At 54.3% G+C, this 49,170-nt stretch carries 58 protein-coding genes, 1 tRNA gene and 1 riboswitch; of the genes, 13 read left to right on the top strand and 46 right to left on the bottom strand.

The annotated features are described in order from the left end of the window. Positions 1–239 precede the first annotated feature (239 nt). Together GXX34_05020 and GXX34_05015 are read right to left on the bottom strand one after the other, a co-directional pair. Positions 240–316: transfer RNA gene (locus GXX34_05020), tRNA-Met, on the bottom strand. Between the two features lie 76 nt (positions 317–392). Beyond that, the gene (locus tag GXX34_05015; protein ID HHW06881.1) at positions 393–827 is read right to left on the bottom strand and encodes a DMT family transporter; all 435 of its coding nucleotides are present in this window, start codon (positions 825–827) and stop codon (positions 393–395) included. 172 nt (positions 828–999) lie between these two features. Here GXX34_05015 and GXX34_05010 point away from each other — a divergent pair, with 172 nt between their 5' ends. Then, on the top strand, positions 1,000–1,938 hold the full coding sequence (locus GXX34_05010) for a L,D-transpeptidase family protein (protein ID HHW06880.1): 939 nt from the start codon (positions 1,000–1,002) through the stop codon (positions 1,936–1,938). Here GXX34_05010 and GXX34_05005 read toward each other — a convergent pair. From GXX34_05005 to GXX34_04905, 21 genes are all read right to left on the bottom strand, one after another. After that, positions 1,927–2,814: a Ppx/GppA family phosphatase gene (locus tag GXX34_05005; protein HHW06879.1), complete on the bottom strand. Its 888-nt coding sequence runs from the start codon at positions 2,812–2,814 to the stop codon at positions 1,927–1,929. The genes GXX34_05010 and GXX34_05005 overlap by 12 nt on opposite strands. 57 nt (positions 2,815–2,871) lie before the next feature. After that, entirely contained in the window at positions 2,872–3,261 is a 390-nt protein-coding gene (locus GXX34_05000; GenBank protein HHW06878.1) for a S1 RNA-binding domain-containing protein, read from the bottom strand. Between the two features lie 82 nt (positions 3,262–3,343). After that, complete coding sequence (locus GXX34_04995) at positions 3,344–3,760, bottom strand: septum formation initiator family protein (protein HHW06877.1); 417 nt, start codon at positions 3,758–3,760, stop codon at positions 3,344–3,346. Positions 3,761–3,767: 7 nt separating this feature from the next. After that, positions 3,768–3,995 carry a sigma-70 family RNA polymerase sigma factor gene (locus GXX34_04990; protein HHW06876.1) on the bottom strand — a complete coding sequence of 76 codons (228 nt, stop codon included), beginning with the start codon at positions 3,993–3,995 and terminating at the stop codon, positions 3,768–3,770. 137 nt (positions 3,996–4,132) lie between these two features. Continuing rightward, complete coding sequence (gene yabQ, locus GXX34_04985) at positions 4,133–4,651, bottom strand: spore cortex biosynthesis protein YabQ (protein HHW06875.1); 519 nt, start codon at positions 4,649–4,651, stop codon at positions 4,133–4,135. Between the two features lie 7 nt (positions 4,652–4,658). Beyond that, the gene (gene yabP / locus GXX34_04980) at positions 4,659–4,925 is read right to left on the bottom strand and encodes a sporulation protein YabP (GenBank protein ID HHW06874.1); all 267 of its coding nucleotides are present in this window, start codon (positions 4,923–4,925) and stop codon (positions 4,659–4,661) included. A 224-nt stretch (positions 4,926–5,149) separates the two neighbouring features. Then, on the bottom strand, positions 5,150–6,100 hold the full coding sequence (locus GXX34_04975) for a SpoIID/LytB domain-containing protein (GenBank protein HHW06873.1): 951 nt from the start codon (positions 6,098–6,100) through the stop codon (positions 5,150–5,152). A gap of 76 nt (positions 6,101–6,176) precedes the next feature. Continuing rightward, positions 6,177–6,419, bottom strand: a complete 243-nt coding sequence (locus tag GXX34_04970) for an RNA-binding S4 domain-containing protein (GenBank protein ID HHW06872.1) — start codon at positions 6,417–6,419, stop codon at positions 6,177–6,179. Positions 6,420–6,423: 4 nt separating this feature from the next. Continuing rightward, a complete protein-coding gene (locus tag GXX34_04965) occupies positions 6,424–6,702 on the bottom strand; it encodes an HU family DNA-binding protein (protein HHW06871.1) in 279 nt (92 codons plus the stop codon). A gap of 101 nt (positions 6,703–6,803) precedes the next feature. Next, on the bottom strand, positions 6,804–7,589 hold the full coding sequence (mazG, locus tag GXX34_04960) for a nucleoside triphosphate pyrophosphohydrolase (protein ID HHW06870.1): 786 nt from the start codon (positions 7,587–7,589) through the stop codon (positions 6,804–6,806). Positions 7,590–7,672: 83 nt separating this feature from the next. Further along, the gene (locus tag GXX34_04955; protein HHW06869.1) at positions 7,673–9,268 is read right to left on the bottom strand and encodes a polysaccharide biosynthesis protein; all 1,596 of its coding nucleotides are present in this window, start codon (positions 9,266–9,268) and stop codon (positions 7,673–7,675) included. Positions 9,269–9,360: 92 nt separating this feature from the next. After that, a complete protein-coding gene (spoVT, locus tag GXX34_04950) occupies positions 9,361–9,921 on the bottom strand; it encodes a stage V sporulation protein T (protein ID HHW06868.1) in 561 nt (186 codons plus the stop codon). A 229-nt stretch (positions 9,922–10,150) separates the two neighbouring features. Then, positions 10,151–11,140, bottom strand: a complete 990-nt coding sequence (locus GXX34_04945) for a hypothetical protein (protein HHW06867.1) — start codon at positions 11,138–11,140, stop codon at positions 10,151–10,153. A gap of 57 nt (positions 11,141–11,197) precedes the next feature. Then, a complete protein-coding gene (gene mfd, locus GXX34_04940; protein HHW06866.1) occupies positions 11,198–14,749 on the bottom strand; it encodes a transcription-repair coupling factor in 3,552 nt (1,183 codons plus the stop codon). A 38-nt stretch (positions 14,750–14,787) separates the two neighbouring features. Then, complete coding sequence (locus tag GXX34_04935; GenBank protein HHW06865.1) at positions 14,788–15,147, bottom strand: hypothetical protein; 360 nt, start codon at positions 15,145–15,147, stop codon at positions 14,788–14,790. Positions 15,148–15,208: 61 nt separating this feature from the next. Continuing rightward, complete coding sequence (locus tag GXX34_04930) at positions 15,209–15,769, bottom strand: aminoacyl-tRNA hydrolase (GenBank protein HHW06864.1); 561 nt, start codon at positions 15,767–15,769, stop codon at positions 15,209–15,211. 63 nt (positions 15,770–15,832) lie between these two features. Further along, positions 15,833–16,066: a hypothetical protein gene (locus GXX34_04925; GenBank protein HHW06863.1), complete on the bottom strand. Its 234-nt coding sequence runs from the start codon at positions 16,064–16,066 to the stop codon at positions 15,833–15,835. 10 nt (positions 16,067–16,076) lie between these two features. After that, positions 16,077–17,276 carry a Ger(x)C family spore germination protein gene (locus GXX34_04920; protein ID HHW06862.1) on the bottom strand — a complete coding sequence of 400 codons (1,200 nt, stop codon included), beginning with the start codon at positions 17,274–17,276 and terminating at the stop codon, positions 16,077–16,079. After that, positions 17,266–18,378, bottom strand: coding sequence for an endospore germination permease (locus tag GXX34_04915; protein HHW06861.1), 1,113 nt, complete (start codon positions 18,376–18,378; stop codon positions 17,266–17,268). Before GXX34_04915 ends, GXX34_04920 begins: the two co-directional genes overlap by 11 nt. After that, positions 18,359–19,963, bottom strand: coding sequence for a spore germination protein (locus tag GXX34_04910; protein ID HHW06860.1), 1,605 nt, complete (start codon positions 19,961–19,963; stop codon positions 18,359–18,361). Before GXX34_04910 ends, GXX34_04915 begins: the two co-directional genes overlap by 20 nt. 130 nt (positions 19,964–20,093) lie before the next feature. Then, the gene (locus tag GXX34_04905; protein ID HHW06859.1) at positions 20,094–20,711 is read right to left on the bottom strand and encodes a 50S ribosomal protein L25/general stress protein Ctc; all 618 of its coding nucleotides are present in this window, start codon (positions 20,709–20,711) and stop codon (positions 20,094–20,096) included. A gap of 125 nt (positions 20,712–20,836) precedes the next feature. Here GXX34_04905 and GXX34_04900 point away from each other — a divergent pair, with 125 nt between their 5' ends. Beyond that, positions 20,837–21,601 carry a hypothetical protein gene (locus GXX34_04900; GenBank protein HHW06858.1) on the top strand — a complete coding sequence of 255 codons (765 nt, stop codon included), beginning with the start codon at positions 20,837–20,839 and terminating at the stop codon, positions 21,599–21,601. On the opposite strand, the gene GXX34_04895 is transcribed toward GXX34_04900, so the two are convergent. The 8 genes from GXX34_04895 to GXX34_04860 all read right to left on the bottom strand — a co-directional run bounded on the left by GXX34_04895 (position 21,582) and on the right by GXX34_04860 (position 28,217). Beyond that, positions 21,582–22,529 (bottom strand): ribose-phosphate pyrophosphokinase, encoded by a 948-nt coding sequence (locus GXX34_04895; protein HHW06857.1) that lies wholly within the window; start codon positions 22,527–22,529, stop codon positions 21,582–21,584. The two genes, GXX34_04900 and GXX34_04895, sit on opposite strands and share 20 nt — an antisense overlap. 15 nt (positions 22,530–22,544) lie before the next feature. Further along, the gene (glmU, locus tag GXX34_04890) at positions 22,545–23,921 is read right to left on the bottom strand and encodes a bifunctional UDP-N-acetylglucosamine diphosphorylase/glucosamine-1-phosphate N-acetyltransferase GlmU (GenBank protein HHW06856.1); all 1,377 of its coding nucleotides are present in this window, start codon (positions 23,919–23,921) and stop codon (positions 22,545–22,547) included. Between the two features lie 105 nt (positions 23,922–24,026). Further along, positions 24,027–24,290: a septation regulator SpoVG gene (gene spoVG / locus GXX34_04885; GenBank protein HHW06855.1), complete on the bottom strand. Its 264-nt coding sequence runs from the start codon at positions 24,288–24,290 to the stop codon at positions 24,027–24,029. A 186-nt stretch (positions 24,291–24,476) separates the two neighbouring features. Further along, a complete protein-coding gene (gene purR, locus GXX34_04880) occupies positions 24,477–25,271 on the bottom strand; it encodes a pur operon repressor (protein HHW06854.1) in 795 nt (264 codons plus the stop codon). A gap of 106 nt (positions 25,272–25,377) precedes the next feature. Continuing rightward, positions 25,378–26,127, bottom strand: coding sequence for an NTP transferase domain-containing protein (locus GXX34_04875; GenBank protein HHW06853.1), 750 nt, complete (start codon positions 26,125–26,127; stop codon positions 25,378–25,380). 17 nt (positions 26,128–26,144) lie between these two features. Next, entirely contained in the window at positions 26,145–26,843 is a 699-nt protein-coding gene (locus tag GXX34_04870) for a GntR family transcriptional regulator (protein HHW06852.1), read from the bottom strand. A 15-nt stretch (positions 26,844–26,858) separates the two neighbouring features. Then, on the bottom strand, positions 26,859–27,710 hold the full coding sequence (locus GXX34_04865) for a 4-(cytidine 5'-diphospho)-2-C-methyl-D-erythritol kinase (protein ID HHW06851.1): 852 nt from the start codon (positions 27,708–27,710) through the stop codon (positions 26,859–26,861). 102 nt (positions 27,711–27,812) lie between these two features. Beyond that, positions 27,813–28,217 (bottom strand): hypothetical protein, encoded by a 405-nt coding sequence (locus GXX34_04860; GenBank protein HHW06850.1) that lies wholly within the window; start codon positions 28,215–28,217, stop codon positions 27,813–27,815. A gap of 177 nt (positions 28,218–28,394) precedes the next feature. Between GXX34_04860 and GXX34_04855 the strand changes: the two genes are divergently transcribed. Then, positions 28,395–28,667 carry a late competence development ComFB family protein gene (locus GXX34_04855; protein ID HHW06849.1) on the top strand — a complete coding sequence of 91 codons (273 nt, stop codon included), beginning with the start codon at positions 28,395–28,397 and terminating at the stop codon, positions 28,665–28,667. Between the two features lie 2 nt (positions 28,668–28,669). On the opposite strand, the gene GXX34_04850 is transcribed toward GXX34_04855, so the two are convergent. The 6 genes from GXX34_04850 to gcvT all read right to left on the bottom strand — a co-directional run bounded on the left by GXX34_04850 (position 28,670) and on the right by gcvT (position 33,846). Beyond that, positions 28,670–29,125: a hypothetical protein gene (locus tag GXX34_04850; protein HHW06848.1), complete on the bottom strand. Its 456-nt coding sequence runs from the start codon at positions 29,123–29,125 to the stop codon at positions 28,670–28,672. 143 nt (positions 29,126–29,268) lie between these two features. Then, entirely contained in the window at positions 29,269–29,454 is a 186-nt protein-coding gene (locus GXX34_04845) for a DUF1540 domain-containing protein (protein ID HHW06847.1), read from the bottom strand. A 95-nt stretch (positions 29,455–29,549) separates the two neighbouring features. Beyond that, positions 29,550–31,010 (bottom strand): aminomethyl-transferring glycine dehydrogenase subunit GcvPB, encoded by a 1,461-nt coding sequence (locus GXX34_04840; protein HHW06846.1) that lies wholly within the window; start codon positions 31,008–31,010, stop codon positions 29,550–29,552. A gap of 1 nt (position 31,011) precedes the next feature. Continuing rightward, positions 31,012–32,358 carry an aminomethyl-transferring glycine dehydrogenase subunit GcvPA gene (locus GXX34_04835; protein ID HHW06845.1) on the bottom strand — a complete coding sequence of 449 codons (1,347 nt, stop codon included), beginning with the start codon at positions 32,356–32,358 and terminating at the stop codon, positions 31,012–31,014. Between the two features lie 3 nt (positions 32,359–32,361). After that, the gene (gcvH, locus tag GXX34_04830; GenBank protein HHW06844.1) at positions 32,362–32,745 is read right to left on the bottom strand and encodes a glycine cleavage system protein GcvH; all 384 of its coding nucleotides are present in this window, start codon (positions 32,743–32,745) and stop codon (positions 32,362–32,364) included. Then, the gene (gcvT, locus tag GXX34_04825; GenBank protein HHW06843.1) at positions 32,746–33,846 is read right to left on the bottom strand and encodes a glycine cleavage system aminomethyltransferase GcvT; all 1,101 of its coding nucleotides are present in this window, start codon (positions 33,844–33,846) and stop codon (positions 32,746–32,748) included. It abuts the gene before it with no gap. Between the two features lie 217 nt (positions 33,847–34,063). Continuing rightward, positions 34,064–34,164, bottom strand: a riboswitch (glycine riboswitch). A 161-nt stretch (positions 34,165–34,325) separates the two neighbouring features. Between gcvT and GXX34_04820 the strand changes: the two genes are divergently transcribed. Both GXX34_04820 and GXX34_04815 read left to right on the top strand, forming a co-directional pair. Further along, on the top strand, positions 34,326–34,871 hold the full coding sequence (locus GXX34_04820; GenBank protein ID HHW06842.1) for a L,D-transpeptidase family protein: 546 nt from the start codon (positions 34,326–34,328) through the stop codon (positions 34,869–34,871). A gap of 76 nt (positions 34,872–34,947) precedes the next feature. Continuing rightward, on the top strand, positions 34,948–35,472 hold the full coding sequence (locus GXX34_04815; GenBank protein ID HHW06841.1) for an AbrB/MazE/SpoVT family DNA-binding domain-containing protein: 525 nt from the start codon (positions 34,948–34,950) through the stop codon (positions 35,470–35,472). A gap of 99 nt (positions 35,473–35,571) precedes the next feature. On the opposite strand, the gene GXX34_04810 is transcribed toward GXX34_04815, so the two are convergent. Then, positions 35,572–35,844: a heavy-metal-associated domain-containing protein gene (locus GXX34_04810; protein HHW06840.1), complete on the bottom strand. Its 273-nt coding sequence runs from the start codon at positions 35,842–35,844 to the stop codon at positions 35,572–35,574. Positions 35,845–36,128: 284 nt separating this feature from the next. Between GXX34_04810 and GXX34_04805 the strand changes: the two genes are divergently transcribed. Beyond that, a complete protein-coding gene (locus GXX34_04805) occupies positions 36,129–36,845 on the top strand; it encodes a hypothetical protein (protein ID HHW06839.1) in 717 nt (238 codons plus the stop codon). A 117-nt stretch (positions 36,846–36,962) separates the two neighbouring features. Beyond that, entirely contained in the window at positions 36,963–37,202 is a 240-nt protein-coding gene (locus tag GXX34_04800; protein ID HHW06838.1) for a hypothetical protein, read from the top strand. Positions 37,203–37,246: 44 nt separating this feature from the next. Here GXX34_04800 and GXX34_04795 read toward each other — a convergent pair whose 3' ends face one another. Beyond that, positions 37,247–37,849 (bottom strand): hypothetical protein, encoded by a 603-nt coding sequence (locus GXX34_04795; GenBank protein ID HHW06837.1) that lies wholly within the window; start codon positions 37,847–37,849, stop codon positions 37,247–37,249. A 110-nt stretch (positions 37,850–37,959) separates the two neighbouring features. Here GXX34_04795 and GXX34_04790 point away from each other — a divergent pair, with 110 nt between their 5' ends. Then, a complete protein-coding gene (locus GXX34_04790) occupies positions 37,960–39,012 on the top strand; it encodes a hypothetical protein (protein HHW06836.1) in 1,053 nt (350 codons plus the stop codon). Positions 39,013–39,047: 35 nt separating this feature from the next. Here the strand turns inward: GXX34_04790 and GXX34_04785 are convergent, their stop codons facing one another. Beyond that, positions 39,048–39,263, bottom strand: coding sequence for a DUF2922 domain-containing protein (locus GXX34_04785; protein ID HHW06835.1), 216 nt, complete (start codon positions 39,261–39,263; stop codon positions 39,048–39,050). A gap of 39 nt (positions 39,264–39,302) precedes the next feature. Next, entirely contained in the window at positions 39,303–39,527 is a 225-nt protein-coding gene (locus GXX34_04780) for a DUF1659 domain-containing protein (protein HHW06834.1), read from the bottom strand. Positions 39,528–39,918: 391 nt separating this feature from the next. On the opposite strand from GXX34_04780, the gene acs reads away from it, so the two are divergent. From acs to GXX34_04765, 3 genes are read left to right on the top strand one after another with little or no spacing between them, the layout of a single operon-like run. Beyond that, positions 39,919–41,868 (top strand): acetate--CoA ligase, encoded by a 1,950-nt coding sequence (gene acs / locus GXX34_04775; GenBank protein ID HHW06833.1) that lies wholly within the window; start codon positions 39,919–39,921, stop codon positions 41,866–41,868. 25 nt (positions 41,869–41,893) lie between these two features. Then, on the top strand, positions 41,894–42,229 hold the full coding sequence (locus GXX34_04770; GenBank protein ID HHW06832.1) for a DUF4212 domain-containing protein: 336 nt from the start codon (positions 41,894–41,896) through the stop codon (positions 42,227–42,229). Positions 42,230–42,259: 30 nt separating this feature from the next. Further along, positions 42,260–43,765, top strand: coding sequence for a VC_2705 family sodium/solute symporter (locus GXX34_04765; GenBank protein HHW06831.1), 1,506 nt, complete (start codon positions 42,260–42,262; stop codon positions 43,763–43,765). Between the two features lie 27 nt (positions 43,766–43,792). Here the strand turns inward: GXX34_04765 and GXX34_04760 are convergent, their stop codons facing one another. Beyond that, positions 43,793–44,572: a prolipoprotein diacylglyceryl transferase gene (locus GXX34_04760; GenBank protein HHW06830.1), complete on the bottom strand. Its 780-nt coding sequence runs from the start codon at positions 44,570–44,572 to the stop codon at positions 43,793–43,795. Between the two features lie 107 nt (positions 44,573–44,679). Further along, positions 44,680–44,874: an aspartyl-phosphate phosphatase Spo0E family protein gene (locus GXX34_04755; GenBank protein HHW06829.1), complete on the bottom strand. Its 195-nt coding sequence runs from the start codon at positions 44,872–44,874 to the stop codon at positions 44,680–44,682. A 232-nt stretch (positions 44,875–45,106) separates the two neighbouring features. On the opposite strand from GXX34_04755, the gene GXX34_04750 reads away from it, so the two are divergent. Then, entirely contained in the window at positions 45,107–45,427 is a 321-nt protein-coding gene (locus GXX34_04750; protein HHW06828.1) for a YbaB/EbfC family nucleoid-associated protein, read from the top strand. Positions 45,428–45,518: 91 nt separating this feature from the next. Then, positions 45,519–46,529 (top strand): hypothetical protein, encoded by a 1,011-nt coding sequence (locus GXX34_04745; protein ID HHW06827.1) that lies wholly within the window; start codon positions 45,519–45,521, stop codon positions 46,527–46,529. A gap of 234 nt (positions 46,530–46,763) precedes the next feature. On the opposite strand, the gene hypE is transcribed toward GXX34_04745, so the two are convergent. From hypE to GXX34_04730, 3 genes are read right to left on the bottom strand one after another with little or no spacing between them, the layout of a single operon-like run. Further along, entirely contained in the window at positions 46,764–47,774 is a 1,011-nt protein-coding gene (hypE, locus tag GXX34_04740) for a hydrogenase expression/formation protein HypE (protein ID HHW06826.1), read from the bottom strand. Position 47,775: 1 nt separating this feature from the next. Beyond that, the gene (hypD, locus tag GXX34_04735) at positions 47,776–48,858 is read right to left on the bottom strand and encodes a hydrogenase formation protein HypD (GenBank protein HHW06825.1); all 1,083 of its coding nucleotides are present in this window, start codon (positions 48,856–48,858) and stop codon (positions 47,776–47,778) included. After that, on the bottom strand, positions 48,845–49,066 hold the full coding sequence (locus GXX34_04730) for a HypC/HybG/HupF family hydrogenase formation chaperone (protein ID HHW06824.1): 222 nt from the start codon (positions 49,064–49,066) through the stop codon (positions 48,845–48,847). Before GXX34_04730 ends, hypD begins: the two co-directional genes overlap by 14 nt. Between the last annotated feature and the right edge of the window lie 104 nt (positions 49,067–49,170).

Raw genomic sequence — 49,170 nt, 5'->3', positions numbered from 1 at the left:
CGAGCCCTATAGCGCTAGGCATGTGCTCCATTCCACTGTTCAGTTTTCAAAGACCTGTTCCTCGTGACGACAAACCTTATTCTATCACGCCGGGTTATCTTGCGTCAACCCTTTTTTGTCGCCAATTATTGCCGCTTCCCGCGGCGTCAACGAGTGTTATTCTAGCATGTTTTTCGACTTATGTCAACGGCCATTTTCTTAGAAACTTATTTACATAAAAACTGCCGTTAGACACAAAATGGTAGCGGTGGTAGGATTCGAACCTACGACACTACGGGTATGAACCGTATGCTCTAACCAACTGAGCTACACCGCCACACATCATACTCTACTATGCTGTTTCGCACTTTTAAATTATGCCTCATTCCTGCCAAAAAGTCAAGGGGCTTTTTTCAACTGTTGCTCAACATGAGCCGGGCGCCGGCGGCCAAAAGGATGAGACCGGCTAACCGGTGCCAGGTAAACGGGTATTTTTCCATACCGAACAAACCCAAGTGGTCCACCAGGCAAGCGGTGCTCACCTGTCCCACGATAATGGCCGTCGTCGCCAGGGCCACCCCGACCTTCGGAATGCTGGCCACTACCAAATAGGTAATGGCCACACCCAGCAGCCCTCCTAAAAGCAAATACCAGGGTGCTTCTCTCAACTTGCCCAGTTCCCCGCTGCCCAAACCGAAGCCGAAAAGCATCAGTAAAATGGTCACGGTGGCGGTTAAATGCACCACCAAGGTTGCTTCTAAGAGCCCAATGATTTTTGCCAGGGCGGAATTAAGGGTGCCCTGCAGGGCCATGGCTATCCCCGAAGTAAGAGCCAACACTAATGCCATGATCTTAGCTGACACTTCACGCCAACTCCTCCGCTCCTATAATTACATTTTATTATGTAGTCATCCGGGCTTTCTTATGCACCGGTCCGGGAAAGGAGCGGGACCGCATGTATAAATGCACCTAAATTAGAAAACCTAAAGAAAAACGGCGATTTCGTTGGAGGTAGCAGCTATGCATTACCGGCGGATCACCAGCCTGCTCTTGTTATTATGCTTCTTTGCCGGCCCGGCACGGCCTGCTTGGGGAGCTGCCTCCCTGCTGCCGCACCATTACGGCTGCACGGCGGAAAATGAAAACTACTACCTCACCGACCCTCCCATGGTGAGCTATGAAATCTATGAACTGGAAGAACGCCTGCTGGAACTGGGTTATCCCCCCGGGGACGTGGACGGGAGATTTGACCAGGCCACCGATCAAGCCGTCCGGTCTTTCCAGCGAGATCACGGCTTAGAGGTTAACGGCGTAGTCAACCGCAGGTTTTGGCAAACCCTGGCTTTGGGCACGGACAAGACCGTCACCAGCCGCACCCCTCCCCCGGAAGGACCGGTGAAAATCGTCATTGATCTTGACCGCAGGACATTGACGGTTTATTCCCAAGGAGGGATCTACAAAGAATACCCTGTCGCCATTGGCAAAAAAGAAACCCCCTCTCCGGTGGGGGAGTGGAAGATTGTTCATAAAAGCACGAACTGGGGCGGCGGCTTCGGGACCAGGTGGTTAGGGCTGAACGTTCCTTGGGGCATCTACGGCATTCACGGGACCAACAAACCCTGGTCCATCGGCCGGGAGGCATCCCACGGCTGTTTCCGGATGTACAACCGGGACGTGGAGGAAATCTACCCCTGGGTTACCTACGGCACACCGGTGATTGTCAAAGGGAAAATCCAATTCTTCCCCGGCTATCAAGTCCGGGACTTGAAAACCGGCGCCACGGGCCCTGACGTGGTAAACCTGCAGCTTAAACTAAAAGAGGAAGGATTATTATGGGGGCCTGCTGACGGGAGGTTCGGTGCCCTAACCGCCCTAGCGGTGAAATACTACCAGACCCTCCATGGGCTGCCCAACGACGGCATCGTGGAAGCAAAAACCCGGCAAGCCCTATCCTTGTAGCCGCTGGTATTCCAGCAGCAGCCCGTGGAGCAGGTCTCCTTCGCAGGCCAGGACCTCTGCCGCCCCCAGGCTGTCCATGATCCCTTGCAGGATTTGCGTGCCGGCCACGATAATATCGGCCCTGGCAGGTTCAAGACCGGGCAGTTTTTGTCTCTCCGCCAACGTCAGTGAGGCAAGTATGGCCAGCCATTTGTCTACCGTGCTGCGAGATAACCTGTAGCCGTTGATTTTCTCCTCGTCATAGACGAGCATTCGCTGCTCCATAGCTGCCAGACTGGTCACCGTACCGCCGACGCCCACCAGCACGAAAGCCTGGCAACCGGCCAGCATCCCTTGCAGGGGTACAAGTTTCTGCCTCAAGGCTGCAGCGGAGATGGGATTCTCCGTTAGGCGCACCGCCCCCAATTCCAGGCTTAAGGCGCGCAGCCCGTCTTCTGCCTGGAAGCAAATCTCCGTGCTGCCGCCGCCGATGTCGATGACCACCGGCATTCTTTCCCGCCATCCAGCCGGCAGCACGCTGAGAGCTCCTTTAAAGCTTAAGATCGCCTCTTCCCGTCCATCCAAGATCCTGAGTTTTACCCCAAAGATACGTTCCACTTCACGGACCAGTTCCGCCACGTTGGCGGCACGGCGCGCCGCACTGGTAGCCACAATGGCCACGGTACTTGCCTGGTGCTCTTCTATAAGCCGCCGGAATTCTTCCAAAGCCGCCGCGGTACGAGCCAGGGCGGCCCGTTCAATATGGCCCGTTTCCTTTAAGCCGGTACCCATTTTGGTCACGATACGGTGCCGGCGGACAGTTATGACTCGATGACGGTTTACTTGCCCGATTAGCAAACGGGCCGAATTGGTACCCAAATCAATGGAAGCTAACACAAACCTACCCCCACTCTTACCCTGGAATCAAATAAAGCACTATCCCGGTGGATAGTGCTAAAATCTCGCTCTTGAACTGCCGCGGCCCCCTCGCTTGGCGTCCGTATGCCGCCTGAGATCGGCCAGTTTTTCATCGCTGTCCCGCAAGAACTTGCTCAGCTTATCCTCAAAGGACTCGCTGGTACGGCGCCGGTGCGGTCTCGGCTCGTAATCGGGCCGCGCCTGTTTGATGGAAAGACCGATTTTCCCGTTTTCGTCAATGTTAATGACTTTGACCTGAACCTGCTCTTGTTCTTTCAGGTAGTCCTTGACATCTTTGACGTAGGCATCGGCTACTTCGGAAATGTGGACTAGGCCAGTAACACCTCCCGGAAGCTCCACAAAAGCCCCGAATCTCGTGATCCCTGTTACCCGGCCTTCAACAATGCTGCCTACTGCAATGGACATGCTAGCGAAACTCCCCCTAAACATTCATACGTAACTTCATTATAGCCAATGCCCAAAACCCTGTCAACACGCTGTGAATCGCCTAATCGCCGATCTCGTCAATGCCCTTTAGCTGAAGAGGCAGGACCTGTCCGGGCTTCGCCGGGGTTAAGATCTTTTCGCCGGGCTTAATTAAACCTAAGGCTTCCCTGGCTCTTCTCTCTATGTAGGCGGGGCTGTTCAGTTTTTCCTTGTCCTGCAAAAGCTGCTGGTGTTCAGCCAGCAATTGTTCTTTGCGCTGCTGTAATTCCAGCAACTGCCGGTCCGCTTGATACAACTCCAGTTTTAATCCTACCAAAGTGGCCAGGATATAGAAAACCACCGCCAGCACGATCAGGGAGCGCCAGCGTGCCCGTGTTTTCTTCTGCCCTTTTTGGCGGGACGAGGTAATGACAGGGGGATATGGTAAACCGTGCTCTTCATCCCCGGTCAAGGGTGCCAAAGGTTTCAAACCAGCCACTGCCGCCTTATGCCTCCTCATCATCCGGATCCGTAATGCCAAGGGCTGCTCCGGGTATAATGATGACCACTTCATAGCCTTTGCTCCTGGCCCGGTTGTACAGTGTCGCTACGGTACTGGTGCTCAACCCCAACTGTTTCGCGATTTGTTCCGTGCTCTTGCCCATTTCCTTTAATGCGACTACTTGCCGTTCCCTAAAGCTTAATTTTTCCACACCCCGAATTTCCATGCGCATCTGGTGTAACAACTCCGGCCGCTCTAGTTATCCACATATCATCCACGGATTATCCACAAATTGTGGATATATTAACTACAAATTTTGTACATATCTATTTCTACGGCCTTTTGGCAGTTCCTGCTAGTACCCAAAACTTATTTTCGCCGGCGCAGCAATTTCTTGATCTTCTCTCGCCACCGGCGTGGGCTCAAACCCAGGCGGCGCAGGATCCCCCGCCATAATCGCCAGAGCCAATCCAGCCCCATGCTTACGATCCCCAGGGGCACAAATAAGATCTTTTGCATGAAACGAAAAGGGAACAATAGAAGAGCGACGGCTAATCTCCATAATTTTCCCGCTGCAACAAAGACCGTCTGCCAGAAACGAACTACATAGGAACTACATTTACGGCGGTAGATCATTAAACCCACGGCCATGCCGATCAACACATAGGCCCTAACTTCCCCCCAGTTATTGAGGAGCAATAAAAAAAAGACCAGTCCTGCCAAGAACACCCAGAGGAGGATATCCCCCGCCATCCGGAGGGCAGATTTGCCGGGTACACGGTTCGCCAAGGTGCGGTACCCGTCCACGATAAACCCGAGAAGCAGCCCTATCAGCACCGTAAAAAAAAAGGATTGGAATTGTTCCAACACCGGTACCACGGACTTCACCGCCTGCCTATTTAAAGATCCTTTGCAGCATCCCTTTGGCCTTTTTCCCCTGCTGCTCCGAGTAAATCAATTCATCCACCCGGCCGCTTACCTCCAGAGTTCCTTCATTGAGATTTAGGTTGCTGATATTTAAATTCTCTCCTTTGATGGTCAAAACTCCCAAAGTGGTATGCATGGTAATCGTATGCTCGTCATAATTATCTACATGAGACACCCCGCTGGCAGTCAGACTGCTCCGGTCTTTCAAGTGCAAGCTGTGTTGACGGCTTTCCATGGCCTCCCCTCCTGCCGTATGCCTGGTTTCTAACAATACTTATGCCTGACACCGTGGAAATATGCAAAAACCCCGCAGCGTCGTCGCCACAGGGTCCGCCATTGTTAAGAGCTCAACTTTAGCCTTTTGCTTTACAACCAGAGTTATCTTGCCTTGATGATTTGCCCAAGACCGGTGACCGGTTTCACCGGAGGCAGAAGACTGAGGAAGCAATCCTTCGCCGGTTACCACCGTTTTTCGATCTTTACGTCCCGGAAAAAGTAGGTCACTATTTCCTCCGCTTTCTTGCCTTGTTCCGCCAGGGCCCGGGCGCCCCACTGGCTCATACCGACCCCGTGACCGTAGCCCTTGCCCCGGATGACCACCTGGCCCTGTTCCACCCCGATGTCGTCCAGCAAGGTGGAACGCATGACCTCACTACCCAGGGCCAGCCGCAGGGCCGGACCGCTCAAGGTGGTATTATTCACCCTGATGCTGGTCACGCGTCCGGAGGGGCCTCTTTTCACGATTTCCACGCCGGTTACAGGCCCAGGATCGTTACCGGTGGCCTGGCGGACGGCCTGGCGCACTTCCTCCGGGCTAAAGGTCGCGGTCCAGCTCTTATTCTCCGGCACGGTAATGGCATGACCGGGATCTTCTACACTCTTGATATACGGGGCAGGCTCCCGGCGGAATTCCAGCCCTTCCACCGCCGAGGCAGCCGTTTTCCCACCGCTGTCGGCATGAAACCAGGCGTTGATGTATTTCCCTTCGTAAGTGACTACTTCTCCCCTGGTGCGCTGCACGGCGCGGCGCACTTTGTCGTTAATTCTTTCCGGGTTATAAGCCTGGAATTCTTCCACATCGGTGGAGGCATCAGTACCATGGGCCTTAACGCCGCCTTCTTCGATTTTCTTCATGGTAAAGGTCCTGGCCAGGATAGCCTGGGCTGCCAGGGCTTCGTCGGGCCAGTTGGGATCCATCTCCGCCGCCACTACCCCTTCTAAATACTCCTCAATGGGGATCTGCTTTGTTTCGCCTGTTTCATGGATGTAGAGGCTGATCACTGGTTCTTGTCCCATTTTATTATCGGGTGCTTCTGGTTTTTTGGCTGCCTGCCGGCACCCTACGGCAAGAAAAAGCATGATAAGAATAAGGGCCCATGCCAATCCAACCCTATTCCGGTTTTTTTCCATAAAATGAAATCACCCCAGCCAAGGAATTTACTAATAGCTTTTCCTGGTGGGGCAATTTTATGTATGGCATATCACCCTACTGCAATTCTTGGTACAATGTATGGGCTTGATCGGCACTGATCGTATCCGGAGTTGCCAGCACCCTTACCCGCATAGTACGGGACCCGAACTGCAGGGTCAATTCATCCCCTGCCTTCACTTCCGTTCCCGCTTTAGCCGGGCGGTCGTTGATGAAAATCTTACCGGCATCACAGACTTCTTTCGCTACCGTACGCCTTTTGATGATCCGGGATACTTTCAGCCACTTGTCAAGACGCATGGTCCTACTTCTTATCGACAGCCTCTTTCAGGGCTTTACCGGGCTTGAAGGCAGGCACCTTAGAAGCCGGGATGACAATTTCTTCACCTGTCTTGGGATTTCTCCCGGTGCGCTGGGCCCGGTCCCTCACTTCAAAAGTACCAAAACCTACCAACTGAACTTTCTCGTCACGGGCCAGAGCTTCTTCGATACTGGCAAATACTGCATTGACAGCCTTTTCAGCGTCCTTTTTAGTTAATTCAGCTTTTTCAGCCACCGCATTGACAAGATCAGCCTTGTTCAACAAGATCCCTCCTAAAGGTAATAATAAATACCGTGTTAGCTAATTCGCTAAAGTCCCCGGAATTCCTGCCTGAATCCCGATTTTACCATAAGTTTTGCCATTTATTTTTCTTGTTTTTTCGCCTCATCCCAGAGCTTGTCCAGCCCGGCCAGATCCAATTGGTTTAAATCCACACCCCGGGCAGCCGCCATTTCTTCCATCTTCCGAAATCTTTGCATGAACTTGTCCACCGTCCTGCTCAATGCCTCTTCCGGGTCCACCTGCAGGAACCTGGCCACATTGACCAGCGCAAACAATAGATCCCCGAATTCATCCCGGATCTCCTCGGCCTGTCCCTTTTCCAGCGCCGCCAACAGCTCCTCTTGCTCTTCTTGCACTTTCTCCCAGGCACCCTGCACATCAGGCCAGTCAAAACCTACCCGCGCCGCTCTGGCTTGGATTTTCTCCGCCCGCAGCAAGGCCGGCAGTCCCCGCGGCACATCCATCAGGGTTTTCCGGTTACCTGCCTTCGCCTTTTCCTTGTCCTTGATGTTCTCCCAGTTATCAAGCACCTGAGCGGCGGACTCCACTTTTTCCTGCCCAAACACGTGGGGATGCCTGGCCCGCATCTTGTGGACGATGGCAGCCACCACATCGTTCATGTCAAAGGCTGCCTTTTCACTGGCCAACTGGGCATGAAAAACAATCTGCAGTAATAGATCTCCCAACTCCTCTCGCAGTTTATGCATGTCCGCCATTTCAATGGCTTCAATTACCTCATAGGTTTCCTCGACCAGATACCGTTTCAGGCTTTCATGGGTCTGTTCTTTGTCCCAAGGACAGCCCTGAGGCCCTCGCAGTTCCTGCATGATCTGTACCAGGGGATCTAACGGGTAAGCACTAGCCATAAGGTTCCCTTCCTTTACTAATTTGTTCCACAATCCGGCCAACTATACACGCACCGTGCAAATAACTTCATCATCGCCTGCTGCTACCGTAATAGGCGCAGTTTTTGCAAAGCTCTAATTATTTTACCCATAAAAGGGCCTCCATGCAATTGTTCCAGGTCGGCGGCCTCCACGGCACCAAGCACCAGCAGCCCCGCCCCGTAAGTAACCGCCCCGGCGACTACGCACACCGGCGTAGCCACATTGTTTCCCACCAGGGGTGCTGTTCCCGTATAGATCCAGTATACTACAATGGCCATGATACCTGCAGCAAGAGCAGGTTTGCCGATAAAAGCCCAGGGGAACCGGAAACCGGCAAGCCTGCTCAGGGCCCGGTAATTGAGCCAAAAAGCTACGCTAAAACCCGTGACCGTCGCCAGGGCGGCCCCGTTAATGCCCAGGTAAGGCCAGGTCACCAGCCAATAGCTCAAGTAGCTCTTCACCAGGACCCCCACCCCCAGGTGCACCGCCGGCAAGTAGGTTTTGCCCAGCCCCTGCAGGACACCGGCACAGACCTGGTATAAACCAAACGCCAGGACCCCGGGGGCCAAAAACCTGAGGGGACGTCCCACGGCGGGCAAGTCATACAGCAGGCCGCAGATGGGATACGCCAGCACCCATAATCCCACCGCGGCCGGGATCATTAACAGAACTGTGATTCTTACCGCAGTGCGGATGCGGGCTTGGAGCCAGCGGTAGCGGCGGCCGGCGTAAGCTTCATAAATCACCGGCACCAGGCTGGTGGCCAGTGCCACGGGAACAATGGCCGGCAAGTTAATCAGGGTCGCCGCCATCCCCGCCAGCTGGCCGAATTGTTCCGTGGCCTGGCCGGGCGACAACCCTGCAACCTGCAGCCGCAAGGGAACGATGGAAGCATCCACCACTTGCATCACCGGCAGCACGATCCCCCCGAGAGACAGGGGCAAAGCGGTTTGGGCCAGTTTCCTTCCCACCGCGGCTATTTCCGCCGGACCAGGAAGACCGCTGCTGCCGGCCCGGTAAGGACTAGCTTGCCACTTTTTGAACACATAATATAACAAAGCTAAGGAAGCCATGGCGCCGGTGACCGCCCCGAAAGCGGCACCGGCCGCCGCTATTTCCAAACCGTAGGGCAAGAGATAATACACCAGCGCCAGTACCGTCACTACCCTGACCAACTGCTCAACCACCTGGGAGGAGGCGGTGGGTCCCATTTCTTGAAAGCCTTGAAAATAGCCCCGCAGGACGGCGGACAGGGAGGCAAAGAACACGGCGGGTGAAATGGCCACAATGGCAAAGTAGGCTCTGGGCTCATGGAGCACCGCCTGGGCAAAAAAAGCCGCCCCGCGGTAAACCAGGAAGGAAAAGAGAGCGCCGGTAAGGGACATGATTACCAGGACACTGGTTAAGACCCGCTTGACGCCGGCGCGGTTAGAACCGGATAATTGATCTGCTACCAAAAGGGAGACGGCCACCGGCACTCCCGCCGCCGATAAAGCCCAGAGCATGGTGTAGACGGGATAAGCCATCTGGTACAACCCCATGCCTTCGGCACCCAACAGGCGCGCCAGCGGTATCCGGTACACGGCCCCGATGAGCTTGGTGAAGAACCCGGCCAGGGCCAGCAGCACGGTCCCCTTAAAAAATTTTCCTCCGGCCATCATAACACCCTTCCAACGGAACTTTGCCTGGTATAAGCATATACAAGCTCCTTTGGAATTAGAATGAAAAAAGGCGTCGTTGACGCCTCGCCTTACTGCTCCATCTGTTTTGCCAAAAATCCCGCTGCGGTCTCCGCCAGTTTCAGTTCCATTTCTCCCATGGTCACATTGGGATCTTTGGAAAGGAGAATTACCGCGCCGATGGGATCCCCTTCGGCAATAATCGGGGCAATCACCTCCGCTGTAAAGGGGCAGTTTTCTTGATCGGCGGTAATGCAGGTCTTGCAGAGGTTGTGCTGACCAGGATCATTGATAATGACTGACTTGCGCTCTTCAATGACTTTCTCCACCGCTTGACCAATCGGTTTATTCAAAAACTCTTTCTTGGGCGCACCGGCTACCGCGACGATGGTGTCACGGTCCGTAATGCAAGCTATATGGCCAATGGCTTCGTGCAATGAATCCGCATATTCTTTAGCAAAATCGCCTAGTTCACCAATGGGCGAATATTTCTTTAAAATGACTTCCCCTTCCCGGTCCACAAAGATCTCCAGGGGGTCCCCTTCCCGGATCCGAAGTGTTCTCCGTATCTCTTTCGGGATCACTACTCGGCCCAAATCATCTATCCGTCGTACAATACCTGTCGCCTTCATTCCCGCGTTATCCCTCCTTTGGCCTGATTTCTAGGAGTTTTCAATCCTAGTATATATGGGCATGAGGCTAATTATTCATTTTTTTCCACTGTCCCTTTAAAAAACTTAAAGCTCGTCCTGTTCCAGCGTCATCCCCCGAGTTGTTGTTTTATGAAGTAATACTATAATTCTCTTTTCCAGGTACAATTATGCACTGCCCCGGTAAAATAAAATAACCCGCCGTTGCGGGTTATTCGGAGCTATCTTCTTCCAGGTAATTGATAATATTCGCCTCTTCCCTGACCTTGGCAAAGTAGTCATCAAAGGCCCTGTTCTTTTCCTCTTTTTCCAGGCGAGCCAGAAGGTCGTCCTTTAACTCTTCAAAGCTCTCTTTCTTGTCCGTCAGTTTGATAATATGATAGCCGAAGACGGTTTCCACCGGTTCTTGGGTGTATTCTCCCACCTTAAGGCTGACGGCTGCTTCCGTAAATTCGGTGATGTAGGGGCTCTCAGCCCGGGTGAAATACTGGCCTAAATCGCCGCCGTTAGCCGCGGACCCGTCGGCTGAATTTTCTTTCGCCAGCTCGGCAAAATCAGCCCCTTGGTTTAATTCCTTGATTAAGGCTTCCGCTTTAGCCTTGGCCTGCCGGTTGGCTTCTTCCTGGTCCTCGGCTTCCTGGTCAGGCCTAATCAGAATATGGCTGGCCCGGTACTGTACCAGGTCTTCCTTATGGGCCTCATAATACTCTTTGACCTGGTCCTCCCCCACCGTGATCCCTCCGGTGACCTTCTCAAACAACCGGTCCTGCAAGAGCATCAGCTCGATGTCTGCTTTAAGCTGTTTTTCGGTGAGATTTTGCTGTTTGAGCAATTCCTTGAAAGCTTGTTCTCCGTACGGGGCCACCAATTCATCGTAACTGGCCTGGATGTCTTCTTTGGTTACGGAGATGTTTTGTTTCTTTGCTTCATCTAATAATAGAGTCTCCAGGATGATTTGGTTTAAGCTTTCCCGCTCTAACAGCGCCAGCATTTCCTTTCCTTCATCCCCGTCGAACCGGAAGCCCTGTAGTTCAAACATGGTTTTGTACTGCTGGACTCTTTGATCCAGCTGTTCCCTGGTCACTTTCGTGCCGTTGACCTCAGCTACCACTTCCGCCTTTTCGCTGCGGCACCCGCCGGCCACCAAGGCTACGGCCAGCACCAGAAAAACCAGCATCCCCCCAAGGGCTCTTCGGGACATTTTTCTCACATGATCACTACCTTCCTCAATTGGGTCAACTCAGACATGCCCATTATATCAACCTGCCGCTGGGGACGCAAGGTTTTTCATCTCGTTTAAAAGTCTTTCCAGCCCTTCCAGCAAGCCCTCTTCCTGCAGCTCGCCGGTCTTAAACTTGATGGTCAAGCCGCCGGCGGTGGAAAAGCTGAGTTTGCGCGGGAAAGCCTGAGCCAGCAGGATCAACTTTTCTCCCTTTAACGGGAAAGCGGGGGAAGCTTCGATGATAACTTCCTGGGCGGTTTGTCCTATTCTCTTGATGCCCAGTTCCGTCGCCATCACCCGCAGGGTGGCAATCCGCAGGAGATGCCTGGCCGGCGGGGGCAGCTCCCCGAACCGGTCGAAGAGTTCCTCGTCCACTTCATCCACTTCCGTCACCGTCCTGGCGTCGGCCAAGCGGCGGTACATCTCCATCTTAAAGCCGGACTGGCTGATGTAATCGTCGGGCAGGTAGGCACTGACAGCCAATTCGATGGCAGCCATTTCCTTTTCTTCTTTTTTCTCAACCGCTTTTATCCCTTTGGCTGCTTCAATGGCCTCTTCCAAAAGGCGGCAGTACATTTCAAATCCCACGGCCAAGATCTGGCCGTGCTGCTCCGGGCCTAAAAGGTTCCCCGCCCCGCGGATTTCCAAGTCTCGCATGGCGATCTTGAAACCGGAACCAAACTCGGTAAATTCTTTAATCGCATTCAACCGTTTCTGCGCCACCTGGTTGACCACTTTGTTCGGCTCAAAAGTAAAGTAGGCGTAGGCCAGCCGGTTGGAACGCCCCACCCGGCCCCGGAGCTGGTACAGCTGGGCTAACCCCAGGTGATCCGCGTTATTGACAATGAGAGTATTGACGTTGGGAATGTCCAGGCCGTTTTCAATAATAGTGGTGGAAACCAGCACATCATATTCCCCTTCGACAAAGGCCAGCATCACATCTTCCAGTTCGTTTTCTTTCATCTGCCCGTGGGCCAGGGCCACCCTGGCTTCCGGCACCAGCTCTTTTACTTCTACGGCCACCTTTTCCAAGTCCATGATCCGGTTATGGATATAGTATACCTGCCCGCCGCGCCCCAACTCCCGCCGGATGGCATTCCTGATCAATTCCGGGTGGTACTCCACCACGTAAGTCTGCACCGGGTACCGGTCTTCCGGCGGAGTATCGATGATACTCATATCCCGCACCCCGGATAAAGCCATATGCAGGGTCCTGGGAATCGGCGTGGCCGTCAAGGTCAGGACATCGATGTTTTGCCTTAGTTGCTTCAGCTTTTCCTTATGGGCTACACCGAACCGCTGCTCCTCGTCGATGATCAAAAGCCCCAAATCCTTAAAACTGACGTCCGGGGAAAGCAAGCGATGGGTGCCGATGACGATGTCCACCGCACCGTTTTTAAGGCCCCTGATCACTTCCGCCTGTTCTTTCGGGGTGCGAAAACGGCTGAGCAACCCGATGGTGACCGGAAAAGAAGCCATCCGCTCCCGGAAAGTATGATAATGCTGCTGGGCCAGAACAGTGGTGGGTACCAGCACCGCCACCTGCTTCCCGTCACTGACCGCCTTGAAAGCAGCTCGCAAAGCCACTTCCGTTTTCCCGTACCCCACATCACCGCAGAGGAGCCGGTCCATGGGCTTGGGTTTTTCCATATCCCTCTTTACTTCATCAATGGCCCGCAGCTGATCCGGGGTCTCCGTATAGGGAAACTGGCTTTCGAATTCCTGCTGCCAGGGCGAATCCGGGGAAAAGGCATGACCGATAGCCGTTTCCCTGGCCGCATAGAGTTTAATCAACTCCTCCGCCATATCGCGGACGGAGGCCTTCACCCGGTTCTTGACCCGGGTCCATTCAGAACCCCCCAGTTTATTCAAACGGGGTGGCTGCCCTTCCGCTCCGATATATTTCTGGATCAAGTCAATCTGGTCAATGGGCACGTACAGCCGGTCCGCCCCGCGGTACTGGATGTGCAGGTAATCCCGGTAGACACCTCCCACCTCCAACCGCTGCACGCCTAAATAGCGGCCGATGCCGTGCTGGGTGTGGACCACATAATCCCCTTCCTGGAGATCGGTGAGGCTGCTGATTTTCACCCCGGCTTGGGATGAAGCCCGCGAACGGCGGGAGGAAGTCCTCTGCCCGAAAATCTCCTTTTCGGTGATGACAGCCAGTTTTAAAGCCGGATAGTCAAATCCCTGCCGCCAGTGGCCCACCAGGATTACCACCTGGCCCGGATAAACCCGGGTCGTTAACTCATCCTTGATTACCCCTTCGATGCCGTGTTCCATAAGCAGTTCCTTAAGCTGTTCCCCTTGCTCCCGGGAGCCGACCACCAGCACCACGGAGTAGTGCTGTCCTTTCCAATGGGCCACGTCATCTCTAAAGAGGTCTATTTTACCCAGAAAGGGATGCATCGTTTTTGCTTGCACGTGCACGATACCTTCCGGGTTTACGAGTTCCAGTTTTTGCGGCAGGGAGGCGAAAGCCACCACCCGGTGGCGGGCCAAAATCCCCTTAATCGCTTCCGTTTCCGCGTAAAGCTTTTCCTGCCCGGGTAACACCTTGCCCGTTTCCAGGAGCTCCACAAAAGCCTCGCCTCGTTCTTGCTCGTAATGGAGCCACTTGTCCCACAATACCTGCGGTTCATCCAATAAAACCACCGGCGGGGTGGAGAAGTAGGCAAGAATAGTTTCCTGGTCAGGATAAAAAAACGGTTGAAACCGCTCCAGATTCTCCGGTTTAATTCCTTGTTCCAACTGCTCCAGCAGCTGCTCCATTTTCTGGTTTAATTCCTGAATTGCCGCTTTTTTCTTTAACTTTTGCAGCCGGCGAACCGCTTCCTGCCATTTTTCCCTCAATTCCGTGACGGCCTTCTCCTGCCCCCCGGCCGGTAACAGGGTTTCCTCCGCCGGGCTGATCACCACCTCGGCAATCATCTCGATGGTGCGCTGGTTTTCCTCATCGAAATAGCGGAGGGAGTCTATCTCTTCATCAAAGAAATCAACCCGCACCGGTTTGAGGTGGTTCGGCGGGAAAACATCCACCAAGCTGCCCCGCAGGGCAAATTGCCCGGGAGCTTCCACCAATTCCACCCGCTCATAGCCCAGTTCAACTAAACGCCGGGCCAGTTCGTCTCGATCTAAGGACTGGCCCCTGGTAATAGTTAACAATGCGCTGCGAAAAACCCGATTCGGCATCAGCTTCTGGCAAAAAGCTTCCGGGGTGGCAATCACAAAGGACGGCTTTTCCAGTACCAGTTTCGTCAAGGTCCTAATCCGCTGGCTCACAGCCTCCCTGCCCTTGGCAAAAACCTGGTACGGCACGAATTCCTGCCCGTAAAACAACAAGATCTCCTCTGCCGGGACAAACAGGGCCAGGTCCTTGGCAATGCCTTTGGCGCTTAACTCATCCCGGGTGATAATGAGGCATTGGCTTTGGCCGGAAACAGCCAAAGCGCTCCACCAATAAGGCTTCAACCCGTCGGTGAGGCCGAACACCGCCAGTTTCGCCTCAGCCCGGGACAGGTGTCTTGCCATATCCTTAAATTGTCCGTGATCTGTCAGAATTTCAAGTAAACTTGTAAAGCTCATATGAACCCCCATAAATTCTTTTCATGATTGATACCGGGTCAACTGTCCAGCCGCAGCATGAGCCTGTTCCAAGCCATGTGCACCACTGCCGCCACCAGTACTCCCAGGCCTAAATTGTTCGTCAGGAGAGCAATCCAGTAGGTGAGAAAGCCGTACAACAAATGGGACAACAGCCCCGCCAGGGCAGGCAGCCAGTGGCCGGTACCCGGGTTTGAGAAATCCCAAACAAACTCCACCATACCAAACACGCCGTGGGTACCGATGATGGAAGTGCGGCACAGGACAGCCAGTCCCGTCTTCAAGAGCTCCTCAAGCACCGGAACCATGGTGCCCACCACGGAGGAACCGAAGCGCCCGTACAGGAAACGATTAAGAAGCCAGGCTAAACAGGCCGCCACTGCGCCTGCCAGGATATAAATAAGGCCACACCTCTTTTCCGAGCCAGTGTTTGATCTCCCATTATCTATTATAGGCATTCATCACTTGTTCTAATGCCTCGCAGGTCAAGGCCAAGGCCGCCTCCGCCGCCCGGGGCAGCACTTCCTGCATGACCGCCCATTCCGCTTCGGAAAAAGGGCTCAAAACATGGTCCGCGGCACTCCAGCCGGCGGGCGGGCGGCCGATGCCGATGCGCACCCGCCGCAAGTTATCCGTGCCTAAGGCCTGAATAATCGATGCCATCCCCTTCTGGCCGCCGGCACTGCCCTGGCCGCGAATTCTGATCCGCCCCACTTCCAGGTCCATATCATCGTAGACAATCACAATATCTTGCAGATTTATTTTATACCAGTTAACCAGGGAAAAGACGGCCCGGCCGGAAAGATTCATGTATGTCAACGGCTTGGCCAGCACTATCTTGCGACCCTGGTAATGACCTTCCGCTACTAAAGCCTCATGTTTAGAGGCTTTGAAATGAAGGCCCAACTTATCCCCGATCAGGTCGGCCACCATAAACCCGACGTTGTGCTTCGTGGTCTCGTACCTGATACCGGGATTCCCTAAACCAACAATCAATTTCATCTTTACCCACCTGTTTCCTCCGGTTTCCTTACCTTTATTTCTGGTCTCGTATCCTTTTCTCCTTCAAAAATACCTGACGAAAATATAGGAAAGGGCAAAGGTTAACAGGCCGCACCCAATCCAAAACCAGCCGCCGAAGAAGGCCAGTTCCGCTTCCCGGATCAATCCCCTCTGCTGTAAAGCCGGGTTGATCACCACCAGGGACCAGACACCCATGAACCAGGTAACCAGCAGCCACCAGCCGCTAAAGACCAAGCTTAATACATGGGCCATCTCGAAAATGTTTAGACCACCCATCCACAGCCTCCTAACTCACGATACCCGTTCTGGTTATGGTAATGTCCACATCGACCTCGAACTCCGCCGCGGGGAAGTAAGTATCATGCCACCGGTCCTTGATCTCCGCCCAGACCCGGGGATAATGCTGTTCCACGCAGCGCCCAAAGCCGAAAATATCTAAACGCCACTCTTCCTGGGCTTTCTTGATCAGCAGCTCGATGTTCCCGGCCAGCTCAGCGGCCAAATCCCGCCTGATGGAGGCCAAGACCTGATCATTCCACAGCTCTTCGGCCAATTGCCGCTCCAAAAGACTTCCCTCGGTCCTGATGTTCAGGATGAATTTAATGGTTCCGTCCCGGATCACCGGGCGAACCACGGTCTTGGAACGCTCCGCCAGGTAGCCATCCACCAGCTTGTAACTGGGACTCAAGGGAGATGCCGTCACAATGGGAGATGAGGTCATCTGGTTGGTGATCCAGCGGTAAATGACCGTCTCCATCTCCCCCAACCAGCCCACCAGCCGGTCTCCATGAAAGATGCCGCCGCCCGCCAGTTTTGAATCGATTTTTCCCGGGGTCACCTTGGGAATGACATAGACGCTGTCCTCCAAAATATAGCGAAAGACCTTCATGAGGGAAACCTCCGGCGGGATCCGCTGCATATGGGAACTGTTTTCCATCAATGCCGTCAGGTACAGGGCCGGCAGGCGTTCCTGCTGGTTGGTAACCTCCAGCACTTCTTTCACGTCCCCTTCCGTGACCAGCACAATAACCTGCTTCCGCACTTCCGGATCCCGGATAAACCGTTCCAAAACGGGATAGATCCCACCCTTGGCCACCTCCTGCCCCAAGACCATCACCTGCAAGTGCGTCAGGTCCCCCCGGCGGCTGCTCCTGGTGCCCGCCAAGCCCCTCACTATAATCTCCGAGTTCAAAGTAGTGGTGGTCATATTATAGTAACTCGGGCCACCGTTTCCTTCTTGCCCGCTGAAGTCGCCGGGAATGGCAAACTGGTAGGTAACTTCGATCACCCGGTCGGAAATATTGCCCAACAATTGGTTTTCCACTCCGGTGGTTTCTTGCAGCCGGCCGTCGGGCAGTTCCTCGATGCCCACCGCCAGCACCAACCCCCGCTCTTCCAGTTCCCACAAATCCCAGCAGCCCGCGGAGACCATGGACAGGAGCACCACCGGCAGGAGGAGCCATACCCGTTTTTCCTTACTCCCCATGGGTGCCCAAGCCTCCTTTTCGCATCTTGTACCAGGCTAGGACTACCAGGGCGACAACGAGCAGGTCCAGAGCCAAACCGCCGTAGCTGACCCATTCTCCCAGCTGTTCCGCCGCCTTGTAGCAGCTGGGCAACAGGGCCAGGAAATAAAGCAGGGGTAACAGGCAGAAGAGCAGGGGACGATGATCCCGCAGCTTGAAGAACTGGGAGGCGGCCAGAGCAGACACGTAGTATGTAAAGGTCACCGAAACAAAACTACCGATGATAAAGGCAATGAGAAACAGCAAATCCAGCTTTTCAATGAAACCTTTGATCCCTTCCATTTCCCGCACCAGTTCCACCACCGGGTACAACAAGTATTGTAGTTCCAAAGGGCCAAAGGTAGCAATAGCCAAAACGTAACCCGAGGTAAAAAACAGTGCCAGCGCGGCCAGGGCCACGGCCACGGCGCGGGTGGCTTCCTTAGGGGTATCCATGAACTGCACCAAGTAAATAGCGGTCATCCAACCATGATAAAGAGGCAGGGCGGGCATGATACCCTGCACCACCGGCAGGAAACCCTCCGCCATCACCGGCAGCAGTTCTCCCAGATTCTTATCCGTTTGAAAGGCAACTATTAAAATTGATCCCGGGACTATTCCAACCAGAAAAAGGATATCAGTCACCCGCGCCATGGGATTGATCCCGTAGCTGGCCACATAGAGCACGCACAACAGCAAGGAAAAGATGACGACTTCCGCGGGGGTGCTGGGCAGTAAGTATATTCTCAGGACATCGGAAAACACCCGCAGGGTCCAGGCTGCCGACAGGAGAACAAAGAGGATGTAGAAGGAAATAAACAATTTCCCCACCCATTGTCCCAAAAGCTGCGGGATCCACCCATTGGGCGACTGGCGGGGGAAAAGACTTGCCAGCCGCACTGCCGTCACCGCCACCAGCATGCTCCACACGCCGGCCAGGATCATGGACAGCCACCCGTCCCGGCCGGCCTGTTGAGCTACGGTTCTGGGTGCGGTAAAACTATTCATGGCCATGGTCACCGTGGTCAGGATCACCAGCAGCTGCCTGCTGGTAAGCACATCTTTAATTGCCGTCGCTTTCATTTGCATCACCCTCTTGCGGGTTCACTTGCTGGCGCACCAAATCCTGGGGTTTAGTGTAAACGGGCCGCTTGATGAAAGTGCGCCAGGGCATACGGATCACCAAATCTTTCCAGTCGCTGAACAGGAAAGGGGTAAAGGGCGACAAATAATTTATGCCGAAGCTTTTCAGGGTCACCATGTGGATGTTGATCAGGATGAATGACAGGACTACCCCGTATATACCGAGCACCCCTGCCAGGATAATCGCCGGAAAGCGCAGCATTCTAAAACCGATCCCCAGGCTGTAGGAAGGAATGGCAAAGGAGGCGATGGCGGTGGTCGCCACCATGATCACCAAAATGGGGCTGGTGATGTTGGCCCGCACCGCCGCATCGCCGATAATGAGACCGCCCACAATGCCGATGGTCTGGCCGATGGCCTTGGGAAGCCTGGCACCTGCTTCCCGCAGGAATTCAAAAGCGGCCTCCATCAGCAGCACTTCCACAAAGATGGGAAACGGCACCCCTTCCCTGGAGGCGGCAATGGCCAGCCCCAGTTTAATGGGGATCAACCCGGGATGGTAAGCCACCGCCGCCACGTACAAACCGGGAATAAAGACCGCCATGTAAGAAGCGATATACCGGGTTACCCTGGTCAAGGAGCCGATGATCCAGCGCTCGTAATAATCCTCCGGGCTCTGGAAAAACTGGACAAAGGTGGCCGGGACAATTAAAGCGAAAGGCGTAGTGTCTACCAGGATCACCACCCGGCCTTCCAGCACCGCCGCCGCGGCCTTGTCGGGCCTTTCCGTGTACTGGACCTGGGGAAAGGGAGACCAGTAGCTGTCTTGGATGAGCTGTTCCACATAGCCGCCTTCCAAAATGGCGTCAATATTGATTTTGCTAAGTCTTTTCCGCACTTCCTCCAGCACGTCCAGGCTGACGATATCATAGATATAGCAGATGGCTACTTCCGTTTGGGAACGCTCCCCCAGCTTCAGGCTTTCGATCCTGAGCCCCGGGTCTTTGATGCGGCGCCTTAATAGAGCCGTGTTTGAGCGCAGGGTTTCACTGAAACCGTCCCTGGGTCCCCGGATGAGGACTTCGGTACTGGGTTCGTCGATGCCGCGGCTGGGCCAACCGGGTGCACTGATGATCAGGGCCTCGGCACAGCCTTCCACCAGGAGCACCACCCCGCCGCCCAGAGCAGCGCCGATTAAATCTTTAACCCGCTTTTCTTTTTTGATTTCACCGCTTTGGATGGCCCTGGTTTTCAGTCTTTTGATTAAATCCTCCAGCAGCATCGAGCGGCCCGTTTCCGCTTCCAAGAGGGGAATCCCCAGTTGGAGAGCACCCATGATGTCCTGGGTGACGACGGTCCGGTCAATCAAACCGTCGGTATAAACCAGGCAGGCCCGGATTTCATCCAACCCGATGAGCAATTCATGAAAGATGATGTCGGGGCTGCCCCCCAGCCGGCCCTTCAGCACGGCGATATTATGATCCAGATCAGGCCACAACTCGAGATCCGCTATTTGCTCCTCATGCCGGTTGCCTTCGTAGGGTTCCCGGGCCGCTTCCCGCCGGATCTTCTTAGGCTTCTTCACGTCGGACACACCCTTGGCTTATTATTCCACCGCCTTAGTTTGTCCAAGTTTAGGCAAATCTATGCCTTTCAAGAATCAAAGAAAGGAAGGGTCACCCCTTCCTTCCCAATCACATCTATATCGATAGAGGCTACTCCGCCGCGGGAGCTTCCGCTGCCTCCGGAGCGGCTCCTTCGCCTTCCTCCTCCACTGCCTCGGCATGCTGGGCGGCAATGACGGTCACCACCAGCTGGTCCGGTTCCGTCAAAACGGTCACCCCTGCCGGGGGCACCAGGTCCTCCACCTTGATGGAGTCACCGATATCCAAGGCGGAGATATCCACCGTTATGGCCTCCGGAATATCCTTAGGCAGGCATTTGATTTCCACTTCCCTGAGGCCGTGCTGGAGCACGCCGCCAACTTTTTCACCCTTGGCCTCGCCCTCGATTCTGATGGGCACAATCACTTCGATGGGTTCATTCATGGATACTTCCAGCAAATCCACATGGGTGAGACGCCGGGAAACAGGATCTCGCTGCATTTCCCGGACGATTACGCTGTGTTCTTGCTCGCCGGCTACCACCACTTTGAATACTTTACCCGTTCCCAGTTCCACCTTCCGGAACTCCTTTTCGTCAATGGCCACCGGTACATTGCCGCATTTCTCCCCGTAGAGAATGCCCGGTACAAACCCTTGACGACGCAGCCTGTTGACAGCCCCTTTGCCCAGTACCGACCTCTTTTCCGCTGTTACCGTGACAACTTCCATACAGACCTACCTCCTTAAGGTTTTTTGGCACAACCAGTACAACCTGTTTAAAAGTATGTTCCAAAAATTAGCATAATAATCGGCTTTGTGGCATAGATTTTAACGGGAGAAAAGGAGGGAGAACCATGTATCGAAGTAAAAGGCTGTTCGCCTTGCCGGTCATATCCCTAAACGACGGAGAAGAATTAGGCAAGGTTCAAGGTGTCGTCATCGACCCGGAGGCTATCGCCCTGGCTGCTTTGATTTTAGATTACCGTAAAGGCATCTTTCGCGAACCGCGCCTCATCCCCTTTGAGCATATTACCAGTTTTGGAGATTATGCCGTGACGGTGAAGGACTCCGGTGCCTGTGAACGGGTCAATCAATCTCCCCACCTGGCTACATTATTCCGGCGTTCCCCCCGCGTGCTGGGGGCGAAAGTGCTGACCGAAGACGGGAATTACCTGGGCACCGTGGAAGAATTCTTCTTTGACCCGGCCACCGGTAAAATCAACGGGCTGGAGCTGGGCAACAGCCTGTTGGACAATTTAATGCACGGCAAAACCGTGATTAAGGGCTGCGTCATTACCACTATAGGTAAAAGCGCCGTTATTGTCAAGTCAGACACCGAGGCCATCTGCAAGGAGGAGTCCCCCTTATCGGAAACGGCCAAAACCGTGAAAGAAACCAGCCTCAAAGTATGGCAGCAAACCAAGGAAACCACGAAAAAACTAGGGGAATCCATCTATAAATCCGTGGAGAAGTTTACTGGGGAAACGGAAGAAGAACCGCCCGCCGCCCCGGCCGGGAAACCCCAAAAAGAAAAGCCGGAACCCACCGGCTCCGGCTCTCCTACGCCAACGGCGCAAGATGATGAAAGTCAAGACTCGTCTAATCAAAAAGTTTGCTGACCGACAAGTCCTGGTGAATACGAATGATAGCCTCTCCCAAAAGGGGTGCGACGGACAACACCTTAATTTTGGGAGATTTTTTCTCCTCGGGCAGGGGAATGGTGTTAGTCACCACCACTTCCTTAATGGGGGATTTGTTCAGCCGCTCCACCGCCGGTCCGGATAACACAGCATGGGTGCAGCAGGCGTAAATCTCCTTGGCCCCCTGCGCCATCAAGAACTCCGCTCCCTGGGTAATGGTGCCCGCGGTATCGATAATGTCGTCAATCATGATCACCGTTTTGCCGGCAATATTGCCGATCACGTTCATGATTTCCGCCACATTGGGAGCAGGCCTGCGCTTGTCGATAATGGCAATTTCCGCCCCCAGCCGTTCGGCAAAGTTCCTCGCCCGGGTCACGCCGCCGATATCGGGGGATACAATCACCACATCAGTCAGCTTTTTGTTGATAAAATACTGGCTTAAGATAGGCCCGCCCGGCAAGTGATCCACCGGGATATCAAAGAAACCTTGAATCGCGTTGGCATGCAGGTCCATGGTCAGCAGCCGCCGGGCCCCGGCGGCCACGATCAGATTAGCCACCAATTTAGCGGAAATGGGGTCTCTCGCGCGGCTCTTTCTTTCCTGCCTGGCGTAACCGTAATAAGGTACGACGGCGGTAATGCGCCGGGCCGAAGCCCGTCTCACACCGTCAATCATGATCAAGAGCTCCATCAAGTTCTCATTGACGGGATAGCAAGTGGGCTGCACGATGTACACATCGGCCCCGCGTACACTCTCATTGATATTGATACTGATCTCACCGTCGCTGAACCTGGAGACTCTCGCCGCTGCCAGCTCCACACCAAGATACTCCGCGATCTCCGCCGCCAAACCGGGATTTGCGTTACCGGTAAAAATCTTGAATTTCTGATGTGCCCCAGCCATGTTCATCCTCCATCCTTAATCTTGTCCCGCTCTTCTTTTGTTGTGCCAATCGGGAATGTTTCTTTGCCGCTCCCTGGCCACCGCCAGGCTCTCCGCCGGTACGTCGGCGGTTAAAGTAGAACCTGCTGCCACATAAGCATTGGCACCTATCTTGATGGGTGCCACCAGGTTGCTGTTGCTGCCGATAAAAGCCCCGTCTTCAATAACCGTTTGGTGTTTTGCTTTGCCGTCGTAATTGCAGGTAATAGTTCCGGCACCCACATTCACCGACTTGCCGATGACGGCATCGCCGATATACGTCAGGTGCGGTACTTTGCTGCCTTCATCAATCATAGATTTCTTGATTTCGACAAAATCTCCTACCTTCACACCGCGACCTAGCACCGTACCCGGCCTGAGATAGGCAAAAGGCCCTATTTTGGCCTGATCCCCAATTTGTGCTTCTTCGGTGACGGTATACCTGATTTCTACTTCGTCTCCGACGACGGTGTCCAGCATGTTGACCTGGGGCCCGATGGTACAACCCCTGCCGATGCGGGTCTTCCCCCGCAAGATGGTGAAGGGATGGATCACCGTGTCCGGCCCCACTTCCACCCCGGCCTCAATGTAGGTAGTAACGGGGTCAAGCATGGTCACACCCGCCAGCATAAGCCTCGTGTTGATCTGCTGCCGCATAATGCTTTCCGCTTCCGCTAATTGAACCCGGTTATTAATACCCATAATCTCCCGGGAATCCTGAACTCGATAAGCCACCACCGGCAGGTCACGGCTGCGCATGACCTGCACCACGTCGGTTAGATAATACTCCCCCTGCACGTTATCCGGCTTGAGGAATTGCAAGCATTCCGCCAGCACTGCCCTGTCAAAGCAGTAGATCCCGCTGTTGATTTCCTGAATGGCCAATTCTTCCGGGGAGGCATCCCCGTGCTCTACAATTCTTTCCACCAGGTTACCGTCGTGGCGGATAATCCGCCCGTAACCCGTGGGATCCGCCAGGCAAGCGGTTAATACCGCCCCTTTGGCTGCGGTTTTCACGAATTCATCCAGGAGTGCTTGAATAGTAGTCCCCGTCAAAAGCGGCACATCACCGGACAGCACCACCACCTGTTCCACATCCGGGGCAAGGGCGTCCATAGCTTGCATAACGGCATGACCTGTACCCAATTGCTCCCTTTGCCAGGCGTAGTCAAAACCTTCCCCCAAAGCGGCTTTTACTTCCTCACCGCCATGGCCGATGACCAGCACCACTTGCGAAACACCGGCTTTTTGAGCCGCATCCACCACATACCGTACCAGCGGTTTGCCTGCCAATAAATGCAGCACCTTGGGCCGGCGGGAATGCATGCGCTTTCCTTTGCCCGCAGCTAAAATCACCGCTGCCGTTTTAGTCATCTTCACAGATCATCCCTTCTATTATTAAACCCCTTTATAGCTTACACTCTATGCGACCCGTTGGCAAGGTTGCGGCAATGAAAAAAGGAGCTTGCGCTCCTTCCATTAAATCGCCTCTTTATATGCCATGTAAGCTTTGAGAACTGCTTCCTGGATGACGTTGCGAGCTGCCTGGGAAATGGGATGGGCAATGTCCCGGAATTCCCCGCTGGGAGTACGCCTGCTGGGCATAGCGACAAAGAGACCGTTTTGCCCTTCCACCACCTTGACGTCATGCACCACGAAGGCATCATCAAAGGTTACCGAGACGATGGCTTTCATTTTACCCTCCGGGTTGACCTTTCTCACCTGGACATCCGTGATATTCACCTGCTCACCACCCTTCTGTCATAAAGAAACCAGCGTTGTCCTCTTGAGATTCTACCTATTGCCATCAAATTCCTGCTATTCATTGATAATTTTAACAATTTTTTCTTGTTCTATACATAAAAAACCTTGGTTCTTGTAAAGAATCCAAGGTTAGCTGTCGACGAAGGGCGGTTCTCCCGGCCCGGTTTAACAGGGCCTGACCACTACTTTGCCGCGGTGCTCGTCTATTTCCTCCAGGGACAACAGGGCCACGTAATCGGTAATCAGTTTTTCTTCCGGCCAGGCAGTCGCTATCAGGAACCCGGCACCCACCACCCGGGCGTCAAATTCCTCCATCAGTTTCATCACGGCGTGAGCCGTGCTGCCGGCTTTCATAAAATCATCAATGAATAAAACCCGGGCCCCCTGGGGCAAGGCACGCCTGGACAAGGACATGGTACGGATGGTCCTGGAACCGGAAAGGTAATTCAAACTGACGCTGGAGCCCTCCGTCACTTTGCTGTCATCCCTGATGATCACCGTGGTCAAATTCAAGGCCCGTGCCGTGGCCATGGCCAGGGGAATCCCTTTCGTGGCCACCGTGACCACGTAATCAGCCTTGACGTTAAACATGGCGGCAAAAATCTTGCCCAGTTCCCCGGTCACCACAGGATCGCCGATAATATCGGATATATAGATAAAGCCGCCCGGAAGGATCCGCTCCCGGTCCTGGAGTTTCTCCGCCAGGGATTGCAATAAAGCTTGCCTGGCTCCATCCGCTACCCGGGGTACATACTTGACACCGCCGGTAGCACCGGCCACCGTTTTCAGTTCTCCCAGCCCTTGCTGTTGCCAGGCATCCTTAATTAAGGTTAGGTCTTCACTGACGGTGGACTTGGCCACCCCCAACAAATCAACAAAATAGTTCAACGAAAAGAGGCGGCTGGGATGCTCTACCAAGTGCTTGGTGATCACGGCAATGCGTTCGCTCCGTCTCAACACTCCACCTCCCTGCTCCTTAAAGCGAATATTTTTTACTAATTGTAATTAATCATTCACTTATTGGCAACGACCCGCCCAAAAAAAAGGCCCTCCTCCGCTTGAGGGCCTAACCTGCCAAAATGCGCCTTACCAGCTCTAAGTCGCTGGGTTTATCTACATCAATACCCACTTCCGGGTACTGGGAAATAATGCCGTAGCCCTTAATCCCTAAAAGCTTGGAAAACTTAACCTCCGTTTCCCGCAAGGATAAGCGATGCAATAAGTACTTTATAATGAACAACGGTCCGATTTGGCAGCTCAAAGCCAGCGGGCTTTTTCGCAGGCGCACCAGTTCTTCGGCCTTGGCGGCACAGGGTTCAATGACCCCGGCCCTGATCAAGAACAGGTTGCCGCCGGTAAAGACCCCGTCCCGCAAGTGAACATAAGTTCTCTTGATCCCGGGGTACCTTTTTTCATTGACTTCCTTGGGGACAATGGGATAAAACACGTCCCCTTCCTTCTCCGCGCACTGCCGCAAGAAATCTTCCACCGCTTCGCTGCTTAACAAGGGGATGTCACTGGTGGCAACAATGATTTTATCCTCATCCTTGGGACGGAGTACTTTGACGCCGTTCAACAAGGTGGTGACCTGGGTATCTCCCTGCTCCGCCAGCAAAACCCCCGGGCAGCCGGCAAAGATAGCTTCCAATTCCTTCACCGGCCCCACTACCACGATCCTGTTCACCGACGGGGCTTCTTTCAAGGCGTGGACTACGTACTGGACCATCAACTTTTCCCCAATGGGAATTAACGCGCGATTAGGGTGCAGATCCCCGGAACCGGAACTGCCTGCAAGTACAATCGCATCAAAAGGCAACTGGCCTCACCTCTGGACTATTCTTTAATTTTTGTCTTGCCTTGCTGTTTGCTCAAAGCATCCAAGAAAATATCCTCTGCGTTCTCCACATGCTCCCTGGCCAGCTTCTGGGCTAAAGCCACATCGCGCATGGCAATGGCATCCACAATACTCTTGTGCTCTTCGAGGGTATCCTTCAGTCGACCGGGCGAAGACAAGGAAGTAGCCCGGAACCGCTGGATCTGCTCCCGCAAGTTGGAAATCATCTGCTCCAGGCGGCTGTTCCGGCTGGCCCGGTAAATCCGGTCGTGGAACTCCGTGTCTATTTGGATGATGCCGTCAATATCATTCTCTTTAATATTTTCCCCAACTTTAACCACCAATACCTGCAGTTCATCCAATTCCCGTTCCGTAATTCTTTCACAAGCTAGTCCGGCCGCCAGGGATTCCAGCGCCGCCCGGATTTCAAATACATCCGTAATATCTTTAATGGTGTAATCAGCCACATAAGCCCCTTTACGGGGAACCATGGCCACAAATCCTTCCAGTTCCAATTTCCGGATGGCTTCGCGTACCGGTGTACGGGATACGCCCATTTCTTCGGCCAGCTGCACTTCCATGAGCCGCTCACCGGGCGCCAGATCACCCCTGATAATCGCTTCACGCATGGTTTCAAAAACGATTTCCCGTAAAGGCTTGTACGTATCCAGCCGGATGGGCAACAGCCTTTTACCCATGGGACCCCTCCTTTTCTATATGGTATGTGTAAAATAAACCTCAGGATATGCGTTGCTCAATTTCCGGCACAGTGCCGCTGCCTGTTCCCGGGTTTCCACAAAGCCTAAGACCGTGGGGCCGCTGCCGCTGACCATGGCTTTGGCGGCGCCTGCTTCCACCAGCTTCCGGAGGATCTCCTCCACCTCCGGTACCAGGGACCGCACCACTCTTTCCAAATCATTGCCCACCGCCTGCAGCACTTGTTCCCGGTCTCCTTGATCGATGGCCTTTAAAACCCCGGGTGTATACCGGTTGGTCCGGTACTGTAATTCGTCCCAGCGGCGATAAACTTGTCCCGCCCTTAATCCTACTGCCGGTTTCACCAGTACCAGCCACAACCTGGGCACCGGCGGAAGAATGGTAATCGTCTCCCCAATGCCCTGGGCCAGGGCGGTACCTCCCAGGAGGCAAAAGGGGACATCGGCCCCCAGTTCCCGGCCCAGGGAAACCAGGTGGGAAATGGACAGGCCAAGGCCCCACAAATGATTAAGGGCTTTCAGCGTCACCGCCGCGTCACTGGAACCTCCTCCGAGACCCGCCGCCACCGGCAGCTTTTTCCTTAGGTGAATATCCACGCCCCGGTCCACTCCAAAACGCTCCTTCAGCAAGCGGGCTGCCTTCACCACCAGGTTTTCCCCATGGGCCAGGCCGGGATCGGTGCATTCAAAATTAACGTCCCCCGCCAGGTTGAGCTGGAAACACAATTCATCCGCCAGCCCGATGGACTGCATCACGGAAGACAGCTCGTGATAGCCGTCGGCCCGGCGTGCCAGCACATCCAGTGACAAGTTTATTTTACCGCAAGCCGGTAACTTCAGACCACTCAACGGTGTTATTCCTCCCCGTGACGAACAATCCACAACGCACTTGCCAAAATATTCCACAGCCAAGCAAAAAATCCTGCCGTACTAAGAAAAGCCCCTGATACGTTACCAGGAGCGATAGCTGAAATATTCCAGTGTGGTAAAGACCAGGCTCTTACCGATACCCAGCCCCACCATGAAACTCCCTAACAAGCGCAGTTCTCCTAAATGGGCGGCCAGCTTTTCGGAAACCTGAATGCCCCACCCGGCCCAGAAGGGATTGAGGATAAAGAACGCACCCGGCAGTACAAATATCGCCAGGGTAAACCAGTCCAAGGAAATTCTCCCGCGAGAAGACAAGATCCGCGGTACCTCCAGCAGGAATGTGCCCACCACCATGAAGACGTTGGCCAGCACGTACTGCCCGATCCCGCTAGCGCCTTGCAGTTCCCATTCCCTCACCCAGTCCAGATAAAGCAATGATAAGAGCAAAAAAACAGCTACGATTCCGGCTCGACCGATAAAGCGCACCTCATCACTTCCTATTAGACTAATTTCTTAAGTAATTGTATCATTTTTCCCATTAGAGGTAAATGGCACAACATCGCCCAGCAGGATTTAACAGTTTTGCAGCGAAAATAATTCCACTGAAAACGCCTGCAAAGGAGATGCGACGCCTTGGCCAGAAAATGTTTTGTAAAAAACTACATGGAGGACGTGGTGTGGAGCTTCCTGCCCAACGTATTGGCGAAGTACCCGGAAGCATGTCACTGCGAAATCTGCCAGCATGACATTGTCGCCATTGCCTTAAACTTGCTGCCCCCCCGTTACGTAGCACGGGAACAAGGTGAGATTTATACCAAGCTCAACACGTTGGAAATCCAGTATCGTGCCGATGTTTATGCCGCCCTGACCAAAGCCATTATGGTGGTCACGGCCAACCCACGGCATGATGGAAAAGGTGAAAATGACGCAGACTAGGATTACTGGGTAACCAGCAGCTTTTGCCGCAGGAAACTCCGGTTCACCACTGCCAAAGCTTCATTGAGCTTGGCATCCAGCCTGGCAGGGGGCCATCCCAATTTCTCCGCCAGGGACCGGCGGTCAAACTGCAGCACACAGTAAAACAACACGAGCAGTCTCAGTTCTCCCTCCATATGTAACAGAACCCGCGTCACTTGCGCCAGTTCCCCGGCTTCATCTTGTTCCGGGGGGGAATATTTCCCCTGCAGCCGGCACATCTGGTCAGCTACCGCCCTTAAAAATACCGCCTTGGACCATCCGGGCTCAGCTTGATAAGCTAAGGTGACGGCCTCCCTGGTAAGCTGCAAGGCGGTCTCATCATCCCTGGCAAAGAAAAAGGCCAGGGTATAAAGACTGGCTTGTTCTTCCTTGATCCATTTTTGCCAGCAGGCTTTTTTAGCCCAATGTCGCTCCATGGCTCCCTACTCCCAGGTTTAAGCAGTTCTAAAAACAATTCGCCCAGAGAAAAGCGAATCCCTGCTGGAATCCGGAGGTAACGGGAAAGACAAAAACCGGCCCGATGTTCTCGGCGACAGAACCATCGAGGCCGGTTGCTCTTTTAATCACCACCCACCGGGGTAAAAGTGGCGCAATCGGTTTCCTGGGAATTCTTAGCATTAGGCGCTTGGATTTCGATCCCGCTGGCGACACAATACTTGCCGGCCTCGTTAAAGCGGCAGGTATCCACCACACATTTCACCCGGCTGATGGGTTTGCCGGTCGGTACGCGCAGCTCCATAGGCATCCCTCCTTTCTGTTATTAGGAATGCCCCAAGAGTCCCGGCAATACACCGCTAGATAATGGAAGACGCGGGAGGACGGTCCTCCCGCGTCAAAATTTTATTCGCTTTCCTTGTAACGCAAATTGGGCTGCCGAGCGGCCAGTACCTCGTCCAAGCGGCCCACCAGGGTCTTGGTGGGAGCTTCCTTCAAGGCTTCCGGATTCTCCCTGGCTTCCTTGGCAATGCCAATCATCACCTGGGCGAAACCGTCCAGGGTTTCCTTCGTCTCCGTCTCCGTCGGCTCAATCATCAAGGCTTCTTCCACAATCAACGGGAAATAAACCGTGGGCGGGTGATAGCCGTAGTCCAAGAGCCGCTTGGCGATGTCCAAGGTACGGACACCGGTATCTTTAAGGTTCTTGGGCGTGATGATAAATTCATGCATGCAGGTACGGTCAAAAGGTGCGTAATAATGCTCCTTCAATTGACGGAACAAGTAGTTGGCATTCAGCACCGCGCTGGCGCTGGCATGCTTCAGACCTGCCCCGCCCATGGCCCGCAGGTAGGTATAAGCTTTAACCACCACGCCGAAGTTGCCGTAGAAAGCTTTCACCCGGCCGATGGACTGGGGACGATCGTAATCCAGGTAATACCGGTCCCCGGCGCTGTCGTACTGCACCACCGGTTTAGGCAGGAAGGGCACCAGGTGCTCTTTGACTCCCACATAACCGGCGCCGGGGCCGCCGCCGCCATGGGGGGTGGAAAAGGTCTTATGGAGGTTGAAATGCACCACGTCAAACCCCATATCCCCGGGACGGACATAGCCCATAATGGCGTTCATGTTGGCACCGTCATAGTACAGGAGTCCCCCGGCATCGTGGATGATCTTGGCAATCTCTTGGATTTTGGTTTCAAAGATACCCACCGTATTCGGATTGGTCAGCATGAGCCCGGCGGTCTCTTCGTCCACCAGTTGGCGCAGGGCCTCCACATCCACCTCGCCGTTGGGCAGGGATTTCACTTCCACCGTCTTAAAGCCGCAGAGAGCCGCCGTCGCCGGGTTCGTACCGTGAGCGGAATCCGGGATAATGACTTTCGTGCGCTTGGCATCGCCGCGGCTTTCATGGTAGGCTTTAATGATCATCATACCTACCAGTTCGCCGTGGGCGCCGGCCGCCGGCTGCAGGGTGCCGAAAGCCATCCCGGCGATTTCCGACAAGTCGACGATGGTTTCGTACATCAGCTGCAAAGCTCCCTGCACCATACTTTCCGGCTGGTAAGGATGCAGGCGGGCAAAACCTGCCAGTCGCGCCGTTTCTTCATTGATCTTGGGATTGTATTTCATGGTGCAAGAACCCAGAGGATAAAACCCCGTATCCACGCCGAAATTCATCTGGGACAGGCGGGTGAAATGACGCACCACTTCGTTTTCACTGACTTCCGGCAGTTTGGCCGGTTCTTGGCGCTGCATTTCCTTGGGAATTAGACTATCCACATCAACGGCGGGGACATCCAGCTCCGGGAAAAAGGCCGCCCGCCTGCCGGGGACGCTCTTTTCAAAAATCAATTTCTCTGGCATGTTACATCAGTCCCCCCAACTTTTCTGCGAAGCAGTCAATTTCTTCCTTGGTCCGCAGCTCCGTGACACAGACCAACAGCCCGCCGGCCAGTTCAGGATAGAACCCCTTTAAGGGCAGGCCGCCGATGATCTTGTGTGCCAAAAGGGCCTCGTTCACTTGTTCCGGGTCTTTGGGCAGCTTAAGTACAAATTCTTTAAAGAAAGGTTTGCCCGGGAACATGGGTTCCACCCCCGGAATGGCCGTCAGCTGCTTGAAAGCGTAATGGGCCTTTTGCAGGCACTGGTAAGCCATATCCCGCAGGCCCTCCTTGCCCAGGGCAGTCAGCGCCATGTTCACCGCCAGGGCGTTTAAGGCTTGGTTGGAGCAGATGTTGGAAGTAGCTTTTTCCCTCCTGATATGCTGCTCGCGGGCCTGCAGGGTCAACACGAACGCCCGCTGACCCCGGTTATCCACCGTGACACCGACGATCCGGCCGGGCATCCGCCGCACGTATTTTTCCTTGGCGGCAAAAAAGCCGATATGAGGCCCGCCAAAGCTGATATGGTTACCAAAGCTCTGGCCTTCGCCCACTACGATATCGGCGCCCAGTACACCGGGAGCCTCCAGGATACCCAGGGACACGGGATCCACTACCGCTACCACTAACAGGGCCCCTTTGGCATGGGCCACCTCGGCAAGTCTCTTGAGGTCTTCCACGTTGCCGAAGAAGTTCGGGTACTGCACCACCAGGGCTGCCGTCTTGTCAGTTACCAACCCGGCGGCTTCGCCCGCACAGGTCACCCCGTCTTTATAGCCTAAGGAAACCCCGGTTAAGCCCCGGGTTTTGGTGTAAGTGGTCACCGTCTCCCGGTATTCGGGATGCACAGCGGCGGCAATGACGAATTCTTTCCGCCTGGTTTGTTCACAAGCCATGACCACCGCTTCCGCCAGGGCGCTGGCCCCGTCGTACATGGAAGCATTGGAAACATCCATGCCGGTGAGCTCGCAGATCATGGTCTGGTATTCGTAGATGTTTTGCAGGGTACCTTGACTGATTTCCGGCTGGTAGGGCGTATAAGCCGTATAGAACTCGGAGCGCAGGAGCAGCTGGTCCACCAAAGCGGGGATATAGTGCTCGTAGGCGCCGGCCCCGAGAAAACTCACGTACTCCTCCAGGTTGCGGTTTTTCTTGGCCAGCCCTCCCAGTAAGCGTCTCAGCTCAATCTCGGACAGCCCGCCGGCTACATGGAGGTCCCTTTGCAGCCGTACTTCAGCCGGAATATCTTGATACAGCTCATCGATGGACTGCTTGCCTACTGCGGCAAGCATCTCTTGCTGTTCTTCTTTCCGATGCGGGACATAATTCACTGATTATTCCTCCTTAAGAAAGGCCTCGTAATCGCTGGCGGACAGCAGGTCATCCACTTGCGACGGATCGTCCATTTCAAATTCCACCATCCAGCCTTCCCCGTAGGGATCGCTGTTCACCAGTTCGGGGGAGTCCAGCAAGGCTTCGTTGACCGCCACTACGGTGCCGGAGACAGGGCTAAAGACGTCGGAAACGGCCTTCACGGACTCCACGGAGCCGAAGGCGTCGCCCGCTCCGAAATGATCCCCAACTTCCGGCAGCTCCACGAAAACAACATCTCCTAAAGCTTCAGCAGCATGGGAAGTAATACCGATGACGGCTTTGTTACCGTCCACTCTGACCCACTCGTGTTCTTTGGAATACTTTAATTCACTTGGAAAACTCATTTATTTAGCCCCCTTCTGAAGAAATGGTGTTTTTATAATCATTGCTTTCACGTCTTTACCCCGGATTTCCACATCCACTTCCGTGCCGATCTCGGCAAACTCGCTCTTAATTAAGGCCATCCCCAGGTTTTTCCCGACGGTCGGCGCCGGCATGCCTGAGGTGATATACCCAATGACCGTACCGTCTTTTTTCACCGGGTACCCGGCCCGGGCAATGCCGCGGCCCACCATCTCCAAGCCTCTGATTTTTCTGGGTATTCCTTCTTCTTTTTGTTTCCGCAGCGCTTCCTTGCCGATAAAGTCTTCTTGTTTATCTAAAGCTACAAAACGACCCAGCATGGCTTCCAGCGGCGTGATGTCTTCACTGAGTTCATGGCCGTACAAAGGCATTTTCGCTTCAAAACGTAAAGAATCCCTCGCACCGAGACCAGCCGGTTCCACGATCCCTTTGCCGGTCTCTAAAATGCTGTCCCACACGGTGCGAATGTCAGCCGGGCTGGTATAAATCTCAAAACCGTCCTCCCCGGTATAACCCGTCCGGGATATCAAGCAATCCTTGCCCGCCACCTTACCCCGTAAGAACCAGTAAGGCTTCAGGTCTCCCACCGGTGCATCAGTCAACTGCTGCAGGATTTCCAATGCTTTCGGTCCCTGCAGCGCCACCTCGGCGGTCTCACCGGAAATGTCCTTGAATTCCACTTGCAAACCTACCATATGTTCTTGCATCCAGGCATAATCCTTCTCAATATTGCCCGCATTAACCACCAGCATGTACTCATCCTCGCCGGTCTTGTACACGATTAAATCGTCCACGGCACCGCCATGGGGATAGCACATGATGGTATACATGCATTGCCCTACGGCCTGCTGGGAGAAGTCAGCCGTGAACAGTTTTTGGACCGCTTGGAAAGCGTCCGGCCCTTTCAACACAAATTCTCCCATGTGGCTCACGTCAAAAAGACCCGCTCTTTGCCTTACGGCATGATGTTCATTGACGATCCCGCTGTACTGGACAGGCATTTCCCACCCGCCGAATTCGACCATTTTAGCTCCCAAAGCCACATGTGCATCATATAATGGTGTTCTCTTTAACCCAGACACAGACTACACCTCCTAGATTGCTTCTTTCATTCTGCCCTCAACTACCTAATTTTATGAATTCACCGCCCTCTCCTCGCAATTTGGCCAAAATACAAAAAGGCAGAATGAAAACGGCATCCCGGCGCTGCCATTTCCCTCTGTCCTTCTACCTGAGAGATTACCTGCAAAGGCTTCCCCGTTGGTGTTTTGGCCACCGGCCAAAAACTCTCCAGAGGTGTGTCCATAGACGGTCCTTTTACCTGAAAGTTTCCCCGGCCACTGCCGTCGTAACCGGGTTGCTTCTTCGGTGCCTGAAAAGGTCTCTCCCGCCATATATCATCCACAGCTATTTATTTTTTATTTATAATTTTAATCCCTACTTTATATGGTAATGACCACTCCGGAATTGTCAATACTTCTCTCGGTAACCTGAATTTTTCCACAATAACTCCTGGGCCTCTTGCCTGAAACTGCATACAATGGCAACAAAAGGAGGTCGCATGGAAATGCAAATAGAAGTGAATCTTACCTTACGCCGGTTAAAGCTGTTCGACAGGTATTCCGTGAAAGGGATATATCCCGTAGCCATCGGCAAGCCGCAGACTCCTACGCCCACGGGATTTTACCATATCACCCGCAAAATCATCAACCCGGGCGGCATCTTGGGCACCCGCTGGATGGAGCTGTCTATTCCCAGCGATGACGGGCCTTACGGCATCCACGGCACCACCCAACCCTGGTCCATCGGCAAAGCCGTATCCAACGGTTGTATCAGGATGTACAACCACCATGTGGAAGAGGTCTTTGACCAGGTCAGGATCGGCACACCGGTCCTGATTGTCAAAACCCAGGCTGCTGATGAGATGGACTGGAGACCGCACCCGTCCCAGCCATATTACCTGGTCCGGCCGGGAGATACTCTCTGGCAAATATCCCAGCGGTGCGGGATTCCCATGGAAACCCTACTCAGATTAAATCACCTGTCCAACCCGGATCGCATTTACCCCGGCCAAAAGCTCATCATCACCCATAACAAGATTTACTAGTTAATCGGGCCCCGGGCGGTTACATAGTTCTCCCCGGACGGGGGAAACTATGAGCCAAAGGGGTGATGAAACATTAATGAAAGCAACAGGTGTCGTAAGAAGAATCGATGATCTGGGCAGAGTAGTCATACCGAAGGAAATCAGAAGAACCCTCCGCATTCGAGAAGGAGAACCGCTGGAAATATTTACCGACCGCGATGGGGAAGTCATTCTCAAGAAATATATTCCCATTAACGACCTGGGGCTGTACGCCCAGGAATATGTGGAAGTGCTGGCGGATACCCTGGGGGCCATTGCGGTAATCGGTGATGAAGACAGTATCATCGCCGTCGCCGGGGCACCCAAGAAAGAATTCGCCGGGCAAAAACTAGGGGACATAGCCGAAACCATGCAGCAGCGCAAACCGGTCATCACCCGCGGCACCATTACGCAAAACGGCCGTGTATTTGAATCCATGGTGGTGGCGCCGATTATGACGGACCGGGTCATCGGATGTGTTTGTATCGCGCCGAAAAAGCCCCATGCCAAGATGGGAGATATCGAACTCAATTTGGCTCATACGGCAGCCACCTTCTTGTCCAAACAAATGCAGCGCAGTTAACGCGAAAAGCCAGGCAATTCGCCTGGCTCCAATTTTTGATGAGGTCCTTCAGCACCCTCCTTGTTAAAGCCGGGTAACCTACCTGGCTTCACAGCTTTTTCAGGCACGTTTGACATAGTTGTAGCCCAGCTCGGACAGGCGCAAGGCGATTTTCTCCACATTGATCTTGCGCATGTCAAAAGCTACGGTCAATCTATTGGTCCTCAAGTTAAGGTCCACGTCCCGTACCCCGGGCAGCTTGCCCAATTCCGTTTTAATGCGCTGTACATCCGCCTCGGTCAAGTTGCCCAGCAGGGTTAGGATCATCTTTACCTTGCTCTGGGTCTTGACGTTGGAGCCTTCCCCCTCTAACTTATCCGCATGCCAGCTCAAACACGACGCCTCCCTTTGTACTAAAATGTTCATGATTTCACTCTTCATGGATATCATACGATGTAAACTGGAATAAAGTGCTAATTCCCCGGGCAGTTTCTGCAAGGGCCACCTTGCTGCCAAATCTCACCATCTTGTCCTAACCCTACGGAGAAGGCAGTGAATAGCCGGACTTCCCGGGCAGTTCGCCCCTCTCCGCTGGGGAGGCAGCCTCAGTCCCTTTGGCATTTATTAGATTATTGCTTACAATAGAAGAAACCGTGCAAAATTCATGGAGGTGCCTTATGCGAAAAAGATTGTTATCCACCGCTTTGTCGCTGCTTTTGGCCTGCCAGTTAATAACCCCGGGCCTGGCACAGGCTTCTTGGGGGGCAGCCCATCTCAAAGGAGGACAGCCCAGCAACCCAGGCTACCAGCACCCTCCTGCCGTCACAACCCCTGCTGAACAGGATCCCCCACCGGATACAGGTAACATGTCCACCGCTGACTTGATCCGCTATTTGCGGGCCCAGAAATCCCAAGGGGGCAGCCCAGCGCCGTCCAATCCCGGCCCAACCCCCACTACACCGGCCAACCCACCCACCGCCCCTGCGAACCCACCGGCTGCCGGGGGAAGTGTTTTAAGCAGTGAAGCAGCCAAAATGGTGAGCTTAGTCAACGAAGAAAGAGCCAAAAAGGGCCTAAAGCCCCTCGCGGTCCACGCCAAGCTGGCGGAAGTAGCCCAACTCAAGTCCCAGGACATGCTGCAGAACAATTATTTCTCCCATACTTCGCCTACCTATGGTTCCTTTGCCAGTATGGTTTACAATCATGGTATCGGCTTCCGCTCCGTAGGAGAGAACCTGGCCCAGGCCCGCAACGTCACCCATGCCCATGCCCTGCTCATGGCCAGTGAAGGACACCGGAATAACATCCTCAACCCCAATTTCACCCACATCGGCATCGGCGTCGTGCAAGGGCCTTACGGGGTCTATATCACCCAGCTGTTTATCATGCAGTAGGTGAAATAAACAGACAGCCTGGAAATACCGGGCTGTTTTGTTTTATGACCGCTGGCAGCCGGCAGCTCCCGTGCATAGCATGGAAATAAGGAAACATTTGCATGAGGAGGAAAATCCATGCTGCTGAGCACCTTTCATTTCCGGAATGGAAAAAACAACCCTGAACTCGCTGCCTTGTTTAACACCATCACTAAGAACTGCCGGCTCAACCCGTGCTGCCTGGCCCTTTTAGAGGCCAACGGACTTATTCAATTGGGAATTCCCGCCCCGCAAGAGGAACCGCGGGAGAAAATAAAACCGGAGGGAGGCACCGATGCCTTTACCGGGTTCAAAGAACTCAAGCAGGAGACTAATTAATCCCTATGTACCATAAGCTGCCGGTGCGGCCGGCAGCTTTTCGCCTAGAAGCACTGGGCAGGCGGAGCAGGCGGGCAAACACCGGGCAAGGTAACACAAGGAGCCGGTTGACAGAACCCGTAGCTGGGCACCAGCAGCTGCACGTTCAAGATCGCCTTGACAACCAAGCAGATTTGAATGTCGCAGGAGATGGTAACGTCGGTATCGGTGGCCTCGGTAACCACGCAGCTACAGTTAATAAGGGTGCTCTCGGCGCAGGTAATGGCGGCTTCTTCCGGAGCGCACAGGGTCACGGTCTTGGTGAAGTTGAAAGTCACGTCTTCGGTCTGGGTATCATCCTCCGGATTGGTAATGGTCAGGGGCACCGTCACCAACAGGGTAATGGAGAAGAACCCCCCGCCCACGTCGGTCCGGGACACTTCCGTACAAGAAATGACGCCGCCCTCGGTTAAGCCGCAGGTCACCAGATCGCCGACTTCCAAACCGGTAAACTCCACCGTGAAGGTTCTGGTCCGATCATCTACTTGGAAGCAGCTGTCATAAACTTTGTCGACGGCGATACATTCAATCCTGGTTGGCGGCGGGCAACCCTCCGGCGGGCACTCACCCGGACTCGGCTGCTGACGAGTCATTTTGTTGTCAAACATTCGTTTTCCCCCTTTGAATTCAGTCATGTTGTCTTTGTTGACGGAATTCCCTTCCGTCTGGTATATAATACTTCGGTTTCCTGATATTGGTTACACGCCCGGTGATGTTTTTGGAAAAATTTCCATTTTCCCGGCTGACTTATAAATTCAAGGCTGATATTTCTTACCGGACCGGCATAATTATTAGAACCAGCCTGACTGAGGAGGTGACTGCCTTGTTGATCCTGGCACCTTCCGGCGACCTGATGAATTTTAAATTGCTCGGTCACTCTTTGCGTTACCAACTGCACCTGACCGGCCATGAAGTGGACAATGTCCTTAGCTTTCAGGTCCAGGTGACCTCCCCGTATCAAGTCCATCTATGTATCCTCGATACCGGCCACACATTAACTTATTATCGCTTCCACCAAAACCGCTGGCAAAAGCTTCATGCCTGGCCCGGGGTATCCCCGGCCTACCGGACTCTCCTTCACGGAGAGGAAATGCATGTGGTCCTCCATACAAATGGGCATAACCGGCATTATATCCTGTCAGGGCAGCAAGTCCACTCTTCGGAGATTCCCGGCCGGCAGCTCCGGTGCACTCCCTACCGGTTCTTTTTGCAGGCAGAAGATCACCCGGTGCTCATCCTGAAAGAAATTCATGAATCCACCACCCGTTTTTTCGCCCGGAGCTTCTCTGTGACGGACCGGCAGTGGTTACCGGAGCAGTTTCTTGCTTCGGTTCCGCCAGATGGCCGCAAACTGCAGTGCTGGCTGTGGCGGGACGTATTATACTTCAGCTATTTCTTGCCCCAAGGAAACAGCCAGACCTTATACCTGCTGGTACTCGATCCGGCCCAAGAAGCATGTCAAGAGGAACAATTTCCGGGTTTCTCCTCCATAGCCGGTGAACCGGTCCTCACTTTATATGACAGCGAACCGATGCTCCTGGTGGGGGAACCGAACGTACTGGTCTGCCGGCGCTCCGGTGACAGGGGAAGGGCCTGGCATACGAAGATAGAGATACCATGCCCCTGGCCCCTCCGGTTGGCTCCCGTGCTCAATCACCGCCAGGAGATTACCCCTTACGTGGCCGTCGAGGGAGTGTACAATCTCTCCTTCCGGCAGCCGGCGGTATTAAAGGCGGAAGAGCTTTTGACCCTGGCGCCGTACCCGTATTAAAAAGCTTAAGGGAGCCCCAAGGCTCCCCCTGACGTTTAGAACAGCTCCACCACTTCCCGGCTCACCAGACGAGCGCCGATTACTTCCACCAGGTCGCCGCCGTTGCTGGTAAAGACATTGTGGGCGACAATGGCTTCCATGGCATCGCGGACCTCTTGGGTACTGAGGTCCTCTCTCGGGTTAAGCACCGATAAAGTAACCCGTCTTCCCTCCGCATTGCGGAAAGACATTTCCAACCTGGCAGTAGACATGTTCCCACCTCCTTCCTCCGGTTATCGCGTACAGCCGTTTTAGCTTTCACTCAAAACGTTCTGGACAATCATTTGGATGTCGCTCAAAGGATAAGCTTGCAGCCCGGCCAGGTGCTGGCCCACTTCATACACCGACTGGGGATCGGCGTCGGGCTTGACCCGGTTGAAAGTGCGGACCCGGTAAATGGGATCACCCTGGCCGGTGGTACCTTCAATAACCACCAGTCTTAAGGAAGCTTCCATTGGCTGCACAATTACCGCCATTTAACTTCACCTCCTTGGGATGTTCTTGACCTCATTGTAATGAGAAACTATAATCTATGGAAAAGCCGCCTACGACCGCCTAACGGTTCAGGTTCATTTCATCCCTTGGCGATGCGACCATGCTTCTACCATTAAAGACAGTTAGAACCACTTCTGAAGGTTTATACCTTTTCTTCCTAACCACTGACAACTGAAACATGACCAATTGGTGTTAAAATTTTCCCACTTGCCAGAATATTCTTTAAAATATTTATGAAGTGCGGTATGATATAACAACAATACTATTTTCTCTACCACAAATGGAAAACCCAGGAAAGGAGGGAGTGTCCGAGCGGCCGTTACCCCGTTTTCTTTTCGTCATTATCTGTAAATTTATAAAGGAGGCTTGAACATGAGTATCCCCCAAGAAGTAACCTTGACCAAAGGCGATAAGATCTTTCATCCTTCTCCTGAATTCGTAGCGCAGGCCAATACCAAGGATCTGGGCCTGTACGAAGAAGCAAAGAAGGATTTGGAAGCTTTTTGGGCTGCTCAAGCCGAACGGCTCGATTGGTTTAAGAAATGGGATAAAGTCCTGGAGTGGAACGTACCTTTCTCCAAGTGGTTTGTGAACGGCAAACTGAACGTGTCCTATAACTGTGTTGACCGGCACCTGAAAACCTTCAGGAAAAACAAAGCTGCCCTGATCTGGGAAGGAGAACCGGGAGATTCCCGCATTCTCACCTATCAACAGCTCTATTATGAAGTGAACCGCTTTGCCAACGGGCTCAAGAAACTCGGCGTGCAAAAAGGCGACCGGGTCACTTTATACATGCCCATGATTCCCGAACTGGCGATTGCCATGCTGGCTTGCGCCCGGATTGGTGCGCCCCACAGCGTCGTATTCGGCGGTTTCTCCGCAGAAGCTCTCCGGGAGCGCATTAATGACTGCCAGGCCAAAGTGGTGGTAACCGCCGACGGTGGTTACCGGAGAGGTAAGCCGGTACCTTTAAAACTCAACACCGATGCGGCTTTGGAAAACGCTCCTTCCGTGGAAAAGGTAGTGGTCGTGAAGAGAGTCGGCGATCCGCAGCTGGCGCCCATGCAGGAAGGCAGAGATATCTGGTGGCATGATTTAGTGGCAGACGTTCCTCTCCATTGTCCTTGCGAGGAAATGGATGCCGAAGATATTTTATTCATCCTGTACACCAGCGGTTCCACCGGCAAGCCGAAAGGAGTGCAGCATTCCACCGGCGGTTATCTCACCGGCGTATCTTTCACCCATTCGCTGGTCTTCGACCTGAAAGAGGATGACATTTATTTCTGCACCGCCGACATCGGCTGGATCACCGGGCATAGTTACCTGGTCTACGGGCCTTTGGCCAACGGTGCCACCTCCGTCATGTACGAAGGCGGACCCGACTACCCGGAAAAAGACCGCTTCTGGGCCATTATCGAGAAATACGGTGTTACCATTTTCTATACTGCACCGACCGCCATCCGCTCCTTCATGAAATGGGGAGATCACTGGCCGGCCCGCAGGGACCTTTCCACCTTGCGCCTCTTAGGTACCGTAGGGGAGCCCATTAACCCGGAAGCCTGGCTCTGGTACCACAAACATATCGGCGGCGAAAGATGCCCCATCGTGGATACCTGGTGGCAAACGGAAACCGGTATGATCCTGATTGCTCCCGTCCCGGGCGTCATTCCCGCAAAACCCGGTTCGGCGACCAAACCCCTGCCCGGCGTTTTCGCTGACGTGGTAGACAACGACGGTCAGCCGGTGCCCCCCAACACCCAGGGATACCTGGTGGTCAAATCACCGTGGCCGGCTATGCTCCGGACCTTGTACGGTGATGACGAGCGCTATAAGGACACCTACTGGTCCCGCTTCGAGGGTATCTACTTCACCGGCGACGCCGCCACTAAAGACGAGGACGGCTATTTCTGGGTCATCGGCCGCGTAGACGACGTGATCAACGTCTCCGGGCACAGGATCGGCACCGCGGAAATCGAAAGCTGCCTGGTGGAACACCCGGCGGTAGCTGAATCCGCCGTGATCGGCAAACCCCATGAGGTCAAGGGGCAAGCGGTAGTAGCCTTCGTCACCCTCCGGGAAGGCTTCGAGGGTAACGATGAATTAGTGGCCCAGCTTAAATCCCACGTGGCACAGAAAATCGGTGCCCTGGCCAGGCCGGAAGACATCATCTTCACCGCCGAATTACCCAAGACCCGCAGCGGTAAGATCATGCGGCGGCTTTTGCGGGACATTGCCGAGGGAAGAGCTCTGGGAGATACCACGACCTTGGCCGATCCCAGCGTCGTGGCGGCTCTGAAAGAAAAATACAGTGACGAGGGTTAAACGTTAAACAAGGAGGGATCGCTTGATGGAACCTCAAGCCCCGTTGTCCACCGGTAAGCAGGAAGTGGATACCGCAGGCTATGTTAGCTTCTTCAAGCCCATTTCCGAGGGCATGCGGGCGGAAACCCGGCTCATCGCCGTCATCGTGATCATTTGGGCCGTCATGGTCTACCTCATGCCGTTCTTGCTGGTCGTATTTCAAGAAACCCCCGACGGCGCCAGCTTCTTAACCCGAGCTAAATTCATAGGGTTTCCCTTTCATTACTGGTACAGCACACAATTTACTACTGTCGGCTTCGTTCTACTCTGCGCTATTTTCAGCTACTTTATTGAAAAGATCTACGACAAGTATCGTCGCTAACCCGGCTGCAAATTGATAGGGGGGATGAGAATGGAATTTATTGGGTTACAACCCGGCTTTAAACTGGCCCCGGCGATCATCATGTTCGCCGCCTTGGCTTTATTCATCTGGGTGGGCTGGATTTCCAAAGTGCAGGAAGTGGAAGGTTACTGGGTGGCAGGTCGTTCCATCGGCCCGGTGGAAAACGGGATGGCCATCGCCAGTAACTGGATGAGCGCCGCCAGCTTCATGGGTGTGCCCGGCATGCTCTACATGCAGGGTTACTATGGTGTCGGTTACGTGGTCGGCTGGACCGGCGGCTACGTGCTGCTGCTCCTCTTGTTTGCCAGCCAGATCCGCCGCTTCGGTAAGTACACGGCCCCAGATTTCGTAGGCGACCGCTACTACTCCAACTGGGCCCGGGGTTTGGCTGCCCTCATCACCTTGATCCTGAGTACATTCTACATTACCGGGCAGTACAAAGGCATCGGCATGATCTTTGAGTGGATCTTCGGCTGGAACTATCAAACTTCCGTCGTCATGGGCACCATTCTGGTCCTGATTTACGTCCTCATCTCCGGGATGCTGGGCGTGACCAAGAACCAGGTGGTCCAGTACATCATCTTAATTTTGGCTTTCCTTTTTCCCCTGTTCTTCATCGCCGGTCGCATGGGCTACTTCGCCTTGCTGCCGCAAATCAGCTACGGCGCCGCTGCCTACCAGGCGATGGAGTTGGATCCGAATTTCGCTTTGCCTTGGGCTGTTCAAGGCCCATACCAGTGGGTGGCCCTGACCTTCACCCTGATGGTGGGTACCTGCGGCCTGCCCCACGTGCTAACCCGTTTCTATACCACATCGGACGCTAAAACCGCCCGCTGGTCGGTGCCCTGGGGACTCTTCTTCATCTGCTTGCTGTACTGGAGCGCCCCGGCTTACGCGGCTTTCGCCAAACTGCTGAACCCCCACGGAGGGCAGGCCATTGCTGACGTGATTATCATCAGCGCCGCCGAATTAGCCGGACTGCCCCAGTGGTTCGTTGGCTTCTTGGCGGCCGGTGCCATATCCGCCGGTTTCAGTACCGTGTCGGGATTGCTGATGGCTTCCGCCGCTGCCGTTTCTCACGATATTTATCACCGGATCTTGAAACCCGATGCCACCCACCAGCAGCAAATGCTGGTAGCCCGCGTAGCGACCGTAGTTATGGCGCTCATCGCCATCTTCATCGCTTTAAACCCGCCGGCTCTGGTGGCCCAACTAGTGGCCATGGCCTTCGCCATCGCCGGCAGCACCTTCTTCCCGACGGTTCTGCTGGGCATCTGGTGGGGCCGCGCCACCAAGGAAGGCGCCATTTGCGGCATGCTGGTAGGATTGGCCATCGCGTTAAGTGCATTGTTCTTCAACGATGTACCCTTCTTCGCCAAGTACATCCCGCCGGTAGGCTCCGCTTTGGTAGCCGCTCCCGCCAACGCCCTGGTAAATATCATCGTATCTCTCATGACACCGCCGCCGCCGAAAGAAGTCCAAGACCTCCTACGGCAGGTGCACATGTCCGCTTAATACCATTAACGCAAAAAAGAGGCATCTTCAACGGGATGCCTCTTTTTCCTTTTGCTGCCGGGGCAAGTAAAACAGCCCTACGACGCCGATTAGAATAAAGATTAGACTCATCACCTGAGCCATTCGCAGGGGTCCCAACATGAGGCTGTCCGTCCGCAAGCCCTCGATGAAGAAACGCCCGGCGGAATACAGCATTAAATAAAAAAGAAAAACCTTCCCATGGACAGCCTGGCTCCTACGCCGGTACCAGATTAAGAACAAGAAAACACCGAAGTTCCACAGGGACTCGTACAAGAAAGTAGGATGGTAATACTGCCCGTTGATAAACATCCCCTTCTGGATGAAGCCCGGGAAATGACTGATGAACTCCTCGCTCACCGGCCCGCCATGGGCCTCTTGATTGAAGAAATTACCCCACCGGCCGATGGCTTGTCCCAAAATGATGCTCGGGGCTATGATATCCGCCAGCTGCCAAAAAGAAAGTTTCGCTTTTCTTACATAGAGCAGACCGGCTAATAGGCCGCCTAACAGCCCGCCGTGAATAGCCAATCCCCCGTGCCAAACGGCGATAATCTCCCTCCAGTTACCCGCATAATGCTCCCATTGAAAAATGACGTAGTAGAGACGAGCCCCGACAAAGGCCGCAGGTACCGCTACCAGGGCAATGTTTATGATATGCTCCGGATCCAATCCCTGCCTGACGGTCTCCCGCATGGCCAGGATGATACCGATGATGATGGCAGAAGTGATAAGGATGCCGTACCAGTAAATCTTTAGAGGCCCTAATTGTACCGCAATCTGATCCATGATCTTACCTTCCTTCGTGCCGGATTTTAGCTTATATTATGGGCCAAAAGCGAGGTAAAATCAAGAAACCTGTGCCGGCGGAACTCCCTATTCATGGACCGGGCCGTCTAAATAAGGGTCTTTACCGGTTCCGGGCTGGAGTTTTTTTTAACTTGTAATTTCATATAGGCTACCACCAGCTGGTCCAATTCACAGCTTTTCTGGTAGACCTCCTGGTCCTGCAAGGACTCCCTCTGGGTCACCAGCCGGTCCAGTTCCGCCTTCTTTTTGCTGATCACGGCATACAAGCTCCGGCGATTCACGGTTTCACCCCTCTATACTATATTTCGTGACTCAGCATGCTTGTCCCATCTATATATAGTAGTTTCGACATGAATTGGAAAATTCCTTGTAATTTTTACTATATTTTTCTAGCAAGACACAAATATGTAAAAAAATAAAGATTCTGGACTGGCAGCCTTCCCGTTTAACCCGCATATAATCATACAGATCCCGTTTGCAAAGCAACCTGGGTTGAAAAAAGGAGGCATGATCATGGTACAGGGTTTTGACCACCTGTTCGAACAAGCCATGAAGTTAAAGGAAAGACTGGATGAGCTAAAGGTGGAGCTGGCAGCAAAAAAAATACCGGTTACCGCCGGAGACGGAGAAGTAACTTTGGTGTTTAACGGGCTGCAAGAGGTAGTGGACGTGAAGCTCCAAATGGAAGGACTGCCGGCCCCACAACAGCAGCGCCTGGAAATGCTTCTCAAACGTGCCATCAACCAAGGCGTGAGCCGTGCCAGGGAGGTAGCCGGGCAAGAAGTAGCCCATTATACCGGGTTTAGCCCTTCCTTTTTTGAGGGTATGTTTTAACTGCCAGGCGTGAACCACACCTTTTCTCCTTTCCCAGCATAAGAATATACCAGGTTTTTTCTTACTTGTAAAGGAAAGGAGACCAACCCGGATGGATCTTTTGTCCAAAATTTTGAAACGGAATTCCGTCCAGTTGTTGGAATTGCCCAACGTGGTGGGGGTTGGTAAAGGGTGGAAGATGACGCGGGGGGAAACCACTAAGGATCCTTCCATCGTGGTACTGGTATCGAAAAAGGTGCCGCGCCAGGAACTGACACGTTCCGAGCTGGTACCCAGCAAGTTGGGAAATGTCACCACAGACGTCCTGGAAGTCGGGGAAATCCGTTTTCTCAACCGTACCGGCTATGTCCGTCCCGCCCCCCCGGGCGTGAGCATCGGTCATTATAAAATCTCTGCAGGTACTTTCGGGGCGGTGGTACGGGACCGCCATACCAAGGAACTGCTCATTCTCTCCAACAATCATGTCTTGGCCAACAGCACCGACGGCCGCGACGGCCGGGCATCCGTCGGCGATCCCATCCTGCAGCCGGGGCCCCACGATGGGGGGAAAAAGGAGCACCTGATCGGGTATCTCCATCGCTACATTCCTCTCTCCAGGGAATTCGGCGCTTCCAACTGCCCCCACGCCGCCTCCGTGGAAAAAGTGGCTAACCGCTGCTTGCGAGCGGTGCGGCCCAATTACCGCCTTAAACTGCAGCGGCAATCACCCAGGGGCAACCTGGTGGACGCGGCTCTGGCCAAACCCGTCAGCCCCCAGTTCATCACCCATGAAATCCTGGACATAGGCCCTGTCAAGGGCATCCGCGAGGCCCAGGTGGGCATGATGCTCAAAAAAAGCGGCCGCTCCAGCGGCTTCAATACAGCGGAGGTACGGGTTATTTCCACTTTAATGCGGGTGGCATTGAGCGCCCATGAATCCGTAATCTTCGAGGACCAGATCGTCACCGGTCCCATGGCGTCCCCGGGGGACAGCGGCTCCCTGGTACTGGATGAGGAGAACTATGCCGTGGGCCTCCTGTTTGCCGGCTCGGACAACGCCACGGTGGTAAACCGCATTCAAAACGTGCTGGATTTGTTGGAGGTAGACCTGGTCTACGGTTAAAAGCCTCTTCGTGCTGCGAAGAGGCTTAGTCTTATTGACCAGGCAATGATGCCCAACAGGACCGGGGCAGCCCGGCTTAGCAACGTGCCCGGTGGCCCGGGGATGTCTTCCGGTTCGCACAGGCCGGCATCTTCCCCGGACTGGCGCACCTTGTTGATCCCGGCGCCCCGTATCCCTCCGGTTAAGAGACAGCTTCAAACAGCTCTTCTCTAAAGAAAAAGGAATCCCGCCACGTCAGCAAATGCGGGGCAGTTGTTCACCGGCCAGCATGTCCAAGATGCGCTCCCCCCCGATGGCGGTTTCAAGGATTACCGTACCGGGCCGTTCTGCCGTCACCGTGCCGATGACCGCCGCCTCCCGCCCGTAGGGATGGCGATACAATAATTGCAAGGCTTCCTCTGCTGCCTCCGGTGCCACGGCAATAAGGGCCTTGCCTTCGTTGGCTAAATACAAGGGATCAAACCCGAACAGGTCACAGGCCCCTTGGACTTGCGGTAAGATCGGCAGTCGTTCTTCCTTGATTCTAATCGTCACTCCCGCTGCGGCCGCCCATTCATTGAGGGTGGTGGCCAACCCACCGCGGGTGGGATCCCGCATGGCCTTGATACCGGAAACCCTTTCCACTAGGTCACCCAGCATCCGGTTCAAAGGCGCCGCATCTGTTACCACCGGAGGCTCAAGTTCCAACCCTTCCCTGGCCGCCAGGATGGCGATACCGTGCTGCCCGATGGAACCGGACACAAGGATCCGGTCCCCCGGCTTCAACCGGCGCGCGCCTAACTCCCTTTCACCTTCCAGGATGCCGATTCCCGCCGTATTGATGTACAGGCCGTCAGCCAGGCCCTTCTCCACTACTTTCGTATCACCGGTGACAACTTGTACACCGGCTTCGGCGGCGGTAGCCGCCAGGGAGGAAACGATTTGCCGCAAAACGGCCAGGGGCAATCCTTCTTCTAGGATAAACCCGACGCTCAAATAAAGGGGCCTGGCCCCGCTGACCGCTAAGTCGTTGACGGTGCCGCAAACGGCCAGCCGCCCGATATCGCCGCCGGGAAAGAACAAGGGTTTCACCACGAAAGAATCCGTGGTCATAGCCAGCCTGCCCCGGGGGATCGGGAACACCGCCGCATCCTCCAGCGGCGCCAACCAGGCATTCCCAAAGGCCGGCAGGAAAATCTCCTCCGTCAGCCGGTGGGACAGCTTGCCGCCGCTTCCATGAGCCAGTAAGATTCGTTCCGTCATCATGTCACCTGCCATATGTATAATATGCCCGGCAGGTACCTTCCACGGACACCATGCAAGGCCCCACCGGTCGTTCCGGGCTGCAAGTGGTGGCAAATAAGGGGCAGTCCGGAGGTGCCATCGCCCCCCGGAGCACATCGCCGCAGCGGCAGCCTTTACGGGCCGGTTTCACGGTCGGAAACACTTGAAACCGCCGGAGGGCATCAAAGGCTTGATACTCCTCTTTGAGCTCCAATCCCGTTCCTTCCAAGTAGCCGAGCCCGCGCCAGTGACTGCCGCAAGGAGCAAAGACTGCTCGGATGAGCTTTAATGCCTCCGGGTTGCCGGCGGCAGGCACCCAGCGGCGGTATTGGTTTTCCACCCTGGGGGCCTTTTCCCGGTGCTGCTGCAGCAGCAGGTAAATGCCTTGCAAGAGATCCACCGGTTCGAACCCGGTCACCACCGCCCCAATGCCAAACTCCCGGGGGATGAACTCGTAAGGCCGGGTACCGATCACCGCACTGACATGGCCCGGGCACAGCAGCCCGTCGATGTTGACATCGGGGGAAGATAACAGGGACCGCAGGGCGCCCGGAATGGTCTTGTGGGCACAGAGCAGGCTGAAATTGGTCAATCCTTTCTCTTTCGCCTTTAACACCGTGGCGGCAATCATGGGTACCGTCGTCTCAAACCCGACGGCAAAGAACACCACCTGCCGCTGGGGATATTCCTCCGCCAGGGCCAGGGCTTCCAGCGGGGAGTAAATCACCTTGACCTGAGCACCCCCGGCTTTCAATTCCTCCAAACTCTGGTCACTTCCCGGCACCCGCAGCATATCGCCAAAAGTGGCCAGCACCACCCCCGGCTGCCGGGCAATCTCCAAGGCAGCATCGATGATGAAGTCGGGGGTCACGCAAACGGGACAGCCGGGTCCCGACAAGAGCTCCAGCCCTTCCGGCAGCAGCCGGCGCAGTCCGTAGCGAAAAACCGCCACCGTATGGGTCCCGCACACCTCCATCAACGTCACCGGCGGCTCCAAAACCGCTTCAATGCGGCTCAGCAGTCTTTTCACCATGGCGGGATCCCGGAATTCCCTATACATGGGCATCCAGCTCCCGCAGCAAGGCCAGGGTTTCCCTGGCCTCCGCTTCATCCAATACTTGAACGGCAAAACCGGCATGGACCAGCACCCACTGGCCGGGCTTGGCTTCCGGCACAAGACTCAGATCCACATTGGTGACCAGGCTGCCGTAGTCCACCCGGGCCACAGCTTCACTTATGATTTCAATGATTTTTCCCGGTACCGCCAAACACAAATGCTATCACTCCTTTGCCAGCGCAACTACGGCCTGCCCCAGGGAAATGCTCCGGTCACTGGGAGATAAACGGCGGTGCAGCAACACTTCCAAACCCGCCCCGG

This window comes from Clostridia bacterium, from assembly GCA_012840125.1.
Lineage (GTDB): Bacteria > Bacillota > DULZ01 > DULZ01 > DULZ01 > DULZ01.
Note: the sequence above shows the minus strand (reverse complement) of the source record. Positions and strands in the feature narration are given on the sequence as shown.

Coding starts and splice junctions, on each gene's coding strand:
- GXX34_05015 (HHW06881.1), bottom strand. CDS start 827: ATGGCATTAGTGTTGGCTCTTACTTCGGGGATAGCCATGGCCCTGCAG.
- GXX34_05010 (HHW06880.1), top strand. CDS start 1,000: ATGCATTACCGGCGGATCACCAGCCTGCTCTTGTTATTATGCTTCTTT.
- GXX34_05000 (HHW06878.1), bottom strand. CDS start 3,261: ATGTCCATTGCAGTAGGCAGCATTGTTGAAGGCCGGGTAACAGGGATC.
- GXX34_04990 (HHW06876.1), bottom strand. CDS start 3,995: ATGCGCATGGAAATTCGGGGTGTGGAAAAATTAAGCTTTAGGGAACGG.
- yabP (HHW06874.1), bottom strand. CDS start 4,925: ATGGAAAGCCGTCAACACAGCTTGCACTTGAAAGACCGGAGCAGTCTG.
- GXX34_04975 (HHW06873.1), bottom strand. CDS start 6,100: ATGGAAAAAAACCGGAATAGGGTTGGATTGGCATGGGCCCTTATTCTT.
- GXX34_04970 (HHW06872.1), bottom strand. CDS start 6,419: ATGCGTCTTGACAAGTGGCTGAAAGTATCCCGGATCATCAAAAGGCGT.
- mazG (HHW06870.1), bottom strand. CDS start 7,589: ATGGCTAGTGCTTACCCGTTAGATCCCCTGGTACAGATCATGCAGGAA.
- GXX34_04955 (HHW06869.1), bottom strand. CDS start 9,268: ATGGCCGGAGGAAAATTTTTTAAGGGGACCGTGCTGCTGGCCCTGGCC.
- spoVT (HHW06868.1), bottom strand. CDS start 9,921: ATGAAGGCGACAGGTATTGTACGACGGATAGATGATTTGGGCCGAGTA.
- GXX34_04945 (HHW06867.1), bottom strand. CDS start 11,140: ATGTCCCGAAGAGCCCTTGGGGGGATGCTGGTTTTTCTGGTGCTGGCC.
- mfd (HHW06866.1), bottom strand. CDS start 14,749: ATGAGCTTTACAAGTTTACTTGAAATTCTGACAGATCACGGACAATTT.
- GXX34_04930 (HHW06864.1), bottom strand. CDS start 15,769: ATGAAATTGATTGTTGGTTTAGGGAATCCCGGTATCAGGTACGAGACC.
- GXX34_04925 (HHW06863.1), bottom strand. CDS start 16,066: ATGGGTGGTCTAAACATTTTCGAGATGGCCCATGTATTAAGCTTGGTC.
- GXX34_04920 (HHW06862.1), bottom strand. CDS start 17,276: ATGGGGAGTAAGGAAAAACGGGTATGGCTCCTCCTGCCGGTGGTGCTC.
- GXX34_04915 (HHW06861.1), bottom strand. CDS start 18,378: ATGAAAGCGACGGCAATTAAAGATGTGCTTACCAGCAGGCAGCTGCTG.
- GXX34_04905 (HHW06859.1), bottom strand. CDS start 20,711: ATGGAAGTTGTCACGGTAACAGCGGAAAAGAGGTCGGTACTGGGCAAA.
- GXX34_04900 (HHW06858.1), top strand. CDS start 20,837: ATGTATCGAAGTAAAAGGCTGTTCGCCTTGCCGGTCATATCCCTAAAC.
- GXX34_04895 (HHW06857.1), bottom strand. CDS start 22,529: ATGGCTGGGGCACATCAGAAATTCAAGATTTTTACCGGTAACGCAAAT.
- glmU (HHW06856.1), bottom strand. CDS start 23,921: ATGACTAAAACGGCAGCGGTGATTTTAGCTGCGGGCAAAGGAAAGCGC.
- GXX34_04870 (HHW06852.1), bottom strand. CDS start 26,843: ATGGGTAAAAGGCTGTTGCCCATCCGGCTGGATACGTACAAGCCTTTA.
- GXX34_04855 (HHW06849.1), top strand. CDS start 28,395: ATGGAGGACGTGGTGTGGAGCTTCCTGCCCAACGTATTGGCGAAGTAC.
- GXX34_04850 (HHW06848.1), bottom strand. CDS start 29,125: ATGGAGCGACATTGGGCTAAAAAAGCCTGCTGGCAAAAATGGATCAAG.
- GXX34_04845 (HHW06847.1), bottom strand. CDS start 29,454: ATGCCTATGGAGCTGCGCGTACCGACCGGCAAACCCATCAGCCGGGTG.
- GXX34_04840 (HHW06846.1), bottom strand. CDS start 31,010: ATGCCAGAGAAATTGATTTTTGAAAAGAGCGTCCCCGGCAGGCGGGCG.
- gcvH (HHW06844.1), bottom strand. CDS start 32,745: ATGAGTTTTCCAAGTGAATTAAAGTATTCCAAAGAACACGAGTGGGTC.
- GXX34_04820 (HHW06842.1), top strand. CDS start 34,326: ATGGAAATGCAAATAGAAGTGAATCTTACCTTACGCCGGTTAAAGCTG.
- GXX34_04815 (HHW06841.1), top strand. CDS start 34,948: ATGAAAGCAACAGGTGTCGTAAGAAGAATCGATGATCTGGGCAGAGTA.
- GXX34_04805 (HHW06839.1), top strand. CDS start 36,129: ATGCGAAAAAGATTGTTATCCACCGCTTTGTCGCTGCTTTTGGCCTGC.
- GXX34_04800 (HHW06838.1), top strand. CDS start 36,963: ATGCTGCTGAGCACCTTTCATTTCCGGAATGGAAAAAACAACCCTGAA.
- GXX34_04795 (HHW06837.1), bottom strand. CDS start 37,849: ATGTTTGACAACAAAATGACTCGTCAGCAGCCGAGTCCGGGTGAGTGC.
- GXX34_04785 (HHW06835.1), bottom strand. CDS start 39,263: ATGTCTACTGCCAGGTTGGAAATGTCTTTCCGCAATGCGGAGGGAAGA.
- GXX34_04780 (HHW06834.1), bottom strand. CDS start 39,527: ATGGCGGTAATTGTGCAGCCAATGGAAGCTTCCTTAAGACTGGTGGTT.
- acs (HHW06833.1), top strand. CDS start 39,919: ATGAGTATCCCCCAAGAAGTAACCTTGACCAAAGGCGATAAGATCTTT.
- GXX34_04770 (HHW06832.1), top strand. CDS start 41,894: ATGGAACCTCAAGCCCCGTTGTCCACCGGTAAGCAGGAAGTGGATACC.
- GXX34_04765 (HHW06831.1), top strand. CDS start 42,260: ATGGAATTTATTGGGTTACAACCCGGCTTTAAACTGGCCCCGGCGATC.
- GXX34_04760 (HHW06830.1), bottom strand. CDS start 44,572: ATGGATCAGATTGCGGTACAATTAGGGCCTCTAAAGATTTACTGGTAC.
- GXX34_04750 (HHW06828.1), top strand. CDS start 45,107: ATGGTACAGGGTTTTGACCACCTGTTCGAACAAGCCATGAAGTTAAAG.
- GXX34_04745 (HHW06827.1), top strand. CDS start 45,519: ATGGATCTTTTGTCCAAAATTTTGAAACGGAATTCCGTCCAGTTGTTG.
- hypE (HHW06826.1), bottom strand. CDS start 47,774: ATGATGACGGAACGAATCTTACTGGCTCATGGAAGCGGCGGCAAGCTG.
- hypD (HHW06825.1), bottom strand. CDS start 48,858: ATGCCCATGTATAGGGAATTCCGGGATCCCGCCATGGTGAAAAGACTG.